The sequence below is a fragment of the Actinomadura sp. ATCC 39365 genome, assembly GCF_054392275.1.
This window is the reverse complement of the sequence record NZ_CP184335.1, coordinates 10013528-10070172: the sequence shown is the minus strand read 5'-3', so window position 1 is coordinate 10070172 and position 56645 is coordinate 10013528. Positions and strand designations below refer to the sequence as shown.

Below are 56645 nucleotides of genomic sequence, written 5' to 3'. Positions count from 1 at the left end.
AACCATCCTAAGGTAGCGAAATTCCTTGTCGGGTAAGTTCCGACCTGCACGAATGGCGTAACGACTTCCCCGCTGTCTCAACCGCAGACCCGGCGAAATTGCACTACGAGTAAAGATGCTCGTTACGCGCAGCAGGACGGAAAGACCCCGGGACCTTCACTACAGCTTGACATTGGCGTTTGGAGCGTCTTGTGTAGGATAGGTGGGAGACTGGGAAGCTCGGACGCTAGTTCGGGTGGAGTCATTGGTGAAATACCACTCTGGTCGTTTTGAACGTCTAACTCTGGTCCGTGATCCGGATCGAGGACAGTGTCTGGTGGGTAGTTTAACTGGGGCGGTTGCCTCCTAAAAGGTAACGGAGGCGCCCAAAGGTTCCCTCAGCCTGGTTGGCAATCAGGTGTTGAGTGTAAGTGCACAAGGGAGCTTGACTGTGAGACTGACGGGTCGAGCAGGAGCGAAAGCTGGGACTAGTGATCCGGCATCGGCGTGTGGAAGCGGTGTCGCTCAACGGCTAAAAGGTACCCCGGGGATAACAGGCTGATCTTCCCCAAGAGTCCATATCGACGGGATGGTTTGGCACCTCGATGTCGGCTCGTCGCATCCTGGGGCTGGAGTAGGTCCCAAGGGTTGGGCTGTTCGCCCATTAAAGCGGTACGCGAGCTGGGTTTAGAACGTCGCGAGACAGTTCGGTCCCTATCCGCTGCGCGCGCAGGAGACTTGAAAGGAGCTGTCCCTAGTACGAGAGGACCGGGACGGACGAACCTCTGGTGTGCCAGTTGTACCGCCAGGTGCACGGCTGGTTGGCTACGTTCGGAAGGGATAACCGCTGAAAGCATCTAAGCGGGAAGCTCGCCTTGAGATGAGGTCTCCCACCACGTTTGTGGGTAAGGCTCCCGGTAGACGACCGGGTTGATAGGCCGGAGGTGGAAGCACAGTAATGTGTGGAGCTGACCGGTACTAATAGGCCGAGGACTTGACCTCAAAGCTTTTGCTCGCGTCCACTAGGCAATTCTGAGACAGCAAACAGTTCTGTTTGTTTGTTTCATAGGGTTACGGCGGTTATGGCGGGAAGGAAACACCCGGTTACATTCCGAACCCGGAAGTTAAGCTTCTCTGCGCCGATGGTACTGCACTCGGGAGGGTGTGGGAGAGTAGGTCACCGCCGGACAATCTTTCGAAGAGGCCCCACACGGTTCGTGTGGGGCTTCTTCGCGTTCCGGGGGAGGGTTCCGGGTTGGGGTTTCGGCTTCGGTCGGGGCCCCTTTCTGCATGTCCGGAGTATTTCAGGGCTCGTGGGGGCGATCGGGGGTTCCGCTCTGGCTTGCGTCCCTGGCCCCGGCCGGCGGCTGAGCCGGTCGTTGACGTGCAGTGCGAAGAGAGGGGTGTTGGGGTCTGTTTTCGCGAACCGATCGTCGACACCCCTCGTCATGAGCGCACTCCGTGCTGGAGGGGATTTGCCTGCGGCTCACTCCAGCCCATGAGGTGATTGTGAGGCGGGGGTCAGCTCTGTTTGGGTGGCGAGAAGGTCTCGATGGCCTCGTTCAGGACTTTGGTGAGGGTTTCGCTGCCGGTGTGTCCAGAGTCGGCCACCACGTGCAGTTCGGCGTCGGGCCAGACCTTGGTCAGGTCCCAGGCTGTCTGGAGAGGGCTGCCGAGGTCCAGGCGGCCGTGGATCAGGGCGCCGGGGATGCCGGCCAGCCTGTGTGCGTTGCGTAGCAACACGTCCTCTTCCAGCCAGGCGGCGTTGGCGAAGTAGTGGGCGCAGATGCGGGTCATGGCCATGACGGCGTCGTCCGGCCGGTTGCTGTAGGCGTTGGGTGTGCCGTTGGCCTCCTGGGAGATCACCGCGTCCTCCCAGGTGACCCAGTCGTGGGCGGCCTTCTCGCGTACCTTCGGGTCGGGGTCGGACAACAGTCGCGAGTACGCCGCCAGCATCTTGAACACGTCCCCGTCGCTGTCGGCCTCGGGCACGCCCTGCACGAACCGTTCGTGCGCCTCCGGGAAGAACCTGCCGACGCCCCGGTAGAGCCAGTCGGTCTCGGAGCGGCGGGTCATGGTGACCGCGGGGATGACGATCTCCGAGACCCGTTCGGGGTGGGCCTCGGCGTAGGCCAGGATCAGTGTCGAGCCCCACGATCCGCCGTACAGCAGCCAGCGGTCGATGCCGAGGTGCTCGCGCAGCAGTTCCATGTCGGCGATCAGGTGGTGGGTGGTGTTCGCCGACAGGTCGGTGGCCGGATCGGCGGCGTGCGGGCGGCTGCGGCCGCAGTTGCGCTGGTCGAACAGGACGATGCGGAAACGTTGGGGGTCGAATCTGCGGCGGGAGCCGGTCGAGCAGCCCGATCCTGGCCCGCCGTGCACGACGACCGCGGGCTTGCCGTCCGGGTTGCCGCAGACCTCCCAGTAGATGAGGTTGCCGTCGCCGACATCGAGCATGCCGTGCTCGTACGGTTCGATCGAGGGATACAAGGGGGCTCCTACCGGTGGAGGATTGGGGTGCGCCGGGCGCGGCGGGTACGCCGGGGTACGGCGCAGGCTGATGGGCCGCGATTATGCAAGCGCTGTTATATTAGCACTGTGACATCTTCGGACCCCACGGCGATACCCGACCCCTGGCACTCCCTGCACGAGCTCCTGGCGGCCATGGACGCTGAGATCGAACAGGTCTACCTGGAGCGCGGCCTCGACGGGGTGCGCACGCGGTTCGCCTATCCGCTCATCCGGCTCGCCCACGCAGGGCCGCTGACCATTCGCGAGCTCGCGAAGTCCCTGAACCGTTCGCACTCTGCGATCAGCCAGACCGTCGCGGCCATGCGCAAGGAGGGGCTCGTCACCTCGGAGCCGGGGCCCGACGCCCGCACCCGCCGGATCGACCTGACCGAGCGCGGTCGGTCGCTGGTGCCGTTCCTGGAGGCGGAGTGGCGTGCCACCCACGAGACGGTCGCCGAGCTGGACGGCGAGCTCCCGTATGCGATGACGGCCGTGGTGGAGGAGGTGCGGCGGGCGTTGGAACGCCGGTCGATGCGGCAGCGGATCCTTCATCATCTCGTCGAGCCGCCGCGATGAGGTCGCAGGGCTGACATTCGCCAGAGAGTCGGCCGCGCGGCGGCCCTGATGGGCGAGCTGGGTGTCTCGTCCGCCGTCCGGCCGGGTGAAGCCGGGCCGGACGCGGAGCGGATGGGCGGCAAGGAAGGTGGTGCCGGGTCGTTGGGGCTGAGTGGCGGCGCGAGCGTGGGCCTGGCGATCGGGGATGTTGTACGCCGGGATGGCGGTTGGGCAAGGTCAGGGGTTGTTCATGGTCCTGACAATCTCGCTGGGATACCCATCGTAATCGGGTAACTCTATTAGCGTGACCGCTTCTCCCCCTTCCAAGCAGTCAGCGCGTCGTAGCCGTCGGCTGCTGGCGTGGACGTTCGCGTCGATCTCCGTCGGGTTGGTGGCCGCGGGGGTCGTGGGGTTCTTCGCCGAGCCGTTACAGCTGGACATGCTGGACAAGCGGGCCAGCGTCGTCAGCATGTTCGTGGGTGTCGCGGGGTTGTTCATCGCCGGGGTCGGGTTGTGGGCGCAGCTTCGGGCGGTCATGGCGCCCACCGGTGGCGGCGAAAGTGGTCCGGGGGGCGAGGAGGCCGGGCGGGCTGGTGCCGGTTCTGGTGGCTTGGGGCCCGTCGGAGCTGGTCAGGGCGTTGTCGGTACGGACGCCGCTGGGGCCGGTGCGGGTGGACCCGGTGGTGGGCCTGGCGGCGTTGGAGCTGATGGAGGTGGTCACGGTGGCGCCGCCGGTGGGGCGGTCGGTGGGGCTGCTGGTGGGGCGGTAGGGAGGGCCGAGGGGCAGCGGTCGATCGTGGTCGGGCGGCAGGAGTCCGGGCTGGCCATGACCGGGGACAGGTCCACGGCGGTGACCGGGGGGCATGTCGAGGTCATCGGGGACGTGCATCTGCCGTCGCGGCCCCAGGTGGCGACGCGGCCCGTGCAGCTGGCGCCACGGCCGCCGCAGCTCGTCGGGCGGGACGAGGCCGTGGCGGAGCTGCGGGAGCGGCTGCTGGCGAGCGAGGTGCGGCCGGCGGTGGTGGCCGTGCACGGGCTCGGCGGCGTGGGCAAGACCAGCCTCGCGCTGGAGTACGCCTATCGCCACCAGCACGACTACGAGCTCGTCTGGCAGTTGCCGGCGGCCGAACCTGCGGTGTTGTCGGCGGCGTTCGCCCGGTTGGCGGCTCTCATGGGATTACGGGAGCTGGGCGCGGACGCGGCGGACCCGGTCGACCAGGTGCACGCCGCGCTGGCGGCGCGTACCGAACCGTGGTTGTTGATCTTCGACAACGTGCCGGAGGCCGAGGCGGTGCGGGCGGTGTTGCCGCCGGCGGGGCCGGGGCACGTGCTGATCACGAGCCGGTCCGGGAGCTGGCCGCGGGATCGCGGGCTGGAGCTGCCGGTGCTCGACCTGGAGTCGGCGGCGCTGCTGATGCTGGCGAGCACGGGGCAGGACGACTCCGTGGCGGCGGCGGCCGTGGTGGCGGAGCTCGGGGCGTTGCCGCTGGCGCTGGAGCAGGCCGCGGCCTACATGTCGGAGACGGGGCTGGAGCTGTCGGAGTACCTGGATCTGCTGCATCACCAGCGTGCCGAGTTGCTGGCACAGGGGCAGGCGTGGGGGTATCGCGAGCGGGTGGCCTCCACGTGGCAGTTCGCGTTCCGGCGGCTGGCCAGGACGAGTCCGCAGGCCATCGCGCTGCTGCGGCTGCTGTCCTGCTACGCGCACGAGGCGATCCCGTACCATCTGCTGCTCTCGCCGCTGACGCGGTGGGCGCCGCGGGAGCTGTTCCGGGCGGACGTGCAACGGCGGCGGGCCTACGGGCGGATCCCCGGGCCGCGCACGCGCGTGCTGCGTGACGTGCATCCGAGTGTGTTGCTGATGATGCGGGCGCTGCCGCGGGACACGCTGAGGATCAACGCGGCGCTGAGCGCGTTGCGGGGGCACAGCCTGATCGGTCCGCCCGTGGACGGGACGGTCACGGTGCACCGGCTGGTGCAGGCCGTCACGCTCGACCAACTTCCGCTGCGCGCGCAGCGCCGGTGGCGGGAGGTGGCGGCGGTGCTGGTGGAAGCCGTACTGCCCGACAATCCGGGGCAGAAGGCGCGGTGGGCGCGGTACGCCAGGCTGCTGCCGCACATCCGGACGGTGCTCGGGCCGACCTCGCCCGGAATGGACAAGACGGCCCAGTATCTGGGGGCCAGCGGCGACTACCGTACGGCGAGGTCGTTGTTCCAGGAGATCGCCGACGCGCTCGCGGTGGCGCTCGGCCCGGAGGAGGTCGCCACGCTGACGGCCCGGCACGAGCTGGCGCTCTGGACGGGCGAGGCGGGCGACCCGGCGGGGGCGCGTGACCAGTACCTGGAGCTGCTTCCCGTCTACGATCGGGTGCTCGGTCCCGAACACCCGCACACCCTGACGACCCGGCACAACCTGGCCCAGTGGACGGGACGGGCGGGCGATCCGGTGGCCGCCCGCGATCAGTACGCGGCTTTGCTGCCCGTCCGGCAGTGGGTGTCGGGCCCCGAGCATCCGGACACCCTGACCACGCAGGCGAACCTGGCCCAGTGGACCGGGCAGGCGGGGGACGCGGCCGCGGCCCGTGACCAGTACGCGGCGCTGCTGCCGGTGCGGGAACGGGTGCAGGGGCCCGAGCATCCCTCGACGCTGATCAACCGGCACGAGCTGGCCCGGTGGACCGGTGAGCTGGGGGACGCGCTGGCCGCCCGTGACCAGTACGCGGCGTTGCTCCTGGTACGGGAGCGGGTGTCGGGGCCGCATCATCCGGACACGTTGACCGTCCGGCATGAACTGGCGCGGTGGACGGGGGAGTTGGGGGAGGCGGCTGCGGCGCGTGATCAGTACGCGGCTTTGGTGCCGGTACGGGAGCGGGTGCAGGGGCCCGAGCATCCGGACACGCTCACCGCCAGGGCCAGCCTGGCCCAGTGGACGGGGAAGGCGGGGGACGCGGCGGCCGCCCGTGACCTGTACGCGGCGCTGCTTCCCGTCCGGGAGCGCATTCTCGGGCCCGACCATCCGGACACGTTGACGATCCGGCACGAGCTGGCGCGGTGGACGGGGGAGCTGGGGGAGGCGGCTGCGGCGCGTGATCAGTACGCGGCTTTGGTTCCGGTACGGGAGCGGGTGCAGGGGGCCGAGCATCCGGACACCCTGACCGCCAGGGCCAACCTCGCGTACTGGACGGGGATGGCGGGGGACGCGGCGGGGGCCCGCGATCTCTGCGCGGCGCTGCTGCCGGTCAGGGCTCGCGTGCTGGGGGCCGGGCATCCGGCCACGGTGACCACCAGGGAACAACTCGCCCACTGGACGGCCCACGCCCACCCATGAAGGCCGGCCAGAAGGCGCGCCCCGCGCCCCCTTGTGGGAGCAGAGGGGGTGGGGCCCGGCGGAGGGAGAGCCGGGGCGGTGGGGGGTGCTTGGTGGGGTGGGGAGCCGGGGCGGAGGGGGCGAGCCTGCCCCTCGCGCCCCGGCGGCTACTGGGGAAGGACGAGGAGGGCGTCGCCGACGCCGCGCTCCACGCCGTCCGATGGCCGGTTGACCAGCTTGTTCGACACCACCATCGCGGTCGAGCCGCCGCCGTCCAGGTTGATGGCCTGGACCGCGCCGAGCCAGCGCATGAACTGGGCGGCCTCGTGGAAGTTGGCGCCGATGGTCACGCCGGGCTGGCGGCCGTCGATGGTGGCCAGGATGAGGCTGCCGTTCCTGGTGACGCCGAGCAGGGTGCGCGGGTGGCGGCGCAGGATCATGTTCACGGAGTCGTGGCCGTCGCGCTTGGCGGTGATCTTCACATGGCCGTTGCGCACCAGGCCGACGCCGCCGGCGATGACGTTCAGGTCGGGGGTCAGCTTGAGCGCCTTGCGGGTGCGCAGGTCGGTGACCTTCGTGTCGATCCTGACCGTCCAACCCTCCCAGGCGTGCTCGTCGAGCCATTCGGCGGCGCTGCCCTGGCCGTGCAGCACCCGGGCGCCCTTGGCCACGGCGGCGCCGCTCGCGCGTACGGTGACCGCCTTGCCGTTGGCGTCGAGGACGACGTCGGTGCCGCCGGTCGGGGTCTTGGCGCCGTACTCCTCGGTGTAGAGCACGGCCTCGTCCGTGGCGGCGGCGCGGTTGACGCCGTTGACGGCGAGCTTGTCGCCGTCCTGGGAGGTGGCGGTGACGGCGGTCTTCAGCTCGGTAATGCGGACGCTGCGGCCCTGGAGCACCACGGCGGAGCGGCCCGGCACGGCCTCGCTGAGCAGCCGGCCGGCGACCACGGAGGCGCCGACGGGCTCGCCGCGCAGGTTCTTGGCGGTGTGGATGTTGAAGAAGCCGCCGTTGACGCCGACCACCGCGTTGCGCGCCTTGGCCATCGAGGAGACCGTCTCGCGTGCGGCGACGCTGGTGCCGAGGGAGGCGGCGTAGGAGCCGCGGAACGTCCGGGAGTCGATCATGACGACCTTGGCGTCCCAGGGGCCGGTGGTCTTCAGGCCGTCGTCGCCGAGGTAGTCGACCTTGACCTTCAGCCCGGCTTCCTTGAGCGCCTTGGCGGTCTCGTCGGCCTTCGCCTTGTCCTTGAAGGACCACAGGCCCACGCGGACCATGTAGACGGTCTGGGAGGGCGCGTCGGCCACGCTCGGCCGGATCACCTTCTGCAGGCTCGGCGCCTCCCCGGCCGCCTCGACCTCGGCGACCTTGGCCTGGGCGGTCTCCAGCGCGCCGTAGTCGCGGCCGCTCGGCATGAGCACGGTCACCGTGTAGCCGTCGGTGGAGCTGCCCGCCTTCACGTCGTACAGGTCGATGCCCTGCGTCACGGCGGTCAGCGTCTTGGTGGCGGCAGGCCGGGAGCCCAGCGGGAAACCGGCCGACGGGAACTTCACCGCGAGCTGCGCCGCCGAGGCGGGCAGCGTGGTGACGGTGATCGTGGCGGCTATGGCCAGGCCGCCGGCGATGGTGCGTCGAGACATGAACTCTCCAGAGGGCGGAAAAGGGACCGAACCATCCTGACGAGATCAAGGTCGCGGAGTCAGCCGAACGCGCCAAACTGCTCAAGAGGTTACGAGATTGACACCCAGCCCAGATAACATTGAGCTATGACCCGCATCAGCATGTGGTGGCGGCCGGCAGACGGCCGCTGATTTCCCATGCTGGGCCGTCCTGGTGGCGGCCCCTTTCCGAGCGTGCGGGCTCCCCTCAGGCGGCACACCTGAAGGAGAGACCCATCGTGAACGACGTCGTCCTGACCGGCGACCGTCCGACCGGACGCCTGCATCTGGGCCACTATTTCGGCACCCTCGCCAACCGGGTGGAACTGCAGGACCGTTACCGGACGTACGTGCTGATCGCCGACTACCAGGTGATCACCGACCGCGACCTGCCCGGCGAGATCCAGCGCAACATCACCGAGGTGCTCCTCGACTACCTGGCCGTCGGCCTCGACCCGGGCAAGGTCACGATCTTCCAGCACAGCGCGATCCCGGAGCTGAACCAGCTCCTGCTGCCGTTCCTGAGCCTGGTGTCGGTGGCGGAGCTGAGCCGCAACCCGACGGTGAAGGACGAGATCGCGCACAGCGCCCGGCGCGCGGTCAGCGGCCTGCTGTTCACCTATCCGGTGCACCAGGCCGCCGACATCCTGTTCTGCAAGGGCACGCTGGTGCCCGTGGGCCGTGACCAGCTTCCGCACGTGGAGGTGGCGCGGCTGGTCGCGCGGCGCTTCAACGAGCGGTACGGCGAGGTGTTCCCGCTGCCCGAGGCCATGTTGGGCGAGCGTCCGCTGCTCATGGGCCTGGACGGCGGCAAGATGAGCAAGAGCCGCGGCAACGCCATCGCCCTGGCGGCCACCGAGGACGAGACCGCGGCCCTCATCCGCAAGGCCCGCACCGACTCCGACCGCCTGATCACCTTCGACGAGGTGCACAGGCCCGGCGTCGCGAACCTGCTCACGCTGGCCGGGCTCTGCCTCGGCCGCCCGCCCCGGGAGATAGCCGAGGAGATCGGCGACGGCGGGGCCGCCGCGCTCAAGGCGCTGACCACCGAGGCGGTCAACGAGTTCCTGCGCCCGATCAGACGGCGGCGGCGCGAGCACACCGAGGCCGACGTCCGTCAGGTGCTGGCGCAGGGCAACGAGCGGGCCCGGGAGCGGGCGGTCCGCACGCTGGCGGCGGTGCGTGCGGCGATGGGGTTCTAGCGGGGCTGCCCGGACTGCCGGGACTGGTACACCTTGCGCAGCGTCTCGTGCACGATCCACGTCGTCCGCGCGCCCTCGGCCAGCAGGCACACGTCGCCGGGGCCGACCTCGATCGTGGTGCCGCCCTCGACGGCGATCGTGGCGCGGCCGGACAGCACCACGAAGATCTCGTCGGTCTCGACGTCGGTGACGACGCCGGGGGTGATCTCCCAGATGCCCCTGCCGTCGCCGAGCTCCAGCGACGACGTGGCCGGGTCGCCGGCGACGATCTGCTCGGGATCGAGCTCGTCGGGGGTCAGCCGCACGTCGTGCACGGGCACGGCGAACGCGCCGGCGGTCGCGATCATGCGGCCGAGGTCTTCGAGGTCGGGCATCAGGACATCAGACATGTTGCTCATTTCACCAGGTCGGCGAGGCGGGCGCCGTCGAGTGCGTAGGCGGTGAAGCCGTTCGCGCCGGTCATCGTATCGGCGGCGACCAGCGCGTTGACGATGGCCTCCTCCGTGGCCTCGATCGCGGCGTGGAAGAGCGGGTCGAGGCGGGCGTCGGCCAGCACCCGCACCTCGAACACGCCGGAGCCGCGGTCGTCGAGGGCGTTGGAGGGCAGGCCGCGGTTGCCGGTGGCGAAGCAGACGAAGCCGTCGCCGCTGCCGCTCTCGCCGGCGCCGCCCGTCCTGGCCACGCCGAGACCGGCGCGCTGGGCGAGCTTGCGGCACTGGTGGGGCAGGAGCGGCGCGTCCGTGGCGATTACGGCGATGATCGATCCCGCGCCCTCGGAGCCGTCGGGCAGCCCCGGGCGGGGCACGTCGTCCATGACGATCGGGCGGCCGTTGACGGTCAGCCGGTCGCGCCTGCCGTGGTTGGCCTGGACGAGCACGCCGACCGTGTAGTCGCCGGTCACGCGGGACGCGGTGCCGATGCCGCCCTTGAAGCCGTGGCACATCATGCCGGTGCCGCCGCCGACCGAACCCTCGGGCACCGGGCCCGCCGAGGCGCCGTGGTAGGCCCGTTCGACGTGCTCCTGGCGGACGTGCCGGGCGTCGATGTCGTTGAGCCGGCCGTCCCAGGTCTCGGCGACCACCGGCAGCGACCACGCGCTCCGGCCTCGGCCGCCGATCTCCAGGGAGACCAGCGCGTCGCGCACCACGCCGACGGAGAAGGTGTTGGTGAGCCCGATCGGCGAGTGCAGCAGGCCGAAGTCGTCCAGGTAGGGCAGGCCGGTCATCTCGCCGTTGCCGTTGAGCCAGTGGTAGCCGGCGTACACGGGGGAGTCGTAGGCCGAGCCGGGGCCGGGGCGGACGACGGTGACCCCCGTACGGGCGGTGCCCTCGGTCAGCGTGGTGTGGCCGACGAGGACGCCGGGCACGTCGGTGATCGCGTTCAGCGGACCGGGGACGCCGGCGCCGATGACGATGCCATGATCACGAGCTCTCAACGGTTCTCCCTGCGGAACGACTCCAGCGCCAGCAGCGCGACGTGCAGTGACAGGCATGACTCGACGTCGTCGAGGTCGGTGTCGAGGATGCGTTCGAGGCGGCGCAGGCGGTCGTAGAAGGCGGGCCTGGACAGGTGGGCCTTCTGGGCGGCCACCGCCTTGTTGCGGCCCGCGTCGAGGTAGGTGCGCAGGATCCGGGTGAGGTCGCCGCCGCGCTGGGCGTCGTGCGCCAGCAGCGGGCCCAGCTCGCGCTCGGCGAACGTCTGCAGTCGCGCGTCGTCGCGCAGCAGGTGGAGCAGGCCGCGCAGGCGCAGGTCGGGCAGGCGGTAGAAGACGCGGCCGTCCGGCTGGCGCACGGCCACGTCGGCGACCTGCTCGGCTTCGAGGAAGCTGCGCCGTACGTCGCGGATGGACTCCACCACCGACCCCGCGGCCAGGACGAACGCCGAGCCGGGCCGCCACAGCATGCGCAGCCGCTCGGCGAGCGCGGTCAGCGCGGGCTCGGCGCCGGTACGCGGCGGGAGCGGCAGCAGGACGCCGACCCGTTCCTGGTCGAGCGCGCCCACCAGGGCGGGCAGACGGGCGTCGCGGCAGGCGGCGGCGGTGGCCTCGGCCAGCTCGCCGAGCTGTGCCTGCCCGTCGAGCGCCTGGTCGACGGGCTCGGTCGGCCTGATGACGACGCTGATCAGCTTGCGGCCGGTCAGCGGCACGCCGACGGCGCGGGCGCGAGCGGCGGCCTCGTCGGGGTCGGCGTAGGCGTGGGTCAGGATGCCGGTGATGATCGTGCCGTGGGCCTGGCGTTCCAGGGACTCCTGGTGGCGTTCGAGCAGGCGGCCGAGGGCCAGCGTGGTGGCGGCGCGTTCGGCCAGCACCATCTCACGCGGCGTCGGCGGCGTCTCGCAGATCAGGATCAGCCGGCCCCAGTCCTGGCCGCGCGCGCCGACGGTGGTGACCAGCCAGCCGGAGGCGGGGTCGTAGGCCGTGCGCTCGGCCGGGGCCACCCCCGCGACCTGCTCTCCCACCCGGCCAGCAGCGCGCCGGCGTCGCGGCCCGCGGACTCGCAGGCCAGCACCTGGTGGGCGAGGTTCTCCAGCAGCACCGGGCGGCCGGACAGCCGGGCGGCCTGGGTCAGCACCTCGGCGGGCGAGGCGCCCTCGACCGACAGCTCGGTGAACACCTCGTGCAGCTGCTCGGAGGCGCGCAGCTCCTCGAGCTGGATGTCGATGATCCGGGCGTGCACGGACTCGGTGATCTGCACGAACGGCGTCTCGCGGGCCAGCACGATGACCGGCAGGCCGTGCTCCTCGGCGGACTTGACCACCGCCCGCGGCAACTCGCGCAGGAACCTGCGGCCCAGCTCAACGATCAGCCCGGAGGCCCCCACGGAGGCGAGCTCGCCGACGTAGTCGGCGAGCTTCTCGGGGTCGTCGGGCAGCGCGACGCCCGTGGTGAGCACCAGCTCGCCGCCGCGCAGCAGGTGGGCGATGTCGGCGATCTCGCCGACGTGCACCCACCGCACCTTGGTGTCGAGCCGGTCGGCGCCCGCGACCACGCGCGGGCCACCCCGGCGCACGGTCTCCAGGGCGAGGACGTCGGCGATGGTGGGTAGCACGGGGCGAGCCTAGCCGATCAACCTGTAAGAACGGTCATACAACCATATACACACTGTCACAGATTGAACTCCTCCTCGCGGTACTCACCTTGGGGTTCGCGCACCCGCAGCTCCACCCGCCGGATCTTGCCCGAGATCGTCTTGGGCAGCTCGGCGAACTCCAGCCGGCGCACCCGCTTGTACGGCGCCAGCTCCCGGCGGCAGTGCTCGAAGATCGACCGCGCGGTCTCGGCGCCGGGCTCGAACCCGGGGGCCAGCATCACGTACGCCTTCGGCACGGCCAGGCGCACCGGGTCGGGGGCGGGCACGACGGCGGCCTCGGCCACCGCGGGGTGCTCCAGCAGCACGCTCTCCAGCTCGAACGGCGAGATGCGGTAGTCGGAGGCCTTGAAGACGTCGTCGGTCCGGCCGACGTAGGTGATGTAGCCGTCCTGGTCGCGGGTGGCGACGTCGCCGGTGTGGTAGAAACCGTCGCGCATGGCCTCGGCGGAGCCGCCGACGTACCCGGCCATCAGGCCCAGGGGGCGGGGGTCGAGCGGCAGGCAGATCTCGCCGTCGTCGCCGGGCTCGCCGGAGATGGGGTCGATGAGCACGATGTCGTAGCCGGGCAGCGGGCGTCCCATCGATCCGGGCTTGACCGGCTCGTCCGGTACGTTGCCGATCTGGGCGGTGGTCTCGGTCTGGCCGTAGCCGTCGCGGATGGTGATGCCCCACGCCTTGGCGACCTGGTCGATGATCTCGGGGTTGAGCGGCTCGCCCGCGGCCACGGCGGTGCGCAACGGCAGCTTCCAGGCCGTCAGGTCCTCCTGGATGAGCATCCGCCACACCGTCGGGGGCGCGCAGAACGTGGTGACCCGCTCTTCGCGCAGCACCTCCAGCAGCGCGCGGGCGGCGAAGCGCTCGTAGTTGTGGATGAGCACGGTCGCCCCGGCGTTCCAGGGGGCGAAGACGTTGCTCCAGGCGTGCTTGGCCCAGCCGGGGGAGGAGACGTTGAGGTGCACGTCGCCGGGGCGCAGGCCGATCCAGAACATCGTGGACAGGTGGCCGGCCGGGTAGGAGGCGTGGGTGTGCTCGACCAGCTTGGGGCGGGAGGTCGTGCCGGAGGTGAAGTAGAGCAGCAGGGGGTCGCCGGCCAGGGTGGGGGCGTCGGGGGTGAAACGTTCGTCGGCGTCGTACGCCTCGTGGTACGGCAGCCACCCGTACGCGTCGCCGACCGCGATCCTGGTGAACTCGCCGACGCCGAACTTGCCCGCGTCGGCGGCGTTGGCGATCACGTGGGCGACCTGGCCGCGGTCGAGGCGTTCGCCGATGTCCTTGGCCGTCAGCAGGGTCGTGGCCGGGATGACCACCGCCCCGAGCTTCATGGCCGCCAGCAGCGACTCCCACAGCTCGGTCTGGTTGCCCAGCATGAGCAGCACGCGGTCGCCCCGGCGCACGCCCTGCTCGTGCAGCCAGTTGGCGACCTGGTTGGAGCGGGCCGACAACTCGGCGAAGGTGTGGGAGACCCGGCTGCCGGGGTTCACGATGGTCAGGGCCGCGGCCTGCGGCGTCTCGGCGGCCAGCACCCCGTCGAACCAGTCGAGCGCCCAGTTGAACCGCTCGGCCCGCGGCCAGCGGAAGTCACGTCGGGCGGTGGGGTAGTCGGCGCTCAGGAGAAGATCGCGGGCGGCGCGGAAATCGCTCATGCCCCGGATCCTGCTACGTCACCAGCCGCCGCTCAAGGCCGTCGAGCACCGACACGAGCCCGAAGTCGAACGCCGTGGCCCGGATGACCTGTGGATCCTGGTACGCCTCCATGGCCAGGCTCTCCAGCATGTCGGGGAAATCGGCCGCGGCCTTGGCGACCATGCCGCGCATCTCGTCGGCGTCGTAGTCGGAGTCGTTCGCGGTGGCGTCCCAGGCGATCTCGGGCAAGGTCATGCCGTAGACGAAGGCGGTGACGGCGGCCACGGCGTAGTCGACGTCGAGGCCGTGGAACCCGGCCGCCCTGAAGACCTTCCGCATCCGGTCGGAGGCCGACAGGGCGTGCGGGCCGAGTGCGGGCACCCGGCCGAGGAGGTCGGCCGACCACGGGTGCCGCAGCATGACCGCGCGCATGCCGTAGGCCATGGCGGAGGCGGCGTCGCGCCAGCCCACCTCCTCGGCGTCGGGGACGGTCATCTCGGCCCAGACCTGGTCGTAGGCCAGTTCGAGCAGTTCGTCCTTGTTGGCGACGTACCAGTAGAGGCTGGTGGCGCCGGCGCCCAGCTTCGCGCCGAGCTTGCGCATGCTCAGCCCGGCCATCCCCTCCTGGTCGAGCAGCTCCAGCGCGGCCCGGACGATCTCCTCGCGGCTGCGGCCCGGGGCGGCGGCCTTGCGGGGCTCGCGGAACCAGACGGAGGTGAACTGCTTGCCGGTCATGCCTCCAGGATAAATGCTCTCGCACAGTGTGCGAGAGTTGTCGTACGCTGTGCGAGTGACCTCGAACGCTGTACGAGACCCCCGTCGCTGGTGGGTCCTTGTCGTGCTCTGCCTCTCGCTGCTGGTCCTCACGGTGGACGGAACCGTGCTGAACCTAGCGATCCCGTCCCTGATCGAGGAGCTGGGCGCGACGCCGTCCGACATCCAGTGGATCCTCGACGCCTACGTGCTGGTCTTCGCCGGCCTGCTGCTGACCGCCGGAAGCCTGTCCGACCGGTACGGCCGCCGCCGCTTCCTCGTCATCGGCCTGGCTTTCTTCGGCGGCGCGTCGGCGCTGGCCGTGCTGGCCTCCGAGCCCTGGCAGGTGATCGGCGCGCGGGCCCTGATGGGGGTCGGCGGCTCGATCCTGATGCCTTCGACGCTCTCCATCCTCATGACCGTCTTCGAGGAGGACGAGCGGCGCAAGGCCATGGCCATCTGGGGAAGCGTGGCGATGCTCGGCGTGATCGCCGGCCCGACGCTGGGCGGCTTCCTGCTGGAGCACTACTGGTGGGGCTCGGTCTTCCTGCTCAACATCCCGATCGCGGTGCTGGCCATCGTGGCCGCGTTCGCGCTGATGCCCGAGACCCGCAGCGCCGGGCGGCGGATCGACCCGGTGGGCGTGGTGCTCTCGATCGTCGGCCTGAGCTCGGCCGTCTACGTGATCATCGAACGAGAGTGGAACGTGGCCCTCATCGCGGTGGCGGTGGTCTCGCTGGCCGCGTTCGTCATCTGGGAGCGGCGGGCCGAGCACCCGATGCTGCCGCTGCAGCTGTTCCGCAACCGCAACTTCAGCGGCGCGTCCTTCTCGATCCTGCTGATGTCGTTCGGCGCGGGCGCCGTGATGCTGATGCTGACCCAGTACCTGCAGTTCGTGCTCGGCTACGGCGAGCTCCAGGCGGGCCTGGCCATGCTGCCCCAGGCGGTGGCGGCCGTCGTGTTCAACGGCGTCGGCGCGGCGCTGGGCAAGAAGGTGTCCAACCGGGTGCTGATCTCGGCCGGGCTGGTGATCATGGCCGCCGGGTTCGTGGTGATGGCGCTCACCACCGGCTACCTGCCGCTGATGGGCGGGCTGGTGCTGATGGGCGCGGGAGCCGGCCTGGCGGGTCCCTCCGCCTACGCCTCGCTGATGGGGGCCATCCCGCTGGAGCACGCGGGAGTCGGCTCCGCGCTCAACGACACCGTGCAGCAGGTGGGCCTGGCCATGAGCATCGCCGTGCTCGGCAGCGTGCTGGCCGGCGTCTACACCGCGGAGATGCCGCTCGACGCGCCCGCGGCGGCCCGCGAGTCGATCGGGGTCGCCGAACAGATCGGGCTCGGCGAGGTCGCCGACCGGGCCTTCACCGTGGCCGTGCACCTCGGGTCGTGGGTCGGGGCCGGGTTCAGCCTCGCCGCCGCGCTGCTCGCGCTGGTCGTGCTGCGCCCGGCCGTGCCCGTCGCGGCTCCCGAGCCGGCCAAGGTCTAGCGGACGCGGGGCTCACGCATGCTCTCCAGGCTGTCCAGCTTGTGCGTGCGCTCGTCGTGGCCGATCTGCCGGAGCAGGTCGGCCACCGAGCGGTAGCGGCCGTACTCGTCGGCGTACGTGCCGGGGTCGGGCACGAAGTCCAGGTCGGGGTTCTCGGCCACGAACGTCATGTACTCGTGCTCGGCGTGGTCCTCGAACTCGGCGTTGAGCCGGTAGCTCCAGTCCGGCCGGACCACGAACAGCACCCAGGACACGTGGTAGTAGAAGAACGCGATCAGCCATGGCGCCGCCTTGTGCAGCAGCCAGTTCTGCCGCTGCCCGGTGCGCTGCACCAGGTCCTGCATGATCAGCAGGTGCCACTGCTCGTTGTCCTGGTCGGCTCGGGCCTCGACGATGCGCTCGAAGACCCTCCTGGCCAGGGCCGACCGTCCGGCGTGCCGGTGGACGGCCCAGTAGCCCATCCGCTCCCACGCCTGGTACGGCACCCGCGCGATGATCTCCAGCATGGCGAACTTCGTGTAGGAGCCCTTCCGGCCGTACATGAGGTCGACGGGCTTGAACATCATCCGGGCCAGCAGGCTGTAGTTCATCCGCGGAGTGTCCAGCGTGTCCTGCTGGGCGCGGCGGAGCTGGTCGCGGTCGAGCTTGGGCGGCCCGGCGGGCGCCTCGGGGCGAAGGTCGATGGTGACGGTCATCTCGGTCTCCTCGGTTCGTCGATGATCCGATGGTGGCCGAGCGGGGCCCGCCGGGTCGTCGCCCGCCAGTGGTCAATCGTGATGCCTCTGACGGCGTACCGGGAGGCCGGCGCGTACGCCTCCAGGCGCACGGGTGATCCCCTAGGGGGAGGACTTACAGTTTGTAAGGTGATTTGACCCCCCGCCGACAGCCTGCCGCTGCCAGGAAGCCCTGGGGGACGGGATACTCGGTAGCATGTCGGAGCTTCTCGCGCGCCACCGGGCAGTGATGCCGAACTGGCTGGCCCTCAACTACAACGAGCCCATCGAGATCGTCAGCGGCAAGGGCAACCGCGTCATCGACGCCGATGGCAAGAGCTACCTGGACTTCTTCGCCGGGATCCTGACCAACATGATCGGGTACGACGTGCCCGAGGTGCGGGACGCCGTCGAGCGCCAGCTCGCCACCGGCGTGGTCCACACCAGCACGGTCTACCTGCTGCGCGGCCAGGTCGAGCTCGCCGAGAAGATCGCCCGGCTCTCCGGCATCCCCGACGCCAAGGTGTTCTTCACCAACTCCGGGACGGAGGCCAACGAGACCGCCCTCCTCCTCGCGACCTACGCCCGTAAGACCGACCAGGTGCTCGCCATGCGGCAGAGCTACCACGGGCGCAGCTTCGGCGCGGTCAGCGTCACCTCCAACCGGGCGTGGAAGAACAACTCGCTCTCCCCGCTCAACGTGCACTTCCTGCACGGCGCCGACCGGCACCTCACCCAGTTCAAGGGCCTGTCCGACGCCGACTACATCAAGGCGTGCGTGGACGACCTGCGCCACGTGCTGGCCACCTCGGTCTCCAACGACGTGGCGGCGCTGATCGCCGAGCCGATCCAGGGCGTCGGCGGCTTCACCATGGCCCCCGACGGGCTGTTCGCCGCCTACAAGGAGGTCCTGGACGAGCAGGGCATCCTGCTCATCTCGGACGAGGTGCAGACCGGCTGGGGCCGTACGGGCAGCGCGTTCTTCGGCATCCAGAACCACGACGTGACCCCCGACATGATCACGTTCGCCAAGGGCCTGGGCAACGGCTTCGCGGTCGGCGGCATCGTCGCCCGCGGCGACCTGATGGACGCCCCGCACGCCGTGGGCCTGTCCACCTTCGGCGGCAACCCCATCTCCATGGCCGCCGCGAACGCCACCCTCGACTACGTGCTCGACCACGACCTCCAGGCCAACGCGGCGCGGACCGGCGACATCATCATCGGCGGCCTCAAGGAGGCGGCCGAGCGCCTGCCGATCGTCAAGGACGTGCGCGGCAAGGGCCTGATGTTCGCCGTCGAGCTGGAGAGCCCCGCCCAGGCCGTCCGCTTCATGGAGGAGACCAAGAAGGCGGGCCTGCTCGCCGGCAAGGGCGGTCTGTACGGCACCGCCATCCGCATGGCCCCGCCCCTCACCCTCACGGTGGAGGAGGCCGCCGAGGGCCTGGGGATCATCGTCAACGCACTCGAAGTCATCAACGCAGAGGCAGCAGCTCAGTGAAGTCGGTCACGCACTGGATCAACGGAGCTCCGGCGGACGGCGACAGCCGCACGGCGGAGATCTTCAACCCGGCGACCGGGGAGGTCAGCGGCCACGTGCGGCTGGCCTCGGCCGCCGACGTGGACGCCGCGGTCGCCGCGGCCGTCGCGGCCTTTCCCGCCTGGCGCGACGCCTCGCTGGTCAAGCGGGCGCAGGTGCTGTTCCGGTTCCGTGAGCTGATGTACGCCCATCGGGACGAGCTGGCCGGGCTGATCTCGGCCGAGCACGGCAAGGTGCACTCCGACGCGCTGGGGGAGGTGGCGCGCGGGCTGGAGGTGGTGGAGTTCGCGTGCGGGATCCCGCATCTGCTCAAGGGTGGTTTCTCCGAGGGTGTCTCGACCCGGGTGGATTCGTATTCGATGCGGCAGCCGTTGGGGGTGGTGGCGGGGATCACGCCGTTCAACTTCCCGGCGATGGTGCCGATGTGGATGTTCCCGGTGGCGATCGCGTGTGGGAACGCGTTCGTGCTGAAGCCGTCGGAGCGGGATCCGTCGGCGTCGTTGCTGATGGCGCGGTTGTGGCGGGAGGCGGGGCTGCCCGACGGGGTGTTCTCGGTGGTGCAGGGCGACAAGGTGGCGGTGGACCGGTTGCTGGAGCATCCGGACGTGGCGGCGGTGTCGTTCGTGGGTTCGACGCCGATCGCCCGGTACGTGTACGAGACGGGCAGTGCGCACGGCAAGCGGGTGCAGGCGCTGGGCGGGGCCAAGAACCACATGCTGGTGCTGCCGGACGCGGATCTGGATCTGGTGGCTGATGCGGCTGTGTCGGCGGGGTTTGGGTCGGCGGGTGAGCGGTGCATGGCGATCTCGGTCGTGCTGGCCGTGGACCCGGTGGGCGATGAGCTGGTCGAGAAGATCGTGGAGCGGGTGGGCAGGCTGGTGGTCGGCCCGGGCGATGATCCGCGTTCGGAGATGGGGCCGCTGGTGACGGCGGCGCATCGGGACAAGGTGGCCTCCTACCTGGATCTGGGCGTCGAGGAGGGTGCCAAGCTCGTCGTGGACGGGCGGGAGAGCGAGGTGCTGGGGGGCCGGGGCGAGGGCTTCTGGCTGGGGCCGACGGTGCTGGATCATGTGCCGGTGGGGTCGCGGACGCACATCGAGGAGATCTTCGGTCCGGTGTTGTCGGTGGTGCGGGTGTCCTCGTATGAGGAGGGCCTGCGGGTGATCAACGAGGGTGTGTACGGCAACGGCACGGCGATCTTCACCAACGACGGCGGGGCGGCGCGGCGGTTCCAGAACGAGGTCGAGGTGGGGATGGTGGGGATCAACGTGCCGATCCCGGTGCCGATGGCGTTCTACAGTTTCGGCGGGTGGAAGTCATCGTTGTTCGGTGACACGCATGTGCACGGCACCGAGGGGGTGCATTTCTACACGCGGGGCAAGGTCGTGACCTCGCGCTGGCTGGACCCGTCCCACGGCGGCGTGAACCTGGGCTTCCCCACGAACGGGTAACTCACGTCTGTGGCCGGGAGGGACCGGCGTCCCTCCCGGTCCCGTCCCCGGTAAGCTCCAGCGCAACGGACAAGGGGGGACATCGTGAGACGCCGTCGCATATCCGCCGTGGCGCTGGCCGCGGCGGCGCTGGTCGCCGGCACGGGAGCGGTGTCCACGGCCGCCGGGCAGGCGGCTCAGCCGGCCGCCGGGCCCAGCCCCAAGCCGACCCCGTCGGCCACGCCCTCGCCCACGGCCACCCAGAGCGACGGCACGCTGCAGATCCTCACCTACCGCGGCTACGCCGAGTACGGCGGCGTCAGCCCCAAGGCCAACTGGGTCGGCTCCTTCGAGAAGGAGACCGGCTGCCGCCTGGCCCGCGTCGACACCGTCCGCACCGCCGAGGAGATGGAGCGGGCCGTCGCGGCCGCCGAGCGTCCGTACGACCTGATCTCGGCGGGCCCGGCGCTGGCCGGCGACCTGATCACGCGCAAGCTGGTGCAGCCGATCGACCCGGCCAAGGTGAGCGGCTACGACGACCTCGACGAGCGTTTCCGCGACATGGTGAAGGTGTCCGGCAAGGTCTACGGCGTGCCGTTCCTGTGGGGGTACCACGAGTTCATCTACGACGCGGCCAGGGGCAAGGGCGCGAGCATGAGCCAGGTGTTCGCCTCCGACCGGGCCGCGCTCCGCGACACCCCGCTGACCATCGCCGACGCCGCGCTGACCGACGCCACCGTCAAGGACCCGTACGAGCTGAGCCAGGAGCAGCTCGACCGGGCCATGGCGCTGCTCGGGCAGCAGAAGGGGCGCACCTACTGGCGGAAGCCGATCGACCTGATCAAGGGCTTCGCCACCGGGTCGCTGGATTACGCGCAGGCCACACCGTACTATCGCCTGCTGCTGCAGAAGGCCGGCAAACCGGTCCGGACGGTCGGCGCCAAGGCGGCCACCGGCTGGCTCGACTCCTGGATGCTCGGCGCCAACCTGCCCGACACCACCTGCGCCTACCGCTGGCTGACCTGGATGACCGCGGCCGACGCCCAGCGTGACGCCGCCGCCTGGGTGGGGCTCGCGCCGGCCAACGACAAGGCGTGCAAGGGCCGCGCCAAGTCGATCTGCGACCTCTACGGCGCCGACGACCCCAAGCGGCTCGACCGGATCGCCTTCGCCGTCCGGCCGCCGGGCGGTTGCCGCGGCGAGGACGGGGAATGCACTGATTATGCCGTCTGGGGGAAACGGTGGGCCGAACTCGCCGAGTAGGTGAGATCTCCGCCTCCGCTCGACCCCATCGCGGGCGTGCCTTCCCCCGGGTGCGCCTGCAGAGACGCCCCGGGCCTTCCCCCTGTCCCGGGGCGTCTCGCCGTTTCCGGGGCGGCGAACGTCCTGGTTCCAGGACGTCTCGCTGTTCCGGGCGCAAGAACGTCCTGGTTCCGGAACTCTCCAGCGCGAAAATTCGACTGAATGACCAGTCAGTGAGTATGTTCTTCCCATGAGAATCCTTCTTGTCGGCGCCGGAGGCGTCGGCTCCGCCGTGGTGCCCATCGCCGCCCGCCGCCATTTCTACGAACACATCGTGGTGGCCGACTCCCAACAGAGCCGGGCGGCCCGCGCCGTCGCCGCCGTGGACGACCCCCGCTTCACCGCCATCCAGCTGGACGCCTCCGACCGGGCCCAGGTCACCGCGGCGCTCCGGGAGCACCGATGTGACGTGCTGTTCAACGCGGTCGATCCACGCTTCACGATGCCGCTGTTCGAGGCCGCCCTGGAGGCCGGGGCCCACTACCTGGACATGGCGATGTCGTTGTCGAAGCCGCATCCGCGCGAGCCGTACCGCAAGCCGGGGGTGAAGCTGGGGGACCGGCAGTTCGAGCGCGACGGCGAGTGGCGCGGCGCGGGCCGGCTCGCGCTGGTCGGCATGGGCGTCGAGCCGGGGCTCGCGGACGTGTTCGCCCGCTACGCCGCCGACCACCTGTTCGACGAGATCGACGAGATCGGCATCAGGGACGGCGCCAACCTGGTCGTGGACGGCTACGACTTCGCGCCCACGTTCTCCATCTGGACCACGATCGAGGAGTGCCTGAACCCGCCCGTCGTCTGGGAGGACGGGCAGTGGCGCACCACCGAGCCGTTCAGCGAGCCCGAGGTGTTCGACTTCCCCGACGGGATCGGGCCCGTGGAGTGCGTGAACGTCGAGCACGAGGAGGTGCTGCTCGTCCCGAGGTGGATCCCGGCGCGGCGGGTGACGTTCAAGTACGGGCTCGGCGAGGAGTTCATCGGCGTGCTGAAGACGCTGCGCAAGCTGGGCCTGGACAGCGCCGACAAGATCAGGGTGGGCGGGGCGGAGGTGGCGCCGCGCGACATGGTCGCCGCGAGCCTGCCGGACCCGGCGACGCTGGGCGCCCGCATGCGCGGCAAGACCTGCGCGGGTACGTGGGTCAAGGGCACCGGCAAGGACGGCTCGCCGCGCGAGGTGTACCTGTACCACGTGGTGGACAACGAATGGTCGATGCGGGAGTACGGCTCCCAGGCCGTCGTGTGGCAGACGGCGATCCATCCGGTCGTCGCGCTGGAGCTGGTGGCGACCGGGGTGTGGAAGGGCGAGGGCGTGCTCGGCCCCGAGGCGTTCGACGCGGTGCCGTTCCTCGACCTGCTGCGCGAGTACGGCTCGCCGTGGGGCCTGCGCGAGGCGGCCGCAGCTTGATGGCCGGTTTGGCGGCCGCGGCCTAACGGCCCGGGAAGGCCACCACGGTCGCCATGGGAGCGGGCAGGAGCGCCTCGGCGCATTCGGTGCAGGCGAGCACGGAGGAGTTGTCGGGCAGTTTGCCGACCCGGACCCGGGGCCGCGGCCACCTCTTGTGGCACACCACGCAGGCGTCGCCGTCGCGCTGGGCCGGAGTCAGGCCCTCAGGGTCGAACGTCAACATACTCCGTGCCGTTCTGGCGGGACCCCAGTTCATCACGCTCCCAGCTGCCATCGCCCCTCCGCATGTCCGGATCCGTTATAACCCTGACCGAGGCCGTGATCGTCTAGCTGAGCGTCAAGCCAGGGTGAATTCTCTACCCGAGTGACCTGCGTTACACACACAAAATCGGGCATCCAGCCGCAAGCTGGATGCCCGATTTTTCGGTCTTTGCTATAGAGCGGAGATGGCCTTCTCCAGGATCCCCAGGCCCTCCTCGAGCAGGTGCTCGGGCATGACCAGCGGGGGCAGGAAGCGCAGCACGTTGCCGTACGTGCCGGCGGTCAGGACCACCAGGCCCTCGGCGTGGCAGCGCTTGACGATCGCCTGGACGGCCGCCGGGTCCGGGTTCTTCGTGCCCGGCTCGACCAGCTCGATCGCGATCATCGCGCCGCGTCCGCGCACGTCGCCGATCGCCGGGAACCGCTCCTGCAGCGACCGCAGGCGGGGGAGCATGATCTCGCCGATGCGGCGGGCCTTGGCGACCAGGTCCTCCGACTCGATCGTCTCCAGGACGCCGAGCGCGGCCTCGCAGGCCAGCGGGTTGCCGCCGTACGTGCCGCCCAGGCCGCCGACGTGCACGTGGTCCATCAGGTCGGCGCGGCCGGTCACGGCGGCCAGCGGCAGGCCGCCCGCGATGCCCTTGGCGGTGCAGATGATGTCGGGGACGACGCCCTCGTCCTCGCAGGCGAACAGGTCACCGGTGCGCGCGAAGCCGGTCTGGACCTCGTCGGCCACGAACACGATGCCGTTCGCCCGGCAGAACTCGGCGATCCGCGGCAGGAAGCCCCTGGCCGGGACGATGAAACCGCCCTCGCCGGCGATCGGCTCGATCACCACGGCGGCCACGTTCTCCGCACCGACCTGCTTGTTGATCTGGTCGATGGCCTGCGCGGCGGCCTCCTCCGCGCAGTTGTCCGCGCCCGTCGGCCAGCGGAACGGGTAGGCCAGCGGCACCCGGTACACCTCGGGCGCGTACGGGCCGAAGCCGTGCTTGTACGGCATGTTCTTGGCGGTCATGGTCATCGAGAGCAGCGTGCGGCCGTGGTAGCCGTGGTCGAACACCACGACGGCCTGCCTGCCGGTGGCGTGCCGGGCCACCTTGACGGCGTTCTCGACGGCCTCGGCGCCGGAGTTCACCAGGAAGGTGCGCTTCTCGTGGTCGCCGGGGGTCAGCTCGTTGAGCTTCTCGCAGACCTGCACGTACGACTCGTACGGGGTGACCATGAAACAGGTGTGGGTGAAGTCGGCCGCCTGCTTCTGGACGCGCTCGACGACCTTCGGCGCGGAGTTGCCCACGTTGGTCACGGCGATGCCGGAGCCGAAGTCGATCAGAGAGTTCCCGTCGGCGTCCTGGAGGATGCCGCCGCCGGCGCGGGTGACGAAGACCGGCAGCGTGGTGCCGATGCCGGAGGGGACGGCGGCCTGCTTGCGGGCCAGCAGCTCCTGCGACTTGGGGCCTGGGATCGCGGTCACGACGCGCCGCTCCTGGGGAATGCTCATGGGCTCGACGCTACGTCGGGCTCCGACCTGGACCGATACGTCGATATGGCACACTGGGGGTGCTCGCCTTTGCCGGAATGGACAAACTCGTATGGCACCTTCGCTGCGCACCGTGGTGCGACGGATGAAGTTGCGTCAGCTGGCGGGCGCGGCGGCCTCCGGAGCGCTCGACGCGGAGGTGCGCTGGGTGGCGGTCAGCGAGCTGGAGGACCCGACGCCGTTCCTCGAGGGCGCGGAGCTGCTGCTGACGACGGGGATCCGCCTGGAAGGCGACTTCTCCGGATACGTAGCCCGGCTGGTGGGCCGCGAGGTGGCCGGGCTCGGCTTCGGCGTCGGGCTCTCCCACGAGCACGTCCCGCCCGCCCTGGTCGCGGCCGCCGACGAGGCGGGGCTGCCGCTGTTCGAGGTGCCGCGCGAGACGCCGTTCATCGCCATCGGCAAGGTGGTCAGCGAGCTGCTCGCGGCCGAGCAGTACGACGAGATCACCCGCGCCTTCGCCGCGCAGGGGCGGCTGACCCGGGCGGCGCTGCGGCCGGAGGGCATGCACGCGGTCATCGACCGGGTGGCCAAGGAGATCGACGGCTGGGCCGTGCTGCTCGACGAGACGGGCGAGGTGCGGCACGCCACGCCGGGGGCCGACGTGCCGGTCGTGGTGGCCGAGCTGCGCCGCCTGCGCGCCGGCGGCCCGGGAAGAACCCAGCCCGACCGGACCGCCGGGGCGGAGCGCGCGCTCACGGGCGTGCCCGTCGCCCCGGGGGCCCAGGCCGAGCGGGCGCGCGGCGCCGTACCGGTGGCGGAACGGGCGCGTGGCGGGAGTCAGGGCGGTGAGCGGGTGCCGGCGAGTCTCGCGTTGTCCGGGCCCGACGAGCACGTCGTGATCCAGCCGCTCGGCGGCGGTCCACGGCCGCGCGGCTTCTTCGCGGTCGGCGCCCGCAGGCCCTTCTCACCGGTGACCCACACGGTGATCAACGCCGCCGGCTCGCTGCTCACGCTCGCCATGGAGCAGGGCAGGGCCCAGCGGGAGGCCGGCCGGCGGCTCCGCTCGGCCGTGCTGGAACTGCTGCTCGGCGGGGCGGTCGAGCAGGCGCGGGCGGTGGCCGGCACGCTCGGCGCGCGGCTGCCCGGCGAGCCGCTGGTGGTCCTGGCGGCGGGCGCGGCCGCCCTGGAGACGCTGGAGCCGCACGGCTTCACGGCGCTCCTCGACGACGGCAGCGGTCACCGGGGCGGTAGCAGTGGCGGTCACGGCGGCGGTCACGGCGGCGGCAGCGGCAGGGGGAGCGGCGGTGGTCCTCAGGGCGGTGAGCAGGTGAGCGTCTGCCTGGTGTCCGAGGGGGCCGCGGAGAAGGCGGCGCGGGAGGTCGAGGGGCCGGCCGGGCTGAGCTCGCCCTGCCGCTACGACGGCCTGCGCGACGCGCTCGACCAGGCACGCCGCGCGCTGGCCCACAGCGACGGCGGCACGGTACGGTTCGCCGACCTGGCCGGACAGGGCCTGCTCGCACTGCTGGACACCGACGCCCTGCACGCGTTCTCCGGCGCGCTGCTGGCCCCGCTCACCGCGTACGGCTCCCGCGCCGACCTGGTCGAGTCGCTGCGCGCCTACCTCGAGAGCAACGGCCACTGGGACGCCGCCGCCCAGCGGCTCGGCGTCCACCGGCACACGCTGCGCTACCGCATGCGCCGCGTCGCCGAACTCCTCGGCCGCGACCTCGACGACCCGGGCGTACGGGCCGAGCTGTGGCTCGCCCTGGAGGCCTCCCGCCGCTGACTTGCGGGTAGCTTCAGCGGCCAGGGGCCGACGGCAGGCTGTCCTTGTCCACCAGGTAGCAGCAGATCGTGGCCAGGGTGACCGCCTCGTACGTGCGGTCGTCCCGCAGGTGGCCGGCCCGTTCCAGGCTGATCGCGCCCTGCGCGGCGGCCCAGAGCGCGTCGGCGATCTTGCGCGGCTGGGTCGGCGTCACGTAGCCGGCGGAGATGCAGTCGGCGATCACCCGGTCGAGGATGTTCAGCGCCGCGCGGGCGAGCGTCCTGGCCCGCTCGCTGGGCTCGAAACCGGGGATGGCCTGCTCGAACATCAGGCTGTAGTAGCCGGGCTCGGACAGGCACGCCTGCCGGTAGGCGGGGCCGAGCGCGGTCAGGTACTCCAGCGGGTTGCGCCGCTGCGGGACCGCTTCGAGAAAGCGGCGGAAACGCTCGAAACCCTCCAGATACAGCGCCTCGGCCAGGCCCTCCCGGTTGCCGAACATCGTGTAGATGACGGTCGTCGTGCAGCCGGCCTCGGCCGCGATCCTGCGCATGGTCAGACTGTCGGGACCCTCGCTCTGAAGCAGGTTCACCGCCACGTCGAGCAGGCGGGAACGGAGTTCGTCGTGGGTGGCGCGCTCGCCCAGCAGGTAGGCGCCCTGCAGGCCCAGCGGGGTCGAGGTCATGCGACCTCCCCAGCGACCAAGGAGCTCAGTGTCCTTGTGACCTCACGTTGCTCGGTCACGGGGCCCACGCCTTTCTGATCGGGGGCCCACCGCGCTGGAGACCCGCACCCGATGACTTAGCCATGGCGGAGATCGCTCAAACCACTCCGCATGGTAAACATCCCGAATTGGGTCTACTTCTGTTACATCATGGGTATACACCAGGGCTTGTACTTAACGGTGAGCGCTCATGGGAGTCTTGTGCACCGTGGTGTAAATCCCCGGTCTCCCGCTTGGCATAACGTCGTGGGTATGGACGTGCGTACCTTCTGGCTTGCCGGCCGGCCCGCCACCGGCGAAACCGATCTCACCGTGACCAACCCTCATGACGGTCGTGCGGTCGGCCGGTACTCCGTACCGACCGATGCCCAGGTCGAGGAGGCCGTCGCGGCCGCCCACGCGGTCTCGCGCGAGGCCGCCGCCCTGCCCGTGCACGTACGTGCCGAGGCCCTGGCGCACGTCTCGCGCAGGCTGGCCGAGCGGGCCGACGAGATCGCCCACCTGATCACCGCCGAGAACGGCAAGCCGATCTTCTGGGCGCGCGGCGAGGTCAACCGCGCGATCTCCACGTTCCGCTTCGCCGCCGAGGAGGCCCGCCGCTGGTCCGGCCAGGTGCAGCGGCTCGACACCGAGCCGGCCGCCGCGGGCCGCCTCGCCTACGTCTCCCGCGTGCCCAAGGGCCCCGTGCTGGCGATCACCCCGTTCAACTTCCCGCTGAACCTGGTCGCCCACAAGGTCGCGCCCGCCATCGCCGTCGGCGCCCCGATCATCGTCAAGCCCGCGCCCGCCACGCCGCTGTCCTCGCTGGTCCTCGGCGAGATCCTGGCCGAGACCGACCTGCCCGCGGGCATGTTCTCGGTGCTGCCGGTGCAGAACGAGCGCGCCGCCGCCCTCGTCGACGACCCCCGCCTGCCCGTGGTCTCCTTCACCGGCTCCGCGCCCGTCGGCTACGCCATCGCCGACCAGGTGCCGCGCAAGCACGTGACCCTGGAGCTGGGCGGCAACGCCGCGGCCGTCGTGCTGGCCGACGCCGACCTCGACTGGGCCGCGCAGCGCATCGCCCTGTTCTCCAACTACCAGGCCGGTCAGAGCTGCATCGCCGTCCAGCGGGTGATCGTCGAGCAGCCGGTCTACGACGCGTTCGTCGAGCGTCTGCTGCCGGCCGTCGGTGGGCTCGTCACGGGTGACCCGGCCGACGAGAAGACCCAGGTCGGGCCGCTGGTGTCGGAGGCCGCCGCCGAGCGGGTGGAGGAGTGGGTGCGCGAGGCGGTCGCCGCCGGCGCCCGCGTCCTGGCCGGCGGCACCCGCGAGGGCGCCACGGTCGCGCCGACCGTGCTGGCCGACGTCCCGCACGACGCCAAGGTGGCCTGCGAGGAGGTCTTCGGGCCGGTCATGATCCTCCAGCCGGCCGCGTCGATCGACGAGGCGTACGCCATGGTGAACGACTCCAAGTACGGCCTCCAGGCCGGCGTCTTCACCCGCTCCCTGGACGCAGCCTTCAAGGCCAACCGCGAGCTGGAGGTCGGCGGCGTGATCATCGGCGACGTGCCGTCGTACCGGGCCGACCAGATGCCGTACGGCGGCGTGAAGGACTCCGGCATCGGCCGCGAGGGCCTGCACTCGGCCATGGAGGACCTGACCTACGAGAAGGTCATGGTGCTCACCGGCCTGTCGCTGTAGCTCCCGGCCCGCCCCGCGCCTCCCCGGCGCGGGGCGTTCGTATGTCCGGCGCCGCCGTCAGGCGCGTTCGGCCGTGGCGTAGACCGTCCTGGCGGCCTGGCCGAAGTACGGGCCGTACATGGTGTGCTGGTCGTCGCTGTACTTGAAGCTGCTCAGCGAGGTGATCGTGCCGCGGCCGGTCATCGGGTCGAAGCCGGACAGCCAGGGGCCGCCGCTCGACCCGGCGGTCATGGCGCACCCGAGCCCCTGGTCGTGCGTCTGCTTGTACGGGTCGTCGCGCAGCCGCCCGGCGCAGTAGACGAGCTGGTCGCCGTCGTAGGGCGGGTCGGCCGGGTAGCCGAAGCCGTAGGTCTGGCCGCCGCGCCTGGCGTTGAAGGCGATGTCCTGGGTGCCCACCACGTCGGCGACGTGCCGCCCGCCCGAGGTGGCCAGGGCGACCATGCCGACGTCGTGGTTGTCGTCGCCGGAGCGCGACCAGGGGGCGGAGACGAACATGCGGCGGGCCGCGTACTGGCCGTAGGGCTGCTCGCCGCCCCTGCCGTAGCCGGGGACGAACGTCCAGTTCTCGGCCCACTCGCCGGCGCCGTCCTTGACGCAGTGGCCGGCGGTGACGACGAGGTCTTTGCTGGCGCTGGTGACCGTGCTGGCCGAGCAGACGAAGTCGGCGCCCGCCAGGGTCAGGAACACCCGCCCGGTGGTCCTGGTCACGGCTCCGCCGGTGCTCCAGCGCGCGCCGATCGTGCTGGCCTGGGGCCTGGACGACGCCTGGCGGCGGCGGCCGACGTTGATCTCGGTACGGCCGCCGGACACGCCGGGCTTCGCCTGCGCCCCGCCGCGGCCGGTCAGGCCGCTGAGCAGGCCGTCGCCGTCGGTCACGGAGTCGAGCAGACCGATGGGCAGGGCCGCCGCCATGCGTTGCGGGGTCCAGTAGCCGAGCACGCGCCGCTGCTCGGCGTCGCTCCGGGCGGCCTCGTGCTCGACCACCAGGCTCGGCCGGGCCGCGGCGTGCTCGACGGCGGGACGATCGACCAGGTGCTGGCCGGGGACCGCGCCGAGGATCGCCGGTCCCGTCAGCCCCACGATCAGCGGGGCGGCCGCAAGCAGGGAGGTGCTCAGGGTCATGGCCCCCGAGTGTGCACCACGAGGTGTGTTCTTGTGGCTACTTTCCGTAAATTGATCAGAGTGTGCCGGTGGTTTGCGCCGCCTGGTAAACGGCCTGTGCTTCGTTTCCGAAATACGGGCCGAACATCCAGTTGGGGGCGAAGTTGTATTTGAAGCTGTTGACCGAGTTCTGCGTGCCGAGACCGGTCGACTCGTCGAAATTCAGCATCCACGGGCCGCCGCTGGCGCCGCCGGTCATGTCGCAGGTCAGGCCGAGATCGTCGGAGAGCAGGAAGTCGTCGAACGTGCGGCCGCTGCAGTAGATGAGCTTCGAGCCGTCGTAGGGGGCCGCGGCCGGGTAGCCGAAGGAGTACATCTGCCGGCCACGCGGCTGGTTGAAGGCCACGCCCTGGCCGCCGACGACGTCCACCAGGCTCTTGCCGTCCACCTGGGCCACCACGGCGGCGGCCACGTCGAAGTTGACGTCCTCACTGGCGTTCCACTGGGGAGTGGTCAGCAGCCTGGCGGCCGGCCAGGTGCCGAAGGGCCGCTGGCCGGCGGCGTAGCCGGGCACGAACACCCAGTTGGTGTGGAAGGCGCCGCCGAGCTTGACGCAGTGGCCGGCGGTCAGCACCACGCTCCTGTTCGCGCTGGTCACCGCCGAGCCCGAGCACGAGGCGCTGCGTCCCTGGTAGGTGAAGAAGACCCGGCCGGTGGTCTTCACCACGGCGCCGCCGCCGCTCCAGGGGGCGCCGGAGCTGTTCGCCGACCGGAGCTGCCGTCCGTCGCCCCGGCCGCCGGTGGGCGGCGCCTGCCAGGGGGTGCCGCCATCGGGCTCGCCGGGCTCGGCCGCCGCGCCGCGGGCCGCCTTCCCGCCGTTCTTGGGCGCGGGCAGGTCGAGCGGCTGCGCGCTCTCCATGCGCGCCTCGGTCCAGTACCGCGTGACCTGCCGCTGCTCGGACGTCGAGTCCGCGGCGGCGTGCTGGGCGGGACGGGGTGCCGCGCCGGCCTGCGCCGCGGTGCCGGGGAGCAGGGCGATGCTCCCGGCGGCGAGGGTGAGGACGGAGAGCAGGGCAACTCTGCGGTGCATTACGTAACCTCCCGAAACCGGAGCTGGGGCTTGGAAGGTAGCCGCCCAATAATCGGGATTTCTCGAGATATGCGCATCCCGATATAGCGATATTTGGACATAACTGGTCTGGGTTATCGCCTGTCACTCGGGAGCCGGGATCGCGGCTGTCGGCCCCTCACGTGCGCGTCCGCGTCCGGCAGCGGGGACAATGGACAGGTGCATGCAGAGACCCTCCGCTCCGTCGTCGTGCTCGGCTCCACGGGCTCGGTCGGCACCCAGGCCCTCGATGTCATCGCCGCCGACCCCGCCGGGTTCAAGGTCGCCGGGCTGGCGGCCGGGGGCGGCAGGGTCGAGGAGCTGGCCGCGCAGGCGGCCGCGTTCGGCGTCGAGGTCGTGGCGGTGGCCGACGCCGCCGCCGTCCCGGCGCTGAAGGAGGCGCTGGCCGCGCGCGGGGCGTCCCCCGTCGTGCTGGGCGGCCACGAGGGCGTCGCCGAGGTCGCGGCCTGGCGGTGCGACACCGTGCTCAACGGCATCACCGGCGCGCTGGGCCTGACGTCCACGCTGGTCGCGCTGGAGGCCGGCCGCACGCTCGCGCTGGCCAACAAGGAGTCCCTGATCATCGGCGGGCCGCTGGTCAAGCGGCTGGCCGCGCCGGGGCAGATCCTCCCGGTCGACTCCGAGCACTCGGCGGTGCAGCAGTGCCTGTGGGCGTCCGGCCCGGGCGGCCACGACCCCGCCGCCGTCAAGCAGCTCGTCATCACCGCCAGCGGCGGCCCGTTCAGGGGCATGAAGCGCGAGGAGATGGCCGACGTCACCCCCGAGATGGCGCTGGCCCACCCCACCTGGTCCATGGGCCCGGTCATCACCATCAACTCCGCCACCCTGGTCAACAAGGGGCTGGAGGTCATCGAGGCCCATCTGCTGTTCGACATCGGCTTCGACCGCATCGAGGTCGTGGTCCACCCGCAGTCGGTGATCCACTCCATGGTCGAGTACGTCGACGGCTCCACCATCGCCCAGGCCAGCCCGCCCGACATGCGCCTGCCGATCGCGCTCGCGCTGGCCCACCCGGCCCGCGTGCCCGGCGCCGCCCGGCCCGTCGACTGGACCAGGGCCCACACCTGGACCTTCGAGCCGCTCGACGACGCGGCCTTCCCGGCCGTCGCGCTGGCCAGGCACGTCGGCGCCGAGGGCGGCACCGCGCCCGCCGTCTACAACGCCGCCAACGAGGTCTGCGTCGAGGCGTTCACCAGGGGCGGGCTGCCTTTCCCCGCGATCGTCGACACGGTCGCCAAGGTCGTCGAGGAACACCGCGTCACCCCGGCCTCCAGCGTGGAGGAGGTGCTGGCCGCCGACGCCTGGGCCCGGGCGCGTGCGGCCGAACTCACAGCCGGGCAGTCCTTCTAGCTACCTAGACTGGGTAGCGTCGTCACACCTAAGGGTAGAAATGTCTTCTGTAGCACTTGGCATCCCGACGGTCCGCCCCAAGCCGCTCGCCGAACGCCGGCACTCCCGCCAGATCATGGTCGGCAGCGTTCCCGTGGGCGGCGACGCGCCCGTCTCCGTCCAGTCGATGACGACGACGGTCACCGCCGACGTCAACGCCACGTTGCAGCAGATCGCCGAGCTGACGGCGTCCGGCTGCCAGATCGTGCGCGTGGCCGTCCCGTCGCAGGACGACGCGGACGCGCTGCCGATCATCGCGAGGAAGTCCCAGATCCCGGTCATCGCCGACATCCACTTCCAGCCGAAGTACGTGTTCGCGGCCATCGAGGCGGGCTGCGCGGCGGTCCGCGTCAACCCGGGGAACATCAAGAAGTTCGACGACAAGGTGGGCGAGATCGCCAGGGCGGCCGCCGACCACGGCGTGCCGATCAGGATCGGCGTCAACGCCGGTTCGCTCGACCCCCGCCTGCTCCAGAAGTACGGCAAGGCCACGCCCGAGGCGCTGGTCGAGTCCGCCCTGTGGGAGTGCTCGCTGTTCGAGGAGCACGGCTTCAGGGACATCAAGATCTCGGTCAAGCACAACGACCCGGTCGTCATGATCAACGCCTACCGGCTGCTCGCCGCCAAGTGCGACTACCCGCTCCACCTCGGCGTCACCGAGGCCGGCCCCGCCTTCCAGGGCACGGTCAAGTCCGCCGTGGCGTTCGGCGCGCTGCTGGCCGAGGGCATCGGCGACACCATCCGCGTCTCGCTGTCCGCGCCCCCCGTCGAGGAGGTCAAGGTCGGCGCCCAGATCCTGGAGTCGCTGGGGCTGCGCGAGCGGGGGCTGGAGATCGTCTCCTGCCCGTCGTGCGGCCGGGCCCAGGTCGACGTCTACACGCTGGCCGAGCAGGTCCAGGCTGGCCTGGAGGGGCTCAAGGTCCCGCTGCGGGTGGCCGTCATGGGCTGCGTGGTCAACGGCCCCGGCGAGGCGCGCGAGGCCGACCTCGGCGTCGCCTCCGGCAACGGCAAGGGGCAGATCTTCGTCAAGGGCGAGGTCATCAAGACCGTGCCCGAGTCGCAGATCGTCGAGACCCTGATCGAGGAGGCCCTGCGGCTGGCCGAGGAGATGGGCGTGGAGGTCGACCTCGACGACGACGCCGTCTCCGGCCCTCAGGTGACCGTGGGCTGAGTGCCTCCGGGGGCCGGTGACCCGGTGCAATGGCCTCATTACAAACTGGCAAGCCTTTCTCCATACCCAGCGTCATGACCCCGTCGCCCGCGGGAGCATCACAGGGCCATGACGAGGGGGAGGGGCTGGGTGAAGCGCGTATTCAGTGTTGCCGTCGGCATCGCGGTGCTGGTCGCCGGGGTTGTCAGCGCGGACGGTGTGGCGTCGGCCGGCAGAGGCGCGGCTCGGGGGGCGCAGCAGGTGGTCTGGGGGGCGTGCCCGGCGAAGGAGGGCAAGACGGTCCGGGCCGACCTGGAGTGCGCCACCGTACGCGTGCCGCTCGACTACCGCGACCCTTGGGGCCAGTCGATCAAGCTGGCGATCAACCGCATCAAGGCCAAGGTGTCCAGGGACGGCAACCATCTCGGCACCCTGCTGATCAACCCGGGCGGCCCGGGAGCCTCGGGCCGTGACCTGACCGAGTTCGTCTCGAACGGGCTGCCGAACAGGCTCGGCGAGCGCTACGACGTCGTCGGGTTCGACCCGCGCGGGGTCGGCGGCAGCGAGCCGTCGCTCCACTGCGTGGACCCCGACACCTACTACCGGGCGCCGCGGCCCGACGCGGTGCCGCACACGGCCGGCGACGAGAGCAAGCTCCTGGCCAGGGCCAGCGAGTACGCCACCCGCTGCGGCGACCTCTGGGCCTGGGTGTTGCCGTACCTGACGACCGAGAACTCGGCCAGGGACATGGACACGATCAGGGCGGCGCTGGGCGAGGAGAAGATCAGTTACCTGGGCTACTCGTACGGCACCTACCTCGGGGCCGTCTACGCGACCCTGTTCCCGCAGCGGGTCAGGCGGCTGGTCATGGACAGCACGGTCAACCCCGAGGGCGTCTGGTACCGGTCGAACCTGGGCCAGGACGTCGCCTTCGAACGCCGCCACCGCGCCTTCCTCGCCTGGACGGCCCGGCACAACGACGTCTACCGGCTGGGCGGCACGCTGAAGCAGACCTCGTTCGCCTACTACGCGATGCGCGACCGGCTGCGCACCCGTCCGGCCGGCGGCGTGGTGGGGCCGAGCGAGCTGGACGACACCTTCACCCTCGGCGGGTACACCGACCGGGTGTGGCCGGAGTTCGCCCGCGCCTGGTCCGCCTACGTGCGCAAGGGCGACGTGCAGCCGCTGGTGGAGGCGTACAACCGGCGCGGCAAGAACGACGCCGAGGACGAGAACGGCTACGCCGTCTACCTCGGCGTGCAGTGCCGCGACGCCGCGTGGCCGCGCGACTGGGCCAAGTGGCGCACCGACATGACCCGGCTCCACCACAGGGCGCCGTTCCTGACCTGGCCGAACGCCTGGTTCAACGCGCCGTGCGCGTTCTGGCCGGTCAAGGGCGGCACGCCGGTCGAGGTGCGCGCCGCGCCGAAGCTGCCGCCGGTGTTGTTCCTGCAGTCGCGCGACGACGCCGCCACGCCGTACCGGGGCGCGCTGGCCATGCACCGGCGTTTCCCGCGCAGCGGCCTGGTGATCGACGAGGGCGGCAACCACGGCGTCTCGCTGGCCGGCAACCGGTGCGTGGACGGCCACCTCGCGGCGTACCTGGCCGACGGCACGCTGCCGGCCCGGACGGCGTCCTGCGCGGCCCTGCCGGACCCGGCCCCGGCCGCTCATATGGCCGCGGGAGGCGTGCAGGGTCACGATCGGCTCACCGACGTGCTGTCCCGGTGAGCTATTCGGGGGACGTTCGCGTAGTCTGACCATGTGATGCTGCGTACATCGGCGTCGCGCGTGCTCGACGACAGCGACCGGGACGAGGTTCTCGCCCTGCTTGACTGCGATCCGGTCGCCAACGTCTTCGTCTCCTCCCGGGTGCGGGCCGTCGGACTCAATCCGGCACGCCTCGGGGGGCAGATGTGGGGGTTCGGGCCGCGCGGCGGGCTCGTGTCGCTCTGTTACGCCGGCGCGAACATGGTGCCGGTCAACGCCGGCCCCGAGGCCGTGCACGCGTTCGCCGACCGTGCCCGCAAGCAGGGGCGCAGGTGCTCGTCCATCGTGGGCCCCGTCGAGGCGGTGTCCCTGCTGTGGGAGCGGCTGGAGCCGCACTGGGGCAGGGCGCGGGCCATCCGGTGGGCCCAGCCGGTGATGGCGACCTCCAGCAAGGCTCCCGTGCCCGCCGATCCGCTGGTGCGCCGGGTGCGGCCCGAGGAGTTCGACATCGTGCTGCCGGCGTGCGTGGCGATGTTCACCGAGGAGGTGGGCGTCTCGCCCAACCTCGGCGACGGCGGCGCGCTCTACCGCACCCGGGTCGCCGAGCTGATCCGCATCGGCCGCTCCTACGCGCGCATCGACGACGGCCGGGTGGTGTTCAAGGCGGAGGTGGGCGCGGTCACGCCGTACGCCTGCCAGATCCAGGGCGTGTGGGTGGCCCCCGACCAGCGCGGCAAGGGCCACGCGGTGGCGGGCATGGCGGCGGTCGTGGAGGCGGCGATGAGCTGCTTCGCCCCCGTCGTGTCGCTCTACGTCAACGACTTCAACCACTCGGCGCGGGCCGTCTACCGCAAGGTGGGGTTCCGCGAGGTGGACACCTTCATGTCGGTGTTGTTCTGAGGGCGCGCGGCTAGAGGCGCACCAGCTTGTCGAACAGCCGGGCCAGCTCGATGGCGGGGTCGGCGGTCAGGCCGGCGTGCACCGGCCCGGTCTGGACGATCGTGCTGCGCGGCGCGGTCAGCCAGCGGAACCGGCCGCCCAGCGGCTCGCCCGCGAGAGGGCCCGGCCGGTCGCCGCAGGCCCGCTCGTAGGCGCTGAGCGCGTGGCGCACGCCGTCGAGGTCGGCGCCGGGGTCGAGGGCTCGCAGGCGGGCCGGGTCGAGGTGCACGCGCGCGCACAGGTAGTCGCGCGGCTGGCAGTAGAGCAGCACACCGGCGTTGATCAGCTCGCCGCGCTCGACCTTCGGCATGACGCGGATCACCGCGTACTCGTAGACGTCTCTGGTCACCGGCTGCCTCCCCGCCAGAACTCGCCGACCGAGCCGGGCCCAGGCGCCCTGCGTTCCTTGTCGGGGTCGCGCAGCAGCCACTCGCGCGGCCCGTGCGCCCGGCTCAGCAGATGGTCGATGTAGGCCTCCCGTACGGCCTGGGCGGAGTCGAAGCCCGGCTCGCCGTCGAGCCATTCGTCGGGCACCAGGGCCGTCACCTCGCCGAGCAGCTCGCGGGTGATCCGGCCGGCCAGGTGGTCGCCGGCGGCGAGCACGTCGGCCGCGAACGGCGCGAGCACGTGGTCGCCGGTGTCGAAGGCGCGCTGCGGGTCGGCCGTACGCCAGTTGTGGTGGAACCACAGGGCCGCGCCGTGGTCGATGAGCCAGGTGTCGCGGTGCCAGACCAGGAGGTTGGGGTTGCGCCAGCTCCGGTCGATGTTGTGGATCAGCCCGTCGAACCAGACGACCCGGGAGGCGAACGCCGGGTCGGGGATCCAGCCCAGCGGGTCGAACCCGAGCGCGCCGGGCAGGAAGTCGACCGCCAGGTTGAGGCCGGTGCTGGCCTTGAGCAGGTCCTGGACCTCCTCGTCGGGCTCGCGGACGCCGAGCTGCCGGTCGAGGTCGATGAGCTTGAGCTCGGGAGTGCGCAGCCCCAGGCGGCGGCCCAGCTCGGCGGCGATGATCTCCGCGACGAGCACCCGCCGGCCCTGCCCCGCCTCGCGGAACTTCACCACGTACGTGCCGAGGTCGTCGGCCTCGACGACGCCCGGCAGCGACCCGCCCTCCCGCAGCGGGGTCACATATCGGGTGGCTGCGATCTTTTCCAGCACGGGACGAGGCTATCGTCCCCCTGGCCCCCACCCGTAACTCCGGGCCGGTTCAACGCGCCGGTGGCCGGACAGGACGGGCGAAGGGGGCGAACGGCTGCTGCAACGAGGCCTCGACGGCGGTGAACGCGTAGTCGAGCATGGCGTGCTCGTAGGCCGCCTTCGCCTCGGCGAGCGGGCGGCCCTCGGCGACGGCCGCGGCCAGACCCGCGCTCAGGGTGTGGGCGTCGCACAGCGCGACGTTCGCGCCTTCGCCGCGTCCGGGGCTCATGCTGTGCACGGCGTCGCCGAGCAGGGTCACCGCGGGCTCGTCCCAGGGGCGCACGCGCCGGGCCGAGTGGGTGTGCACCAGGAACGTCGCCTCGGTGTCGGCCCGCTCGACGATCCGGCGCACGCCTTCGTGCCAGCCGGCGACCGTGGCGAGCGCGAGCCGGTGCAGGGCGGTGGGGGAGGTGTCGTCCGGCCGGGGGCCGGGGGCGGTCAGCGTCCAGGAGAAGTAGCCGGGGACGTCGGTCAGCCGCAGGCCGGGGGCGTGCCGGGCGGCGGCCTCGGCCACCGGCGCGCAGGGGCGGCAGGTGGCGACCGAGATCGCGGTGTGGTCCGGCGCGGTGACCCGGTTGAAGGTGTCGACCAGGTCGGGAGGCGTGGCGGCCAGCAGGTCGGGGGTCAGGACGGTCCTGCCGTACAGGGCCCAGTCGAGCCGGTCCACGACGGCGTCGGGGAGGAGCTGGGCGCGGACGCGGGAGCCGACGCCGTCCGCGCCGGCGAGCAGGTCGCCGTCCAGGGCGGAGCCGTCGGCGAGGTGGGCGCGGACGCGGGCGCCGGGCAGCGGCTCGTACCGGGTGAACTCGGTGCCGAAGCGGACGTCGAGGCCGGACAGCAGGATCTCGCGCAGGGTGAGCCGGTTGACGCCGAAGCCGTCCAGGCCGGGGAGCTGGGGCGGGACGTCCTTGGAGAACTTGGGGACCAGCCGGGTGTCCAGGAAGGTCATGCGGGTGGCCGGGCGGATGGAGGTGGCCACGGCCAGGTCGTACAGGCCGGGGGGCAGGCACGCGCGCAGCGCCGCGGCGCCGGTCTCCTTGAGGCTGATGCGGTAACCCTGGGGGCGGTGGCCGGCCGAGGGGTCGCGCTCCAGCACTGTGGCCCGGAAACCGGCTTTGCGCAGGCCCTGGGCCAGGGATAAGCCGCCGATGCCGCCTCCCGCGACGATGACGTGGGGAGAAGTGTCCATGGATGCGACGATAGACGATAGCTGTCGCGACAGTAAATGCTTGCGGCAGCTATTCTGGTGGCGTGACCGACGATCGCGTGCCGCCGCCGTTCGAGCTGGTGCTGGGCGGCGGGTCGCTGCTCGTGCAGGTGGGGCGGGAGCTCAACACCGAGACCGAGCGCCGCCTGGCCCCGCTCGGGCTCACCGCGCAGCAGGCGGCGCTGCTGCTGCACGCGGCGGGCGGCCGCAGCACGCCCGGCGTGCTGAAGGGCCGGCTCGGCACGGACACGGCGGGGATGACCCGGCTGCTGGACCGGCTGGAGGCCAAGGGGCTGCTGCGGCGGGTCCGGCGGCCCGAGGACCGGCGCTCGGTCGTCATCGAGCTGACGGACGAGGGGCACGCGCTGGTGCCGCGCCTGCCGCCGATCTTCGGCGGGGTCAGCCGCCAGGTCTTCTCGGGTTTCTCCGGGGAGGAGATCGAGCAGGTCACGGGCATGCTGCGGCGGATCATGGCCAACCTGGCGGAAGGGGGATCGTGACCGGGACGCGCGTGCCGCGTTCCCGGCCACGATCGTCGAGGGTTCCGGGGTTCCGGGGTTCCGGGCCTTCGGGTCAGAGCTTGGCGATGACCTCCTCGGCGAAGCGTTCCATGGTGGCGATCTTGAGGTCGAGGCTGTCCTCGCCGTACCGGGCCTTCTCCTCGGGGGTGGCCAGCCACCAGGGGGCGGCCATGGTGGCGGTCACGCCCTTGGCGGCGAAGCGGCGGTAGGTCTCGGCGTCCGGCAGCACGGCCAGCGGGGCGACGATGTCGAACGGGCTCGTCCTACCGTTCTCGTCGAGGTGCCGGCGGAGGGTGTCGAGCACCGGGTCGAGCTGCTCCTCGGTGTAGATGCGGTTGCCCAGCCAGCCGTCGCCGAAGCGGGCGGCCCGGCGCAGCGCCGCCTCGCTGTCGCCGCCCACGTAGACGGGCACGGGCCCGGCCGGCGTGGGGGAGATCGACAGCGGCGGCAGGCCGTCCAGCTCGACGGTCTCGCCGGACCACAGGGCGCGCAGCGTGGGCAGCATCCGGTCGAGGCGGCGGCCCCGGGTGCGGAAGTCCTGGCCGGTGCCGGCGAACTCCTCCTCGCACCACCCCACCCCGACCCCGAACGACACCCGTTCCCGCGACAGCACCGCCGCCGTGGAGACCAGCTTGGCCACGGTGAACAGGTCGCGGGCCGGGGCGATGTAGACGTTCGGCGAGAAGCGCAGCGTCGTGGTCGCCGTGGCCATCGCGCCGATCGTCACCCACACGTCGGGCCAGTGCGTCTCGGCGCTCCACCGGGGCGCGCCCGACCGCGAGTACGGGTACCGCGAGGCGAAGTCGGCGTAGAACAGGTGGTCCGACAGCGTGAAGGTGTCGAACCCGCAGCGCTCGGCCGCCCGCGCGAGCTCCACGAACTGGTCGGTCGGGACGAACGACGCCCCCAGCCACATCTTCATCGGAACTCCGGCGCGACCTTGGTGGCGAACATCTCCAGGTTCCGCTTGACCGTGTCCAGCGGGAGCACGCCCTGCTGCCCCTGCATGTACAGGCCGAACCACTCCAGGTCCGGCATGCGGTCGAGCATGCGCTGGATGCCGCGCTTGACGTCGTCCGGGGTGCCGAACAGCGCCATCTCCACGTCGTTCATGCGCTTGGCGTCGCCCTTCTCGGGGGAGATCGGCTTGTGCTTCTCGTCCTCCTTCTTGCGCAGCACCTCCAGGTAGCCGAACGGGCCGAAGAAGGCGGCGAAGTCCTTGGGGATGCTGCGGCCGAAGGTGTTGATCGCCTCCTCGGTGGTGTCCGCGATGCCGACGATCTTCAGGATGCCGGTGTGCTCGCCCAGCTTGTAGTGGCGGCCCTGGCGGGCCGACTCCTCCTGGTAGAGCTTGGCCTTGGCGGCGTGGTCGTCGGGGTTGGGGGTGAACATCCACGGCAGGATGTCCTCCTGCGCGGCCCTGATCACCGACCGGTCGGAGATCGTGAACGGCTGCCACAACTCCGGGTGCGGGTTCTGGTACGGCCGGGGGCAGACCGAGATGGCCTGGATCTTGTCGTCGTCGGAGACCTCGCCGGGCGCCCCGAATGTCTTGGTCCATTCCATCGCGGGCCAGCCCTCGATACCGTCGTAGGGGTACGGCACCTCGTAGTCCAGCACGTCGGACTTGTAGCGGAGGGTCTCCTGCGTCCAGGCCATCTTCATGATCTTCAGCACCTCGCCGAAGACGTCGAAGTTCCGCGTGTCCGAGGCCGAGCCGTCGGAGCGGGCGGCGGCGGCCTGCCAGCGCTGGCCCAGGACGTTCATCCAGCGGTTCTGGTAGCCGCGGGCCACGCCGAGCCGCAGGCGGCCCTTGCTGAACTGGTCGAGCAGCGCCACGTCCTCGGCGGCCCTGATCGGGTCCCAGGCGGGCAGCACCATGCCGAGCGGCGCGAGCAGGATGCGCTCGGTCCGCGCGGCGAGGTCGGTGAGGAACATCAGCGGATTGACCGAGAACTCCATCCCCTCGGAGTGGAAGTGGTGCTCGGTCATCATCAGCGCGTCGAACCCGATCTGGTCGGCGTGGACGGCTATCTCCCGCACCTCGTGCAGCAGCCGCTGATACGACTCGGTGTCGCGTCCGATGGGACGCCGTGCCTTGGCGTTCTCCTCGGCCGCGTATCCAGAGCCTGGAATCTGCGGGTTCAGGAAGATAGAGAACTTCACCGGGAACCTCTTTCCGCGGACGTCGCCTTGCAAGCTACCCTGGAAATCTTAGCCGAGCAATCGCTTGGTTGACATGAGGAGGCCGTATGAGGCTGGGTGTCACGATGTTCGCCACGGATCTGGCCATGCCGGTCCAGGACCTCGCGGCCGCGGCCGAGGAGCGCGGGTTCGACTCGCTCTACCTGCCCGAGCACACCCACATCCCGGTCAGCCGCCGCACGCCGCCCGCCGGCGGCCGGGACGAGCTGCCCGAGGAGTACAAGCGCACCCTGGACCCGCTGGTCGCGCTCTCCTTCGCCGCCGCCGCGACCCGGCGGCTGCGCGTCGGCACCGGCATCCTGCTCGCCGCCCAGCGCGACCCCATCGTGACCGCCAAGGCCCTGGCCACGCTCGACCACCTGTCGGGCGGGCGCGTGGTGGTCGGCGTCGGGTTCGGCTGGAACGTCGAGGAGATCGAGAACCACGGCGTGCCGTACGCGCGGCGGCGCGAGGTCGCCCGGCGCAACGTGCTGGCCATGCGGGCCTTCTGGCGGGAAGAGGTGGCCGCCGTCGAAGGGCTCGAACCGTCCTGGTCGTGGCCCAAGCCCGCGCACGACCTGCCCGTCTACCTCGGCGGGGCCGCCGGGCCGAAGCTGTTCGCCCACATCGCCGAGTACGGCGACGGCTGGATGCCCATCGGCGGCAAGGGCATCAAGAACGCGCTGCCCGCGCTGCGCGAGGCGTGCGAGAAGGCAGGGCGGCCGATGGCCAGGGTGATCCCGTTCGGGACGCTGCCCACCAGGGAGAAGCTGGACTACTTCGCCGGGCTCGGCATCGAGGAGGCCGTGGCCACCCTGCCGAGCGGCCCGGCGGACGTCGTGCTGCGCGCCCTCGACGGCTACGCCGCGCTGCTGTAGGCGGTGCCATAATGACGCCCTATGTCCGAGCTCCGTGCTGATGATCCCCGCCGGCTGGGGGAGTACCGGCTGTCGCGCAGGCTCGGGCAGGGCGGCCAGGGCGTCGTCTTCCTCGGCCACTCGGCGGCCGGGGCGCAGGTCGCGATCAAGCTGCTGCACGCGAGCGTGTCCAAGGACGCCGACGTACGGCGCAGGTTCCTCGGCGAGGTCGAGGCGGTGCGCCGGGTCGCGGCCTTCTGCACCGCCCAGCTCCTCGACGCCGACCTCGACGGCGACCGGCCCTACCTGGTCAGCGAATACGTCGAAGGGCCCTCGCTGGGCGAGCACGTGGTGGCCGGTGGGCCCCGGCGCGGCGGCTCGCTCGACCGGCTGGCCATCGGCACCGCCACCGCCCTGGGGGCGATCCACCGGGCGGGGGTCGTCCACCGCGACCTGAAGCCGGGCAACGTGCTGCTCAGCCTCGACGGGCCGCGGGTGATCGACTTCGGGGTGTCCCGGCTGATGGACGCCGCCGCCACCACGACCAGGTCGCCCATCGGCACGCCGGCCTACCTGTCGCCCGAGCGCATCAGCGGGGAGCCGGCGGGGCCGCCCGCGGACATGTGGGCGTGGGGGCTGACCGTGGCGTACACGGCCGGGGGTCGGCACGCGTACATGGCGGACACGTACCAGGAGGTCCTGGCCCGGATCCTGTACGGCAAGCCGGACCTGCGCGGGTTGTCGGGGCGGCTGCGGGAGATCGTGGAGGCGTGCCTGGCCCACGACCCGCGTGACCGGCCGGACGCCGAGGAGACGCTGCGCGCGCTGCTCGGCCAGGACGGCGGAACGGGCGACGTCCTCCCCTCCGGCGCCCGAGCCGCCGTCCCCACCCCACCGCCCCCCTTCCCGCGTACCACCCCCACGACCACCCCCACCACAGCGCCCCGGCCCTCTCCGGAAGGGACGCCCGCCACAGTGCCTTGGCCCTCTCCCGAGGGAACCCGCGCCCCCTGGCCCACCCCGGAAGGGACGCCCGCCGTCGCGCCCGGGGAAGCGTCCACCTCGCCTCTTGAAGGGACGCCCGCCGTCGCGGCCGGGGGAGCGTCCGCCACTCCACCCAAGGGGACGCCCGCCGTCTCGGGGCGCAGGATCTGGCGGGTGGTTGTGGCGGTGGCCGCGGTGGTGATGGGGGTTGCCGGTTTCGTGTTCTGGTTGCGCGCGTCCCAGGGCCCCACCCTGGACGGCACCTGGACGGGGTCGGCCGAGCACCCCACGGCCGGCCGGGTCTTCCCGGTCGAGCTGCGCCTGCGCGCCGACGGCGGATCCACCATGCGCTGGGGCGCCGACCTGCACTGTTCCGGCCGGCTCGCCCCCACCAGGAGCGCCGTCGTGTTCGACCTCGGCCAGGTCAAGGGTGAGTCGTGCCACGCCGGGACGGTCCGCATCGTCCCCTCGGACGACCCCAACCGGTTCCTGGTCAAGGTGACCCGGTCCGACACCGGCGCCGTCGTGTACTCGGGCCGGCTCTCCCGGGCCTCCTGACCGGCTGTGTCACGGTCAGGCGGCGATTGCCGTGCACACTGTTGACTGTACGCCGCCCGTTGCCTTCAGTGGAGAGCAAGAAGGGGTGGCGGCGAGGGGAGGCGCCCCGTGCCGACGGCGCAGCCGCTGAGAACGGGGGACCCGCACAGACTCGGCGAGTACGAGCTCGCCGGGCGACTGGGCGAAGGCGGACAGGGCGCGGTGTTCCTCGGTTCGCGGAGCGGCGAGAGGTACGCGGTCAAGCTGCTGCACGGGCCCGTGGGGGACGAGCAGGGGGCGTTCCTGCGGGAGGTGGAGCTGGCCAAGCATGTGGCGAGGTTCTGCACGGCCCAGGTGATCGACGCCGGGTTCGACGAGGGCCGGCCGTACATCGTGAGCGAGTACGTCGACGGGCCCTCGCTGCACCGGGAGGTCTCGCTGACCGGCCCGCGGCACGGCGGCGCGCTGGAGCGGCTGGCGGTCGGCACCGCGACCGCGCTGGCCGCGATCCACCGGGCGGGCATCGTGCACCGGGACTTCAAGCCGCAGAACGTGCTGCTCGGGCCCGACGGGCCGCGGGTGATCGACTTCGGCCTGGCCAGGGCGCTGGACGCGGCGGCCACGGTGACGAACAGGGGCGTGGGCACGCCGGCGTACATGGCTCCTGAGCAGATCACCGCCTCGGCCGTGACCGGGGCGGCCGACGTCTTCTCCTGGGGCGCGACGATGTGCTTCGCGGCCAACGCGAGCGCGCCGTTCGGGCAGGACTCGGTGGCGCCGGTGCTGCACCGCATCCTGACCGCGCCGCCCGAGCTGGGCCGGCTGGACGGGCGGCTGCGGGTGCTGGTCGCCGCCTGCCTGGACAAGGACGTCAGGAACCGGCCCGCCAGCAGGGAGCTGCTGCTCGCGCTGCTCGGCGAGCCGGACTCGCCGGACCGGGGGTACGGCAACGTGCCGCTGGTCCCCGGGCAGCGTCCGCCCGTGCCGCTGGCCGAGCCCGAGGTCACCGGCGTGGCCGGCGCCTACCATCTGCGCTCGCGGACGGGCGCCGGCCCGGAACCGCTCACGTCCACCGGCCCGACGACCCCGCCGGGCCCGACGGCGCCGGTCGCGGCGACCCCGCGAGGCCCGAGAGCGCCGGACGAGATGGGCCCGCCGGACGGGCTGAGGACGCGGGCCGGGGCGGGCGCGCAGGACCACCGGGGGCGCGGGGCCGGGTGGGTGCAGGCGGTCGTGGCGGTGTGCGCGGCGCTGCTGGTGACCGCGGTGGTGCTCACCGTGATCGTGCCCGCGCTCGACGGCCACCGCTCCGGCCAGGCGTCCGTGCTGCCGTCGGCGCCGCCGAGCCCGGCGGGGTCGGCGCGTGCCTCCTCGCGGCCGGGCGGGAAGCCGGCGGAGCGGGAGCGCGTGTCCACCGTCGCGCCCGCCGTCGAGCCCACCGGTGGGCCCATCGGCGGGCCGACGGTCGGGCGGCCGGTGACCACGGTCGTGGTCCCGCCGCTGACGGGCCTGGACCGGGCCGACGCGGTCAAGGCGCTCAAGCAGGCCGGCCTGACCGTCGGCGCGGTCACCAGGACCGACTCGCCGCGGGAGATCGGCCGGGTGCTGGACAGCCGTCCGGCGGCCGGCACGGTGGTGGACCGGGGCGGCACGGTCGCGCTGGAGGTGTCGGCGGGGGTGCCGGTGCCGTCCGTCGTCGGGCGGCGGCGCAAGGCGGCCGAGGCGGCGCTCACCGCCGCCGGGCTCGCGGCGGGGACGGTCACCCGGGCCTGCTCCGACCAGCCGGACGGCCAGGTCCTCGCGACGCGGCCGGAGGCCGGCGCGCGGCTGCCGGGCGGCGGCACGGTGGCGCTCACGGTGGCCCGCCAGGGCGTCGAGGTGCCGTCCGTGGTGGGGCGGTCCCGCGCCGACGGCCGGGCCGACCTGGTCGCGGCCGGCTTCACGGTACGGTCCCGCGCCCAGGTCGTGGACGACGACGCCAAGGCGGACACCGTCCTGACCCAGAGCCTGAACCCGGGCACCTGCGCCGCGCCCGGCGACGTGGTGGTGATCACGGTCGGCGTCACCGGCCAGTCCGGCGGCCCCGGCCCCGAGGAGCCCACGCAGACCCCGACCGGCCCCGCCACCGACCCCTCGACCGGTCTGTAGCCGCCCCACCGCGCACGGAAGCGGTGGGACGGGGTCTCCAGGACGAGCAGCAGGCCGGCGTTCGCGGTCCCGTCAGAAGGCCAGCGCGGACTCCAGCATGACCGCCGTGACCTGGTCCTCGGGCAGGTCCATGGTCTTGACCACGCCCCACTGCAGGGCCCCGAGCAGCGCCCAGCACCTGACCCTGGCCTCGGGGCCCGGGTTCTCGCCGGCGAGCTTGGCGAAGATCTCGTCCCTGAACGTGCCGACGACCGCGCGCTCGGAGCCGGGCGGCTGGCTGTCGTCGGCCGCCAGGTCCTCCATGAACAGGCGGATCACCGCGCGGTGCCGCACCGCGAAGACGGCCAGGGCCTCGACGAACGCCTTGCGGTCGGGGTGGTCGGTGTCGAGCAGCGTGATCATCTCGGCCGCGGCGGGCGAGAGCAGTTCGGAGGCCAGCCGGTCCTTGGGATGGAAGTGGTAGGCGACGGCGGTCTTGGTCAGCCCGACCGCGGCGGCGATGTCGGCCAGCGAGGTGCCCGCGTAGCCGCGCTCGGCGAACAGCTCGCGCGCGGCCGCCAGGATCCGGGAGCGGGTGTCGTCGGGTGTGGTCATCGTCTCATTTCCCACGGGATCCGGAATTTCCGATGTCCTCCGTTTTATCGTAGTCCTGTACGACCGTACAGGACGGCCGTCGGGCAGAGGCGAGACGATGACGCGGTTTCTTGGTCGGCTGGGTGGCTGGTGCGCGCGGCACGGGCGGATCGTGCTGGCATTATGGGTGGCCCTGGCCGCGGGGCTGATGGGCGCGAGCCTCGCGCTCGGCAGCCCGGTCAGCAACGACGCCTCCATCCCGGGCACCGACGCGCAGCGCGCGCACGACCTGATGAAGGAGGGCTTCGGCCCCGGCTACGCCACCGGCGGAACCGTGCAGCTCCTCCTCTACACCGCGGACGGGAAGCTCACCGACGGACCGCGCAAGCAGGCCGTCGAGCGCTCGGTCGCCGCGATGCGCACGATGCCGCACGTCGTCCAGGTGGACACGCCCTACCGGATGGGCGGCATCGCCTCGAACCTGCAGATCGGTGTGATCACCGTCAAGATGCAGGGCAACGACCCCGACAAGGTGGGCGAGGACACGCAGGCGCTGTCCGACGCCGCGGCCCCGGCCAGGGACGCCGGCCTGGAAGTGGTGGCCGCCGCCGACTCCAACCCGGCGAGCAAGGAGATCAAGACCGGGCCGAGCGAGATCATCGGCGTGGTCTGCGCGCTGCTCGTGCTGGTCTTCGCGTTCGGGACGCTGGTCGCCGCGATGGTGCCGATCTTCGCCGCGCTGGTCAGCGTGGCGACCGGGCTCGGCGTGATCGGCCTGCTCGGCTACGTCGTGGACATGCCCAAGCAGGCCGGGATCATGTCCACGATGATCGGGCTCGGCGTCGGCATCGACTACGCGCTGTTCCTGCTGTCGCGCCACCGCAAGCTGCTGGCCGACGGCGTGCCGGTCGTGGAGTCCGTACGCCGGACGGTGGCCAGCTCGGGCGGGGCCGTCGTGTTCGCCGGCGGCACGGTGATCATCGCGTTGAGCGCGCTGATGCTGGCCGGGTTCCCGCTGCTGAGCACGCTCGGCTGGGTGACCGGCATCTCCGTCGTCTTCGCCGTGCTGACCTCGGTCACCCTCGTGCCCGCCCTGCTCGGGCTGCTCGGCCACCGCGTCAACGCGCTCAAGGTGCCGCTGGTGCGCGGGCGGTCGTCCACCCGCGGCGGTGGCGCCGGCTGGGCCGGGCTCGGGGCGTGGGTGGCGCGCCGGCCGTGGCGGGTGCTGATCGGCAGCGTCCTCGTGCTCGGCGCGCTGGCCGCGCCCGCGCTCGCGCTGAAGCTGGGGCCGCTGGACGAGGGGTACGCGGCCAAGGACTCGACCGGGCGGCGCGCGTACGAGCTGATGGCCACGGCCTTCGGGCCCGGCAGCAACGGCCCGCTGATCGTGGTCGCCGAGCTGCCGGAGAAGGTCTCCGGCGCCGGGGACGCCACCGTGAAGCGGATCGCCGACGAGGTCGCCCGCGTCGACGGGGTCGCCCACGTGTCCGACCCGAAGGTGAACGACTCCGGCCGCTCGGTCCTGCTCCAGGCGATCAGCGACTACGCCCCGAGCGACCCTAAGGCCGCCGAGGTGGTCAGGGAGGTCAGGGCCATCTCGATCCCGGACGTCCAGGTGCACGTCGGCGGCAAGGTGGCCGGGCTGACCGACGCCGGGGACCGCATGAACGAGCGCACCCCGCTGGTCATCGGCGTGGTCGTGCTGCTCAGCGCGCTGCTGCTGCTGTTCGCCTTCCGGGCGCCCGTCGTCGCGGTCAAGGCCGCCGTGATGAACCTGGTGTCGCTGGGCGCCGCGTTCGGCGCGCTCGCGCTGGTGTTCTCGATCGGCCTCGGCAGCGGCCTGGTCGGCATGGACGCCCCGATGGACTCCTCCTACCTCCAGACGCTGTTCTTCTCCGTGCCGATCGAGAGCTACGTGCCGCTGATGCTGTTCGCGGTGCTGTTCGGCCTGTCGATGGACTACGAGGTGTTCCTGCTGACGGCGGTGCGCCAGGCCCACGCCCGGCACGGCGACAACAGCCGGGCGGTGGCCGAGGGCCTCGGCTCGACCGGCCGGGTCATCACCTCGGCCGCCCTGATCATGGTGGCGGTGTTCGTGGCGTTCATCGCCTACCCGGACGCGATGGTCAAGACCTTCGGCGTCGGGCTGGCCGTGGCCATCGCGGTGGACGCGACCGTCATCCGCGGCTTCCTCGTGCCGGCCACGATGGTGCTGCTCGGCCGGGCGAACTGGTGGTGCCCGCGCTGGCTGGACCGGCTGCTGCCGAACCTGTCGGTCGAGGGGCACGAGGACGACGAGCCGGAGCCGCGCCGCGAGCGCGCGCAGGAGCCGGTGGGCGCCGGGCGCTGACCCCGCCGGCGGCCGGTCAGTCGGGGTCGTCGAGGTGGCAGGCCGGCACCCACCCGACGACGCCGGTGGCCGCGTCGGTGCCGTGGTGCCACAGGGTGCTGTCGAACGCGTCGTCGCAGCGGAACAGCTCGTGCTCCTCCGACCTGTCGGAGTCGAAGCCGTCGCCGGGACGGCCCACGCCGAGCTGGGCCGCGCCGCCCTTCGGCTCGCTCCAGATGACCACCTCGCGGCTGCGGAAGTCGTAACGGTAGCGGGCCTGCGCGGGGCCGGCGCCGCCCACGGTCACGACCGCGAGCAGGCCGGCCGCGACGGCTCCTCTGGCGAGCATGCGGACCTCCATCACTGTGGGCGATTATCCGCTCACAGTACGCTCCCGTGCGACCTCGTGCCCGGCACGCCGCCAGCCGATCAGGCCGCCGTCCAGCGGGCGGGCGTCGAGACCGTGCTCGCGCAGCAGGCGTACGGCCTGCGGGGAGAGCACGCAGTACGGCCCGCCGCAGTAGGCCACGACCCGGGCGTCCGCCGGCAGCTCCGCCAGGCGGCCCGCCAGGTCGTCCAGGGGCACCGAGATCGCGCCCGGCACGTGCCCCTTGGCGTAGGCGGCGGCCGGACGGACGTCGACGACCACCGTGCCGGGATCGGCCAGCCTGGCGGCCAGCTCGTCGGCCGTGACGCCGGACAGGTCGCCCAGGTGCTCCCGTACCGCCTCGCGCAGGCCGGACAGCCGGTCGTGGGCGAAATGCTGGAGGTCGCCCAGGAAACGCGAGACCTGCTCGTCGGCCAGCCGGTAGCGGATCCGCGTGCCGTCCCTGCGGCTGGTCACCAGATGGGCCGCGTGCAGGTGCTGGAGCTGGGCCGAGGTGTTCTTGAGCGGCACGCCCGCCGCCCGCGCCAGCTCATCGACCGTGCGCTCGCCCTGGTCGAGCACGTCGAGCAGGCGCAGCCGCACCGGGTTGGCCAGCGCCTTGCCGACGCGGGCCAGGTGCCGGTAGATGGGCTCTTCGGGGAAACCCGTCATCAGACCGCGTACTGGTCGTGGCGGAGCCAGAGCTCGGTCCACTCCTCGGGGGTGAGCTCGCGGCCGGTGTGGGTGATCTCGGCCAGCTCCTCGAAGTACGCCTCGCGCGGCGCGCCCGGCGTGAAGAGCACCAGCATCGAGGCCGGCTCGCCCGAGGCGTTGCGGAAGGCGTGCACGCCGCCCTCGGGCACGTGCAGGAAGTCGCCGGGGCGGCCGTCGGCCCACTTGTCGCCGTCGTAGAGCTGGACGGTGCCGGTCAGCACGTAGAACGACTCGGTGATGGTGCGGTGGAAGTGCGGGGACGCGCCGCCGGGGCGCGGGCCCATCTCCCAGCGGTACAGGCCGTAGGCGCCGTTCGTCGAGCCGCCCGTGCCCAGGTAGTGGACGCGGGTGCCGGTCGCCATCGACAGGTCGGGGCCGTTGGCCGCCGGGCGCAGGGTGGCGCTGATCTCGCCGGTCTCGGCCAGGTAGCGCTGCTCGGGGTACGACATGGGACAACCTCCACTATTCCAAAGAAAATTAGAATAGCGCCTCAGAACGTGATGACCGTGCGGGCGACCGTCCCCTGGCGGACGTGGGCGACGGCCTCGTTGATCTGGTCGAGGGGGAGGCGTTCGGTGATCAGGCCGTCGAGGTCGAGCCGGCCGCCGAGGTACTGGGCGGCCAGCATGGGCAGGTCGCGGTGCGGCGCGGCGTCGCCGCCCTGGGTGCCCATGAGGCGGCGGGAGGAGAACAGCAGGCCGGTGTCCAGCGCCATGGGGTGGCCCTGGGGCGGGCTGCCGACCATGACCGTGGTCCCGCCCGGCTGGGTGGCGGCGAAGGCCTCCGCCAGCACGCCGGGGACGCCGGTCGCGTCGAAGGCGTAGTCGACGCCGCCGCGTACCAGCGCGCTCACCTGGCGCGGCAGGTCGCCGGCGGTGAGCAGGTGGGTGGCCCCGAAGCGCTCGGCCAGCTTGAGCTTCGCCTCGGCCACGTCCGCGGCGATGATCGTGGTGGCGCCGGCGAGCACCGCGCCCTGGATGACGTTGAGCCCCACGCCGCCGCAGCCGACCACCAGGACCGAGGCGCCCGGCGGCACCTCGGCCACGTTCAGGACGGCGCCCACGCCGGTGATCACGCCGCAGGCCAGCAGGCACATGGCGGCGAAGGGCGCGTCCTTGGCGATCCTGACGCACATGGCCTCGGTGACCACCGCGTACTCGGCGAACGAGCCGATGCCGATGAAGCGGCGGGTCTGCAGGCCGTCGAGGGTGACCCTGGGCGGGCCGCCCATGATGGTCGGCAGCCGCTGCGGGCCCGAGCACAGGTGGAAGCGGCCGGCGCCGCACTGGCGGCAGCGCCCGCAGGGGCCGCTCATGGCGATGATGACGTGGTCGTCCGGCTTGACGGAGGTGACGCCCGCGCCGACGCTCTCCACCACGCCCGCGCTCTCGTGCCCCAGGATGAACGGCGGCGCGCTCACCACCGGGCTCTTGCCGTCGATGGCCTTGAGGTCGGAGCCGCACACGCCCGAGGCCATGATCCGGACGCGCACCTCGCCGGGGCCGGGGTCGTCGATCTCGACGTCGCGGATCTCCATCGGGGCGTGGAACCCGGTCAGCACGGCCGCGCGCATCAGCATGCGCCCACGCTAGCCCGGCGCGCCGCCTGCGAGCAAGCGGTTGCTCGGTCAGCCGTTGACACCCCTTCCCGGCAAATCTACGCTCAGCGAAACCAAGCGAGCGCTAGGCCGAGTCGCGAGGAGAACAACATGGTACGGCGGGGCGCGGCGGCGCTCACCCTCACGCTGCTCGTCGCCGGCTGCGCGGCCCAGCAGACGGGTGCGGCCCAGTCGGGCGCGGGAGTGACGGACACCACCATCAAGATCGGCGGCGTGCTGACCAAGACCAGCGCGAGCGGCTACTCGACCAGGGACGCCGAGATCGGGGCGAAGGCCAGGTTCGCCCGCGCCAACGCCGAGGGCGGCGTGCACGGCCGGAAGATCGACTTCATCGGCGCCGAGGACGACGCCCAGGACGCGGCCAAGGGCGACGCGGCGGCCAAGAAGCTCGTCCAGAAGGACCAGGTGTTCGCCCTGGTCCCGGTGCACGCCCCGAACTTCGGCGGCGCGGCCTTCCTCGAACAGCAGGGCGTCCCCTGGTTCGGCTGGGCCACCGGGCCGCAGTGGTGCGGCACCAGGACCGGGTTCGGCTACAACGGCTGCCTGGCCCCCAAGCAGGGCGCCGGCTCCCAGACGTGGTGGGGCAGGCAGATGGCCGACCTGCTCGGCGGCGCCGCCGGCAAGAGCGTCTACGTGCAGACCAGCGACTCCAGCGGCAGCAAGTACGGCGGCACGACCATCTCCCAGTCGTTCACCGCGGCCGGGTTCGAGCTGGCCGGCGTGAACTCCGGCCTGCCGGCCGCCGCCCCGCCCCCCGACTGGCTCCCGTACGTCAACAAGATCATGACGTCGGACGGCGGCAAGGCGCCCGACGTCGTCGTCTCGGTGATCGCCGGCACCAAGTTCAACGTCGGGCTCTACGCGGCGCTCAAACGGGCCGGGTACAAGGGCGTGCTCACCGACGCCACCAGCTACGACCTGGCCATCCTCAAGGACCCGGCCGGCGCGCAGGCGCTCGAAGGCGTGATCGCCGCGCCCATGTTCGAGCCGTTCGAGTCACCGGCGCCCGAGATCGCCCAGCTCAAGAAGGACGTCGAGCAGGTCGCCCCCGGCACCGCGCTCACCCAGCACCTGGCGATCGGCTACTGGGCCGCCGACATCTTCCTCGACGTCCTCAAGCGCACCGGCAAGGACCTGACCAGGGAGAAGTTCCTGGCCACCGCCAACGGCGACTACCTCTACGAGAACCCCGGGTTCGGCCGCATCCGCTACCCGAGGGACCACAGCGAGCCCAACGGCTGCGGCGCCCTGGTCAGGCTGGAGGGCGGGGCCTTCCAGGTGGCCAGGAGGATGGCCTGCTTCGACAACGTGCCGCTGAAATGATCCTCCAGTACGTGCTCAGCGGCCTGGTCACCGGGGCCGTCTTCGCGATCATGGGCTCCGGCCTGACCCTGTCGTACGCGGCGACCGGGGTGTTCAACTTCGCCCACGGCGCCGTCGGCTTCCTGGCCGCCCTGGTGTTCTACGAGCTCACCGCCGCCGCCGGGCTGCCCGCCTGGCTGTCGGCGGTGGTGGCGGCCGGGCTGTTCGCGCCCGCGCTCGGCTACCTGCTGCACCGGGCCATGTTCCGCGGGCTCGCCCAGGCGGGGGAGACCGCGCAGATCGTCGCCACCATCGGGCTCACGATCGCGCTGCCCGCGCTCGGCCTGCTGGCCGTGGAGCTGGCCGGGCTGCCCGCCACGGACGCCACCTCGCTGCCGCGCGGCGTCGGCCCCCATCCGGCCCTGACGTTCGACCCGCTCGGGGTGCGGCTGGACACCGACCAGCTCATCACCTTCGCCTTCTCGGCCGTCGCGGCGGCGGGGTTGTGGGCGTTCCTGCGGCACACGCCGTACGGGCTGCGCATGCGCGCCTCCGTGGACCGCCGCCGCCTGGCCACGCTCCGGGGCATCGACGCGGACGCCACCTCGGCGCTGGCCTGGATGCTCGGCTCGGGGCTCGCCGGGCTGGCCGGGGTGCTGGCGGCGCCGGTGCTCGGGCTGGACGCGACGGCGTACACGGTGCTGCTGTTCGCCTCGGCGACGGCGGCGGTGTTCGGGCGGCTGCGCTCGATCCCCTGGACGTTCGCGGCCGGGCTCGCGCTCGGCGTCGTGCAGAACCTGGTCGCCGGGTACACCGACTTCCTGGAGGAGGTCACCGGGCTGCGCACGGCCGTGCCGGTGATCCTGCTGTTCGCCGGGCTGCTGCTGCTGAACCGGTCGCGGGAGCGGGTGGCGGGCAGCGCCGCCGAGGACGTCCCGCCGCCCGACCACCTGGCCGGGGTGCCGGCCTGGCGCAGGCGGCTGCCGTGGGCGGCGGGCCTGGCCGCGCTGGCGGCCTTCGCCCTGCTCGGGCCGGAGTACTACGTGGGCGTCGCGGCCCAGGGGCTGGTGCTGGCGCTGATCTTCTGCTCGTTCGTGGTGGTGACCGGGATCGGCGGCATGGTGAACCTGGCGCAGGCCGCCTTCGCCGCCATGGCAGCGCTGACCTGCGGGTGGGCGTTCGCCTCCGGGCTGCCGTTCGTCGTGGCGATCCTGCTGGGGGTGGCCGCCGCGGGGGCCGTCGGGCTGCTGGTGGCGCTGCCCGCGCTGCGGCTGGGCGGGCGGGTGCTGACGCTGGCCACGCTGGCCCTGGCGCTGCTGGCCGACCAGGTGCTGTTCCAGGTGGACGCCTTCAGCAACGGGACCATCGGATGGGCGCTGCCGGCGCTCGGGCTCGGCTTCGCCGACACCTCCGACCCGCGGGTGCGGGTGGCCGTGCTGCTGGCGCTGATCGGGCTGGTGGCGCTGCTGGTGCGCAACCTGGAGCGGTCGGCGTCGGGGCGGGCCGTCCTCGCCGTACGGTCGGCGCCCGCGGCGGCCGTCACCTCCGGGCTGTCCGCGCCGCGCGCCAAGATCGTGCTGTTCGTGCTGGCGTCGGGCATCGCCGGGCTCGGCGGGGTGCTGTTCGCGATCTCCAAGGGGTCGGTCACGGCCACCGACCTGCCGGCGTTCGCCGGGTTCGTCTGGCTGGCCGTGGTGGTGCTGCAGGGCGTGCGCAGGATCGGCGGGGCGGTGCTCGGCGGGCTGGTCGCGGTGGCCGTGCCCGAACTGCTGGCGACCTGGGACGTGTCCGCGCACGTGGGGTCGATCCTGTTCGGCGCGGGCGGCATGATCCTGGCCCGGCATCCGGACGGCGTGCTCACCCAGCTGGCCGAGGCCCGTGCCCGCCGCCGTGCCCGCCACCGTGCCCGCCGCCTCCCCGGCGCTTCTCCCGCCACGCCTTCCGCGGCTGCGGCCGAGGTGGTCGCCGGCGTCGTGCCCCGCCGGGCCGCGACCGGCGGCGGGCCCGGCGGGCCGCTGTTCGTGCTGGAGGACGTCGTGGCGGGCTACGCCGACTGCACCGTGCTGCGCGGGGTGCGGCTGGAGGTGCGGCCCGGCGAGGTGGTGGCGCTGCTCGGCGCGAACGGCGCGGGCAAGTCGACCACGTGCGCCGTCGCCGCCGGGGACCTGCCGGTGACCGGCGGCCGGATCCTGCTCGACGGCGTGGACGTCACCGCCTGGCCGGCGCACCGGCGGGCGCGCGCCGGCGTCCTGCTGGCCCCCGAAGGGCGGGGCGTCTTCCCCGGGCTCACCGTGGAGGAGAACCTGCGCACCTGGCTGGACGATCCGGGGCCGGTCTACCGGCGCCTGCCGCAGCTCGCGGCCCGCCGTACGGTGGCCGCCGGCGCGCTGTCGGGCGGCGAGCAGCAGCTCCTCACGCTGGCCCCGGCCCTGGTGCGCCCGCCGCGGGTGCTGATCGCCGACGAGCCGTCGCTCGGCCTGGCCCCGCTCGTGGTGCGCCAGGTGTTCGACGTCTTCGCCGAGCTGCGCGACCGGGGCGTGGCGCTGCTGCTGGTCGAGGAGAAGGCGACCGAGGCGCTGGCCGTCGCCGACCGGGTCGCGTTCATGCGGCTGGGCGCCGTCACCTGGACGGGCCCCCGCTCGGAGGTGGACGGCGACCGGCTGACCGCCGCCTACCTGGGGGTGAGGTGAATGCTCGCGGTGCAGGACGTGTCCGTGGCCTTCGGCGGCGTCAGGGCACTCGACGGCGTGTCGTTCGAGGCCGGGACCGGCCAGGTCTGCGGCGTGATCGGGCCGAACGGCGCGGGCAAGACCACGCTGTTCGACGTGGTGTCCGGGCTGCGCAGGCCGGTCGCGGGCCGGGTCGAGCTGGACGGACGCGACCTGACCGGGGTGTCCGCGCTCCGGCGGGCCAGGGCCGGCGTGCGCAGGACGTTCCAGCGCACGCAGGTGTTCGGCCGGCTCACCGTGGCCCAGAACGTGCTGGCCGCGCTCGACTGGCACGGCGGTGGCGGCGGGTTGGCCGCCGACCTGGCCGGGTGGCCGGGACGGCGGCGGATCGAGCGCGAGCGCGGCGCGCGTGTGGCCGAGGTGCTCGACCTGTGCGGGCTCACCCCGCTGCGCGACGCGTACGCCGCCGCGCTGCCGGTCGGGCAGCGCCGGATGGTCGAGCTGGCCCGCGCGCTGGCGGACCGTCCGCGGCTCCTGCTGCTGGACGAGCCCACCTCCGGCCTGGACGCCGCCCAGACCGCCCGGCTCGGCGAGGTCGTCAGGGCCCTGGACACCACCGTGCTGCTGGTCGAGCACGACATGGGCTTCGTCATGGAGATCTGCGACCGGATCGTCGTCCTGGACCTGGGCAGGGTCATCGCCGCCGGGACGCCGGCGCGGGTCAGGGACGATCCGGTGGTGCGGGCCGCGTACCTAGGCTGAGTGCCGTTCGGTGAAGGACAGGATGCGGCGCCAGGCGTCCTGGCAGATGTCCTCCCACTCCTTGAACGAGCGGTCGAAGAAGGAGTGGGGTGCGCCCTCGTAGACGTGGGTCTCGTGCGCGGTGCCCACCCGGTCCAGTGCCGCGGTGTAGGCGTCGAACTCCTCCGGGCTCGACACCTTGTCGGCGCCGCCCCTGAGCAGCAGCAGCGGCGCGCCGGGGCCGGTCTTCGGCTCGTCGATGAAGCGCAGCGCGCCGTAGAAGCCGATGCTCCCGGCCAGGCCGTTGCCCTCCGCGCCCTGACGCCACGACAGGGCGCCGCCCATGCAGAAGCCGACCGTGAACACCGGGCCGCCGGCGGCCAGCTCGGCGGTCGCCGCCGCCGCGTCGGCCTGCACCTGGTCGAGCTCGAGCCGGTCGACGTGGGGCATGTAGTCGAAGTCGTCGCCCCGGTCGTCGGTCCCGGCGGTGCGGCCGAAGTAGTCGATCGCGATCGTGCGGAACCCGGCCTCGGCGAAGCGCACCGCGAGGTCGCGGTAGAACGGGTGCAGGCCGCGCACGTCCGGCATGATCACCACGCCGCGGCCGTTCGGCTCGGCCGGGTCGGCCCGGTAGGCCATGAAACGGGTGCCGTCGGCGGAGGTCAGGGTGATCTGCTCGTGCGCTGCCACCTCGCCCCGGATCGGCGGGGCGGGCGGCCGGCTGTCGGTGGAATGACACATGTGCCCAGCATGCCCAAGGTGATCGCCCCTCATCCACCTTCGCCCTCAGTACGGCGGCGCCGCCCGGAACGCCGCCAGCAGGTGGGC

Annotated in this window: 47 protein-coding genes, 2 rRNA genes and 1 pseudogene (2 of these 50 running past the window's edge); 25 read left to right on the top strand and 25 right to left on the bottom strand. The window is 72.0% G+C overall.

Going from position 1 to position 56645, the window contains the following annotated elements:
- A 23S ribosomal RNA gene (locus tag ACNF49_RS48125) occupies positions 1–981 on the top strand; it begins 2126 nt to the left of the window's first position.
- Positions 982–1051: 70 nt separating this feature from the next.
- Positions 1052–1168: ribosomal RNA gene (gene rrf, locus ACNF49_RS48120) — 5S ribosomal RNA — on the top strand.
- 332 nt (positions 1169–1500) lie between these two features.
- Here rrf and pip read toward each other — a convergent pair.
- Positions 1501–2469, bottom strand: coding sequence for a prolyl aminopeptidase (pip, locus tag ACNF49_RS48115; RefSeq protein ID WP_482941896.1), 969 nt, complete (start codon positions 2467–2469; stop codon positions 1501–1503).
- Positions 2470–2577: 108 nt separating this feature from the next.
- Between pip and ACNF49_RS48110 the strand changes: the two genes are divergently transcribed.
- The 3 genes from ACNF49_RS48110 to fxsT all read left to right on the top strand — a co-directional run bounded on the left by ACNF49_RS48110 (position 2578) and on the right by fxsT (position 6373).
- Positions 2578–3066: a MarR family winged helix-turn-helix transcriptional regulator gene (locus ACNF49_RS48110; protein WP_357988822.1), complete on the top strand. Its 489-nt coding sequence runs from the start codon at positions 2578–2580 to the stop codon at positions 3064–3066.
- 572 nt (positions 3067–3638) lie between these two features.
- Positions 3639–3815, top strand: a complete 177-nt coding sequence (locus tag ACNF49_RS48105) for a hypothetical protein (RefSeq protein WP_482941895.1) — start codon at positions 3639–3641, stop codon at positions 3813–3815.
- Positions 3816–3871: 56 nt separating this feature from the next.
- Entirely contained in the window at positions 3872–6373 is a 2502-nt protein-coding gene (fxsT, locus tag ACNF49_RS48100; protein WP_482941894.1) for an FxSxx-COOH system tetratricopeptide repeat protein, read from the top strand.
- Positions 6374–6519: 146 nt separating this feature from the next.
- On the opposite strand, the gene ACNF49_RS48095 is transcribed toward fxsT, so the two are convergent.
- Positions 6520–7989 (bottom strand): phosphodiester glycosidase family protein, encoded by a 1470-nt coding sequence (locus ACNF49_RS48095; RefSeq protein ID WP_482941893.1) that lies wholly within the window; start codon positions 7987–7989, stop codon positions 6520–6522.
- A 257-nt stretch (positions 7990–8246) separates the two neighbouring features.
- On the opposite strand from ACNF49_RS48095, the gene trpS reads away from it, so the two are divergent.
- Complete coding sequence (gene trpS / locus ACNF49_RS48090; RefSeq protein WP_482941892.1) at positions 8247–9209, top strand: tryptophan--tRNA ligase; 963 nt, start codon at positions 8247–8249, stop codon at positions 9207–9209.
- Here the strand turns inward: trpS and ACNF49_RS48085 are convergent.
- The 5 genes and pseudogenes from ACNF49_RS48085 to ACNF49_RS48065 form a co-directional block, all read right to left on the bottom strand.
- A complete protein-coding gene (locus tag ACNF49_RS48085) occupies positions 9206–9598 on the bottom strand; it encodes a cupin domain-containing protein (RefSeq protein ID WP_352319347.1) in 393 nt (130 codons plus the stop codon). The genes trpS and ACNF49_RS48085 overlap by 4 nt on opposite strands.
- Before the next feature lie 5 nt (positions 9599–9603).
- Positions 9604–10644 (bottom strand): DmpA family aminopeptidase, encoded by a 1041-nt coding sequence (locus ACNF49_RS48080; RefSeq protein ID WP_357988838.1) that lies wholly within the window; start codon positions 10642–10644, stop codon positions 9604–9606.
- A pseudogene (locus ACNF49_RS48075) lies at positions 10641–12256 on the bottom strand (PucR family transcriptional regulator). Before ACNF49_RS48075 ends, ACNF49_RS48080 begins: the two are co-directional and overlap by 4 nt.
- A 56-nt stretch (positions 12257–12312) precedes the next feature.
- Complete coding sequence (locus ACNF49_RS48070; RefSeq protein ID WP_482941891.1) at positions 12313–13941, bottom strand: AMP-binding protein; 1629 nt, start codon at positions 13939–13941, stop codon at positions 12313–12315.
- Between the two features lie 13 nt (positions 13942–13954).
- Positions 13955–14656: a TetR/AcrR family transcriptional regulator C-terminal domain-containing protein gene (locus ACNF49_RS48065; protein WP_482941890.1), complete on the bottom strand. Its 702-nt coding sequence runs from the start codon at positions 14654–14656 to the stop codon at positions 13955–13957.
- A 13-nt stretch (positions 14657–14669) separates the two neighbouring features.
- Here ACNF49_RS48065 and ACNF49_RS48060 point away from each other — a divergent pair, with 13 nt between their 5' ends.
- On the top strand, positions 14670–16160 hold the full coding sequence (locus tag ACNF49_RS48060) for an MFS transporter (protein WP_498703583.1): 1491 nt from the start codon (positions 14670–14672) through the stop codon (positions 16158–16160).
- On the opposite strand, the gene ACNF49_RS48055 is transcribed toward ACNF49_RS48060, so the two are convergent.
- Positions 16157–16855, bottom strand: coding sequence for an alternative oxidase (locus ACNF49_RS48055; RefSeq protein WP_357988853.1), 699 nt, complete (start codon positions 16853–16855; stop codon positions 16157–16159). The genes ACNF49_RS48060 and ACNF49_RS48055 overlap by 4 nt on opposite strands.
- A 235-nt stretch (positions 16856–17090) precedes the next feature.
- Here ACNF49_RS48055 and ACNF49_RS48050 point away from each other — a divergent pair, with 235 nt between their 5' ends.
- From ACNF49_RS48050 to ACNF49_RS48035, 4 genes are all read left to right on the top strand, one after another.
- The gene (locus ACNF49_RS48050; RefSeq protein ID WP_482941888.1) at positions 17091–18371 is read left to right on the top strand and encodes an aspartate aminotransferase family protein; all 1281 of its coding nucleotides are present in this window, start codon (positions 17091–17093) and stop codon (positions 18369–18371) included.
- Positions 18368–19861, top strand: coding sequence for a CoA-acylating methylmalonate-semialdehyde dehydrogenase (locus ACNF49_RS48045; protein ID WP_482941887.1), 1494 nt, complete (start codon positions 18368–18370; stop codon positions 19859–19861). The genes ACNF49_RS48050 and ACNF49_RS48045 overlap by 4 nt, the downstream gene beginning before the upstream one ends.
- Before the next feature lie 84 nt (positions 19862–19945).
- Complete coding sequence (locus tag ACNF49_RS48040; protein WP_482941886.1) at positions 19946–21103, top strand: extracellular solute-binding protein; 1158 nt, start codon at positions 19946–19948, stop codon at positions 21101–21103.
- A 229-nt stretch (positions 21104–21332) separates the two neighbouring features.
- Positions 21333–22544, top strand: a complete 1212-nt coding sequence (locus ACNF49_RS48035) for a saccharopine dehydrogenase family protein (RefSeq protein WP_358000399.1) — start codon at positions 21333–21335, stop codon at positions 22542–22544.
- Between the two features lie 22 nt (positions 22545–22566).
- On the opposite strand, the gene ACNF49_RS48030 is transcribed toward ACNF49_RS48035, so the two are convergent.
- Together ACNF49_RS48030 and gabT are read right to left on the bottom strand one after the other, a co-directional pair.
- Entirely contained in the window at positions 22567–22767 is a 201-nt protein-coding gene (locus ACNF49_RS48030) for a hypothetical protein (RefSeq protein ID WP_352362958.1), read from the bottom strand.
- Between the two features lie 210 nt (positions 22768–22977).
- Entirely contained in the window at positions 22978–24306 is a 1329-nt protein-coding gene (gene gabT / locus ACNF49_RS48025; protein WP_357984114.1) for a 4-aminobutyrate--2-oxoglutarate transaminase, read from the bottom strand.
- Positions 24307–24430: 124 nt separating this feature from the next.
- On the opposite strand from gabT, the gene ACNF49_RS48020 reads away from it, so the two are divergent.
- Positions 24431–26071, top strand: coding sequence for a PucR family transcriptional regulator (locus ACNF49_RS48020; protein ID WP_482941885.1), 1641 nt, complete (start codon positions 24431–24433; stop codon positions 26069–26071).
- A gap of 13 nt (positions 26072–26084) precedes the next feature.
- On the opposite strand, the gene ACNF49_RS48015 is transcribed toward ACNF49_RS48020, so the two are convergent.
- Entirely contained in the window at positions 26085–26732 is a 648-nt protein-coding gene (locus tag ACNF49_RS48015; protein WP_357984108.1) for a TetR/AcrR family transcriptional regulator, read from the bottom strand.
- 291 nt (positions 26733–27023) lie between these two features.
- Here ACNF49_RS48015 and ACNF49_RS48010 point away from each other — a divergent pair, with 291 nt between their 5' ends.
- Positions 27024–28451 carry an aldehyde dehydrogenase family protein gene (locus tag ACNF49_RS48010; RefSeq protein ID WP_482941884.1) on the top strand — a complete coding sequence of 476 codons (1428 nt, stop codon included), beginning with the start codon at positions 27024–27026 and terminating at the stop codon, positions 28449–28451.
- Positions 28452–28508: 57 nt separating this feature from the next.
- On the opposite strand, the gene ACNF49_RS48005 is transcribed toward ACNF49_RS48010, so the two are convergent.
- Complete coding sequence (locus ACNF49_RS48005) at positions 28509–29573, bottom strand: trypsin-like serine peptidase (protein WP_357984102.1); 1065 nt, start codon at positions 29571–29573, stop codon at positions 28509–28511.
- A 55-nt stretch (positions 29574–29628) separates the two neighbouring features.
- Positions 29629–30642: a trypsin-like serine peptidase gene (locus ACNF49_RS48000; RefSeq protein WP_482941883.1), complete on the bottom strand. Its 1014-nt coding sequence runs from the start codon at positions 30640–30642 to the stop codon at positions 29629–29631.
- A gap of 198 nt (positions 30643–30840) precedes the next feature.
- On the opposite strand from ACNF49_RS48000, the gene dxr reads away from it, so the two are divergent.
- The 4 genes from dxr to ACNF49_RS47980 all read left to right on the top strand — a co-directional run bounded on the left by dxr (position 30841) and on the right by ACNF49_RS47980 (position 35830).
- Positions 30841–32031: a 1-deoxy-D-xylulose-5-phosphate reductoisomerase gene (gene dxr, locus ACNF49_RS47995; protein ID WP_482941882.1), complete on the top strand. Its 1191-nt coding sequence runs from the start codon at positions 30841–30843 to the stop codon at positions 32029–32031.
- Positions 32032–32071: 40 nt separating this feature from the next.
- A complete protein-coding gene (ispG, locus tag ACNF49_RS47990) occupies positions 32072–33241 on the top strand; it encodes a flavodoxin-dependent (E)-4-hydroxy-3-methylbut-2-enyl-diphosphate synthase (RefSeq protein WP_357984093.1) in 1170 nt (389 codons plus the stop codon).
- A 129-nt stretch (positions 33242–33370) separates the two neighbouring features.
- Positions 33371–34951 (top strand): alpha/beta hydrolase, encoded by a 1581-nt coding sequence (locus ACNF49_RS47985; RefSeq protein WP_482941881.1) that lies wholly within the window; start codon positions 33371–33373, stop codon positions 34949–34951.
- A gap of 36 nt (positions 34952–34987) precedes the next feature.
- Complete coding sequence (locus tag ACNF49_RS47980) at positions 34988–35830, top strand: GNAT family N-acetyltransferase (protein WP_482945686.1); 843 nt, start codon at positions 34988–34990, stop codon at positions 35828–35830.
- Positions 35831–35840: 10 nt separating this feature from the next.
- Here the strand turns inward: ACNF49_RS47980 and ACNF49_RS47975 are convergent, their stop codons facing one another.
- Genes ACNF49_RS47975 through ACNF49_RS47965 form a run of 3 tightly spaced genes read right to left on the bottom strand, consistent with a single transcriptional unit; the run spans position 35841 to position 38255 of the window.
- Positions 35841–36218 (bottom strand): DUF3037 domain-containing protein, encoded by a 378-nt coding sequence (locus tag ACNF49_RS47975; protein ID WP_357984087.1) that lies wholly within the window; start codon positions 36216–36218, stop codon positions 35841–35843.
- Positions 36215–37027 carry a HipA family kinase gene (locus ACNF49_RS47970; protein WP_482941880.1) on the bottom strand — a complete coding sequence of 271 codons (813 nt, stop codon included), beginning with the start codon at positions 37025–37027 and terminating at the stop codon, positions 36215–36217. The genes ACNF49_RS47975 and ACNF49_RS47970 overlap by 4 nt, the downstream gene beginning before the upstream one ends.
- Positions 37028–37076: 49 nt before the next feature.
- Positions 37077–38255, bottom strand: coding sequence for an FAD-dependent oxidoreductase (locus tag ACNF49_RS47965; protein ID WP_482941879.1), 1179 nt, complete (start codon positions 38253–38255; stop codon positions 37077–37079).
- A 62-nt stretch (positions 38256–38317) separates the two neighbouring features.
- On the opposite strand from ACNF49_RS47965, the gene ACNF49_RS47960 reads away from it, so the two are divergent.
- On the top strand, positions 38318–38773 hold the full coding sequence (locus ACNF49_RS47960; protein ID WP_482941878.1) for a MarR family winged helix-turn-helix transcriptional regulator: 456 nt from the start codon (positions 38318–38320) through the stop codon (positions 38771–38773).
- A gap of 73 nt (positions 38774–38846) precedes the next feature.
- Here ACNF49_RS47960 and ACNF49_RS47955 read toward each other — a convergent pair whose 3' ends face one another.
- Together ACNF49_RS47955 and ACNF49_RS47950 are read right to left on the bottom strand one after the other, a co-directional pair.
- Positions 38847–39716 (bottom strand): TIGR03619 family F420-dependent LLM class oxidoreductase, encoded by an 870-nt coding sequence (locus ACNF49_RS47955; protein WP_482941877.1) that lies wholly within the window; start codon positions 39714–39716, stop codon positions 38847–38849.
- Positions 39713–40960, bottom strand: a complete 1248-nt coding sequence (locus ACNF49_RS47950; RefSeq protein WP_357984073.1) for an LLM class flavin-dependent oxidoreductase — start codon at positions 40958–40960, stop codon at positions 39713–39715. The genes ACNF49_RS47955 and ACNF49_RS47950 overlap by 4 nt, the downstream gene beginning before the upstream one ends.
- An 86-nt stretch (positions 40961–41046) precedes the next feature.
- Here ACNF49_RS47950 and ACNF49_RS47945 point away from each other — a divergent pair, with 86 nt between their 5' ends.
- The 3 genes from ACNF49_RS47945 (at position 41047) to ACNF49_RS47935 (ending at position 45504) form a co-directional block, all read left to right on the top strand.
- Positions 41047–41856, top strand: a complete 810-nt coding sequence (locus tag ACNF49_RS47945; protein WP_482941876.1) for a TIGR03619 family F420-dependent LLM class oxidoreductase — start codon at positions 41047–41049, stop codon at positions 41854–41856.
- Between the two features lie 21 nt (positions 41857–41877).
- Complete coding sequence (locus ACNF49_RS47940) at positions 41878–43377, top strand: serine/threonine-protein kinase (protein WP_482941875.1); 1500 nt, start codon at positions 41878–41880, stop codon at positions 43375–43377.
- Between the two features lie 108 nt (positions 43378–43485).
- The gene (locus ACNF49_RS47935; protein WP_482941874.1) at positions 43486–45504 is read left to right on the top strand and encodes a serine/threonine-protein kinase; all 2019 of its coding nucleotides are present in this window, start codon (positions 43486–43488) and stop codon (positions 45502–45504) included.
- A 72-nt stretch (positions 45505–45576) separates the two neighbouring features.
- On the opposite strand, the gene ACNF49_RS47930 is transcribed toward ACNF49_RS47935, so the two are convergent.
- Complete coding sequence (locus tag ACNF49_RS47930; protein WP_358000453.1) at positions 45577–46098, bottom strand: TetR/AcrR family transcriptional regulator; 522 nt, start codon at positions 46096–46098, stop codon at positions 45577–45579.
- A 97-nt stretch (positions 46099–46195) separates the two neighbouring features.
- Here ACNF49_RS47930 and ACNF49_RS47925 point away from each other — a divergent pair, with 97 nt between their 5' ends.
- Positions 46196–48427, top strand: a complete 2232-nt coding sequence (locus ACNF49_RS47925) for an MMPL family transporter (protein ID WP_498703577.1) — start codon at positions 46196–46198, stop codon at positions 48425–48427.
- Between the two features lie 16 nt (positions 48428–48443).
- Here the strand turns inward: ACNF49_RS47925 and ACNF49_RS47920 are convergent, their stop codons facing one another.
- From ACNF49_RS47920 to ACNF49_RS47905, 4 genes are read right to left on the bottom strand one after another with little or no spacing between them, the layout of a single operon-like run.
- Positions 48444–48755: a hypothetical protein gene (locus ACNF49_RS47920; protein ID WP_352319407.1), complete on the bottom strand. Its 312-nt coding sequence runs from the start codon at positions 48753–48755 to the stop codon at positions 48444–48446.
- A 24-nt stretch (positions 48756–48779) separates the two neighbouring features.
- Positions 48780–49445 (bottom strand): ArsR/SmtB family transcription factor, encoded by a 666-nt coding sequence (locus ACNF49_RS47915; protein ID WP_482941872.1) that lies wholly within the window; start codon positions 49443–49445, stop codon positions 48780–48782.
- Positions 49445–49936, bottom strand: a complete 492-nt coding sequence (locus tag ACNF49_RS47910) for a cupin domain-containing protein (protein ID WP_357984052.1) — start codon at positions 49934–49936, stop codon at positions 49445–49447. The genes ACNF49_RS47915 and ACNF49_RS47910 overlap by 1 nt, the downstream gene beginning before the upstream one ends.
- A gap of 41 nt (positions 49937–49977) precedes the next feature.
- Positions 49978–51066, bottom strand: a complete 1089-nt coding sequence (locus tag ACNF49_RS47905; RefSeq protein ID WP_482941871.1) for an alcohol dehydrogenase catalytic domain-containing protein — start codon at positions 51064–51066, stop codon at positions 49978–49980.
- 129 nt (positions 51067–51195) lie between these two features.
- On the opposite strand from ACNF49_RS47905, the gene ACNF49_RS47900 reads away from it, so the two are divergent.
- Genes ACNF49_RS47900 through ACNF49_RS47890 form a run of 3 tightly spaced genes read left to right on the top strand, consistent with a single transcriptional unit; the run spans position 51196 to position 55838 of the window.
- Positions 51196–52428 (top strand): ABC transporter substrate-binding protein, encoded by a 1233-nt coding sequence (locus ACNF49_RS47900; RefSeq protein ID WP_482941870.1) that lies wholly within the window; start codon positions 51196–51198, stop codon positions 52426–52428.
- On the top strand, positions 52425–55097 hold the full coding sequence (locus tag ACNF49_RS47895) for an ABC transporter permease subunit (RefSeq protein WP_482941869.1): 2673 nt from the start codon (positions 52425–52427) through the stop codon (positions 55095–55097). The genes ACNF49_RS47900 and ACNF49_RS47895 overlap by 4 nt, the downstream gene beginning before the upstream one ends.
- Positions 55098–55838, top strand: a complete 741-nt coding sequence (locus tag ACNF49_RS47890; RefSeq protein WP_357984041.1) for an ABC transporter ATP-binding protein — start codon at positions 55098–55100, stop codon at positions 55836–55838. It begins immediately after the preceding gene.
- On the opposite strand, the gene ACNF49_RS47885 is transcribed toward ACNF49_RS47890, so the two are convergent.
- Entirely contained in the window at positions 55830–56558 is a 729-nt protein-coding gene (locus ACNF49_RS47885) for a dienelactone hydrolase family protein (RefSeq protein ID WP_357984038.1), read from the bottom strand. The genes ACNF49_RS47890 and ACNF49_RS47885 overlap by 9 nt on opposite strands.
- A 45-nt stretch (positions 56559–56603) precedes the next feature.
- Positions 56604–56645, bottom strand: the end of a protein-coding gene (locus tag ACNF49_RS47880) for a LysR family transcriptional regulator (protein WP_482941868.1). 852 nt of this gene lie beyond the right edge of the window; 42 of the gene's 894 nt are visible here — the last part of the coding sequence; its start codon lies off the right edge, out of view — the gene reads right to left on this strand; the stop codon is at positions 56604–56606.

Excerpts from the sequence above, each read along its gene's own strand:
- ACNF49_RS47905 (WP_482941871.1), bottom strand. The coding sequence starts at position 51,066 with ATGCTGATGCGCGCGGCCGTGCTGACCGGGTTCCACGCCCCGATGGAG.
- ACNF49_RS47910 (WP_357984052.1), bottom strand. The coding sequence starts at position 49,936 with ATGTCGTACCCCGAGCAGCGCTACCTGGCCGAGACCGGCGAGATCAGC.
- ACNF49_RS48000 (WP_482941883.1), bottom strand. The coding sequence starts at position 30,642 with ATGCACCGCAGAGTTGCCCTGCTCTCCGTCCTCACCCTCGCCGCCGGG.
- ACNF49_RS48055 (WP_357988853.1), bottom strand. The coding sequence starts at position 16,855 with ATGACCGTCACCATCGACCTTCGCCCCGAGGCGCCCGCCGGGCCGCCC.
- ACNF49_RS48060 (WP_498703583.1), top strand. The coding sequence starts at position 14,670 with ATGCTCTCGCACAGTGTGCGAGAGTTGTCGTACGCTGTGCGAGTGACC.
- ACNF49_RS48020 (WP_482941885.1), top strand. The coding sequence starts at position 24,431 with ATGAAGTTGCGTCAGCTGGCGGGCGCGGCGGCCTCCGGAGCGCTCGAC.
- ACNF49_RS47920 (WP_352319407.1), bottom strand. The coding sequence starts at position 48,755 with ATGCTCGCCAGAGGAGCCGTCGCGGCCGGCCTGCTCGCGGTCGTGACC.
- ACNF49_RS48010 (WP_482941884.1), top strand. The coding sequence starts at position 27,024 with ATGGACGTGCGTACCTTCTGGCTTGCCGGCCGGCCCGCCACCGGCGAA.
- ACNF49_RS47900 (WP_482941870.1), top strand. The coding sequence starts at position 51,196 with ATGGTACGGCGGGGCGCGGCGGCGCTCACCCTCACGCTGCTCGTCGCC.
- ACNF49_RS48005 (WP_357984102.1), bottom strand. The coding sequence starts at position 29,573 with ATGACCCTGAGCACCTCCCTGCTTGCGGCCGCCCCGCTGATCGTGGGG.
- ACNF49_RS47955 (WP_482941877.1), bottom strand. The coding sequence starts at position 39,716 with ATGAAGATGTGGCTGGGGGCGTCGTTCGTCCCGACCGACCAGTTCGTG.
- ispG (WP_357984093.1), top strand. The coding sequence starts at position 32,072 with ATGTCTTCTGTAGCACTTGGCATCCCGACGGTCCGCCCCAAGCCGCTC.
- ACNF49_RS48030 (WP_352362958.1), bottom strand. The coding sequence starts at position 22,767 with ATGTTGACGTTCGACCCTGAGGGCCTGACTCCGGCCCAGCGCGACGGC.
- ACNF49_RS47895 (WP_482941869.1), top strand. The coding sequence starts at position 52,425 with ATGATCCTCCAGTACGTGCTCAGCGGCCTGGTCACCGGGGCCGTCTTC.
- ACNF49_RS47980 (WP_482945686.1), top strand. The coding sequence starts at position 34,988 with ATGCTGCGTACATCGGCGTCGCGCGTGCTCGACGACAGCGACCGGGAC.
- ACNF49_RS47965 (WP_482941879.1), bottom strand. The coding sequence starts at position 38,255 with ATGGACACTTCTCCCCACGTCATCGTCGCGGGAGGCGGCATCGGCGGC.
- ACNF49_RS48050 (WP_482941888.1), top strand. The coding sequence starts at position 17,091 with ATGTCGGAGCTTCTCGCGCGCCACCGGGCAGTGATGCCGAACTGGCTG.
- ACNF49_RS47915 (WP_482941872.1), bottom strand. The coding sequence starts at position 49,445 with ATGACGGGTTTCCCCGAAGAGCCCATCTACCGGCACCTGGCCCGCGTC.
- ACNF49_RS48015 (WP_357984108.1), bottom strand. The coding sequence starts at position 26,732 with ATGACCTCGACCCCGCTGGGCCTGCAGGGCGCCTACCTGCTGGGCGAG.
- ACNF49_RS48095 (WP_482941893.1), bottom strand. The coding sequence starts at position 7,989 with ATGTCTCGACGCACCATCGCCGGCGGCCTGGCCATAGCCGCCACGATC.
- gabT (WP_357984114.1), bottom strand. The coding sequence starts at position 24,306 with ATGAGCATTCCCCAGGAGCGGCGCGTCGTGACCGCGATCCCAGGCCCC.
- ACNF49_RS48085 (WP_352319347.1), bottom strand. The coding sequence starts at position 9,598 with ATGTCTGATGTCCTGATGCCCGACCTCGAAGACCTCGGCCGCATGATC.
- ACNF49_RS47945 (WP_482941876.1), top strand. The coding sequence starts at position 41,047 with ATGAGGCTGGGTGTCACGATGTTCGCCACGGATCTGGCCATGCCGGTC.
- ACNF49_RS47940 (WP_482941875.1), top strand. The coding sequence starts at position 41,878 with ATGTCCGAGCTCCGTGCTGATGATCCCCGCCGGCTGGGGGAGTACCGG.
- ACNF49_RS47930 (WP_358000453.1), bottom strand. The coding sequence starts at position 46,098 with ATGACCACACCCGACGACACCCGCTCCCGGATCCTGGCGGCCGCGCGC.
- ACNF49_RS48035 (WP_358000399.1), top strand. The coding sequence starts at position 21,333 with ATGAGAATCCTTCTTGTCGGCGCCGGAGGCGTCGGCTCCGCCGTGGTG.
- fxsT (WP_482941894.1), top strand. The coding sequence starts at position 3,872 with ATGACCGGGGACAGGTCCACGGCGGTGACCGGGGGGCATGTCGAGGTC.
- ACNF49_RS48065 (WP_482941890.1), bottom strand. The coding sequence starts at position 14,656 with ATGACCGGCAAGCAGTTCACCTCCGTCTGGTTCCGCGAGCCCCGCAAG.
- ACNF49_RS47885 (WP_357984038.1), bottom strand. The coding sequence starts at position 56,558 with ATGTGTCATTCCACCGACAGCCGGCCGCCCGCCCCGCCGATCCGGGGC.
- ACNF49_RS47925 (WP_498703577.1), top strand. The coding sequence starts at position 46,196 with ATGACGCGGTTTCTTGGTCGGCTGGGTGGCTGGTGCGCGCGGCACGGG.
- ACNF49_RS48070 (WP_482941891.1), bottom strand. The coding sequence starts at position 13,941 with ATGAGCGATTTCCGCGCCGCCCGCGATCTTCTCCTGAGCGCCGACTAC.
- ACNF49_RS47890 (WP_357984041.1), top strand. The coding sequence starts at position 55,098 with ATGCTCGCGGTGCAGGACGTGTCCGTGGCCTTCGGCGGCGTCAGGGCA.